Origin of the sequence: Nitratireductor sp. PBL-C9 (genome assembly GCF_050877045.1) — a bacterium.
Lineage (GTDB): Bacteria > Pseudomonadota > Alphaproteobacteria > Rhizobiales > Rhizobiaceae > Nitratireductor > Nitratireductor aquimarinus.
Genome location: NZ_JBPAXW010000007.1, coordinates 114,131 through 169,120, shown reverse-complemented (window position 1 = coordinate 169,120; position 54,990 = coordinate 114,131). Strand labels below are relative to the sequence as shown.

Annotated in this window: 54 protein-coding genes (2 of these 54 only partly in view); 20 read left to right on the top strand and 34 right to left on the bottom strand. The window is 63.4% G+C overall.

From position 1 onward, the window contains the following. Together bmt and ACRTG1_RS15890 are read right to left on the bottom strand one after the other, a co-directional pair. A protein-coding gene (gene bmt, locus ACRTG1_RS15895; protein WP_206545435.1) for a betaine--homocysteine S-methyltransferase crosses the window boundary here: on the bottom strand, positions 1-461 show its start. Its footprint begins 577 nt before the window's first position; 461 of the gene's 1,038 nt are visible here — the first part of the coding sequence; it begins with the start codon at positions 459-461; its stop codon lies beyond the left edge, outside the window. Between the two features lie 106 nt (positions 462-567). Then, positions 568-1,419: a helix-turn-helix domain-containing protein gene (locus ACRTG1_RS15890; RefSeq protein ID WP_162742301.1), complete on the bottom strand. Its 852-nt coding sequence runs from the start codon at positions 1,417-1,419 to the stop codon at positions 568-570. A 198-nt stretch (positions 1,420-1,617) separates the two neighbouring features. On the opposite strand from ACRTG1_RS15890, the gene ACRTG1_RS15885 reads away from it, so the two are divergent. The 3 genes from ACRTG1_RS15885 (at position 1,618) to ACRTG1_RS15875 (ending at position 4,998) form a co-directional block, all read left to right on the top strand. Next, entirely contained in the window at positions 1,618-2,631 is a 1,014-nt protein-coding gene (locus ACRTG1_RS15885; protein WP_432516560.1) for a fatty acid desaturase, read from the top strand. 40 nt (positions 2,632-2,671) lie between these two features. Beyond that, a complete protein-coding gene (locus tag ACRTG1_RS15880; RefSeq protein ID WP_432516559.1) occupies positions 2,672-3,448 on the top strand; it encodes a phosphate/phosphite/phosphonate ABC transporter substrate-binding protein in 777 nt (258 codons plus the stop codon). 170 nt (positions 3,449-3,618) lie between these two features. Then, a complete protein-coding gene (locus tag ACRTG1_RS15875) occupies positions 3,619-4,998 on the top strand; it encodes an aspartate aminotransferase family protein (RefSeq protein WP_432516558.1) in 1,380 nt (459 codons plus the stop codon). Positions 4,999-5,275: 277 nt separating this feature from the next. Here ACRTG1_RS15875 and mmsB read toward each other — a convergent pair whose 3' ends face one another. Together mmsB and ACRTG1_RS15865 are read right to left on the bottom strand one after the other, a co-directional pair. Beyond that, positions 5,276-6,160, bottom strand: coding sequence for a 3-hydroxyisobutyrate dehydrogenase (gene mmsB, locus ACRTG1_RS15870; protein WP_206547670.1), 885 nt, complete (start codon positions 6,158-6,160; stop codon positions 5,276-5,278). A gap of 50 nt (positions 6,161-6,210) precedes the next feature. Further along, entirely contained in the window at positions 6,211-7,380 is a 1,170-nt protein-coding gene (locus ACRTG1_RS15865; protein WP_432516557.1) for an isobutyryl-CoA dehydrogenase, read from the bottom strand. A 143-nt stretch (positions 7,381-7,523) separates the two neighbouring features. On the opposite strand from ACRTG1_RS15865, the gene ACRTG1_RS15860 reads away from it, so the two are divergent. Further along, positions 7,524-8,996 carry a cobyric acid synthase gene (locus ACRTG1_RS15860; RefSeq protein ID WP_432516556.1) on the top strand — a complete coding sequence of 491 codons (1,473 nt, stop codon included), beginning with the start codon at positions 7,524-7,526 and terminating at the stop codon, positions 8,994-8,996. Between the two features lie 75 nt (positions 8,997-9,071). On the opposite strand, the gene ACRTG1_RS15855 is transcribed toward ACRTG1_RS15860, so the two are convergent. After that, the gene (locus ACRTG1_RS15855; RefSeq protein ID WP_204360808.1) at positions 9,072-9,242 is read right to left on the bottom strand and encodes a hypothetical protein; all 171 of its coding nucleotides are present in this window, start codon (positions 9,240-9,242) and stop codon (positions 9,072-9,074) included. Between the two features lie 52 nt (positions 9,243-9,294). Then, positions 9,295-10,080, bottom strand: a complete 786-nt coding sequence (locus tag ACRTG1_RS15850; RefSeq protein WP_113156280.1) for a TSUP family transporter — start codon at positions 10,078-10,080, stop codon at positions 9,295-9,297. Positions 10,081-10,431: 351 nt separating this feature from the next. On the opposite strand from ACRTG1_RS15850, the gene ACRTG1_RS15845 reads away from it, so the two are divergent. Continuing rightward, positions 10,432-10,803 (top strand): TerB family tellurite resistance protein, encoded by a 372-nt coding sequence (locus ACRTG1_RS15845; protein WP_162742303.1) that lies wholly within the window; start codon positions 10,432-10,434, stop codon positions 10,801-10,803. A gap of 16 nt (positions 10,804-10,819) precedes the next feature. Here ACRTG1_RS15845 and ACRTG1_RS15840 read toward each other — a convergent pair whose 3' ends face one another. The 6 genes from ACRTG1_RS15840 to ACRTG1_RS15815 form a co-directional block, all read right to left on the bottom strand. After that, complete coding sequence (locus ACRTG1_RS15840; RefSeq protein WP_432516555.1) at positions 10,820-11,476, bottom strand: transglycosylase domain-containing protein; 657 nt, start codon at positions 11,474-11,476, stop codon at positions 10,820-10,822. Between the two features lie 129 nt (positions 11,477-11,605). After that, positions 11,606-13,240, bottom strand: a complete 1,635-nt coding sequence (locus tag ACRTG1_RS15835; RefSeq protein WP_113155045.1) for an ABC transporter ATP-binding protein — start codon at positions 13,238-13,240, stop codon at positions 11,606-11,608. Further along, the gene (locus ACRTG1_RS15830) at positions 13,237-14,109 is read right to left on the bottom strand and encodes an ABC transporter permease (protein WP_113155046.1); all 873 of its coding nucleotides are present in this window, start codon (positions 14,107-14,109) and stop codon (positions 13,237-13,239) included. The genes ACRTG1_RS15835 and ACRTG1_RS15830 overlap by 4 nt, the downstream gene beginning before the upstream one ends. After that, complete coding sequence (locus tag ACRTG1_RS15825) at positions 14,106-15,053, bottom strand: ABC transporter permease (protein ID WP_113155047.1); 948 nt, start codon at positions 15,051-15,053, stop codon at positions 14,106-14,108. The genes ACRTG1_RS15830 and ACRTG1_RS15825 overlap by 4 nt, the downstream gene beginning before the upstream one ends. 82 nt (positions 15,054-15,135) lie before the next feature. Then, a complete protein-coding gene (locus tag ACRTG1_RS15820; protein ID WP_420506567.1) occupies positions 15,136-16,617 on the bottom strand; it encodes an ABC transporter substrate-binding protein in 1,482 nt (493 codons plus the stop codon). Positions 16,618-16,699: 82 nt separating this feature from the next. Beyond that, complete coding sequence (locus ACRTG1_RS15815) at positions 16,700-17,983, bottom strand: acetylornithine deacetylase/succinyl-diaminopimelate desuccinylase family protein (protein ID WP_113155049.1); 1,284 nt, start codon at positions 17,981-17,983, stop codon at positions 16,700-16,702. A 189-nt stretch (positions 17,984-18,172) separates the two neighbouring features. On the opposite strand from ACRTG1_RS15815, the gene ACRTG1_RS15810 reads away from it, so the two are divergent. Next, the gene (locus ACRTG1_RS15810; RefSeq protein ID WP_113155050.1) at positions 18,173-18,604 is read left to right on the top strand and encodes a L,D-transpeptidase; all 432 of its coding nucleotides are present in this window, start codon (positions 18,173-18,175) and stop codon (positions 18,602-18,604) included. Between the two features lie 43 nt (positions 18,605-18,647). On the opposite strand, the gene ACRTG1_RS15805 is transcribed toward ACRTG1_RS15810, so the two are convergent. The 6 genes from ACRTG1_RS15805 to ACRTG1_RS15780 all read right to left on the bottom strand — a co-directional run bounded on the left by ACRTG1_RS15805 (position 18,648) and on the right by ACRTG1_RS15780 (position 24,305). Then, a complete protein-coding gene (locus tag ACRTG1_RS15805; RefSeq protein ID WP_113155051.1) occupies positions 18,648-19,568 on the bottom strand; it encodes a lipid A biosynthesis lauroyl acyltransferase in 921 nt (306 codons plus the stop codon). A gap of 10 nt (positions 19,569-19,578) precedes the next feature. Further along, positions 19,579-20,607 carry a zinc-binding dehydrogenase gene (locus ACRTG1_RS15800; RefSeq protein ID WP_206552677.1) on the bottom strand — a complete coding sequence of 343 codons (1,029 nt, stop codon included), beginning with the start codon at positions 20,605-20,607 and terminating at the stop codon, positions 19,579-19,581. Positions 20,608-20,810: 203 nt separating this feature from the next. Beyond that, positions 20,811-22,031 (bottom strand): beta-ketoacyl-ACP synthase, encoded by a 1,221-nt coding sequence (locus tag ACRTG1_RS15795; RefSeq protein ID WP_432516640.1) that lies wholly within the window; start codon positions 22,029-22,031, stop codon positions 20,811-20,813. 113 nt (positions 22,032-22,144) lie between these two features. Continuing rightward, positions 22,145-23,332, bottom strand: a complete 1,188-nt coding sequence (locus ACRTG1_RS15790) for a beta-ketoacyl-ACP synthase (RefSeq protein ID WP_206552675.1) — start codon at positions 23,330-23,332, stop codon at positions 22,145-22,147. Between the two features lie 36 nt (positions 23,333-23,368). Next, positions 23,369-23,647 carry an acyl carrier protein gene (locus tag ACRTG1_RS15785; RefSeq protein WP_007009717.1) on the bottom strand — a complete coding sequence of 93 codons (279 nt, stop codon included), beginning with the start codon at positions 23,645-23,647 and terminating at the stop codon, positions 23,369-23,371. A 106-nt stretch (positions 23,648-23,753) separates the two neighbouring features. Further along, on the bottom strand, positions 23,754-24,305 hold the full coding sequence (locus tag ACRTG1_RS15780) for a histidine phosphatase family protein (protein ID WP_206547663.1): 552 nt from the start codon (positions 24,303-24,305) through the stop codon (positions 23,754-23,756). Between the two features lie 215 nt (positions 24,306-24,520). Between ACRTG1_RS15780 and ACRTG1_RS15775 the strand changes: the two genes are divergently transcribed. The 4 genes from ACRTG1_RS15775 (at position 24,521) to ACRTG1_RS15760 (ending at position 28,869) form a co-directional block, all read left to right on the top strand. Beyond that, positions 24,521-25,462, top strand: coding sequence for an AEC family transporter (locus ACRTG1_RS15775; RefSeq protein WP_432516554.1), 942 nt, complete (start codon positions 24,521-24,523; stop codon positions 25,460-25,462). Between the two features lie 68 nt (positions 25,463-25,530). Beyond that, positions 25,531-26,988: an NAD-dependent succinate-semialdehyde dehydrogenase gene (locus ACRTG1_RS15770; protein ID WP_206545421.1), complete on the top strand. Its 1,458-nt coding sequence runs from the start codon at positions 25,531-25,533 to the stop codon at positions 26,986-26,988. 172 nt (positions 26,989-27,160) lie between these two features. After that, complete coding sequence (locus ACRTG1_RS15765) at positions 27,161-27,616, top strand: FixH family protein (RefSeq protein WP_432516553.1); 456 nt, start codon at positions 27,161-27,163, stop codon at positions 27,614-27,616. 2 nt (positions 27,617-27,618) lie between these two features. After that, positions 27,619-28,869, top strand: coding sequence for a cytochrome-c peroxidase (locus tag ACRTG1_RS15760; protein WP_432516552.1), 1,251 nt, complete (start codon positions 27,619-27,621; stop codon positions 28,867-28,869). Here the strand turns inward: ACRTG1_RS15760 and ACRTG1_RS15755 are convergent. Continuing rightward, on the bottom strand, positions 28,856-29,308 hold the full coding sequence (locus ACRTG1_RS15755; RefSeq protein WP_113155057.1) for an Lrp/AsnC family transcriptional regulator: 453 nt from the start codon (positions 29,306-29,308) through the stop codon (positions 28,856-28,858). The two genes, ACRTG1_RS15760 and ACRTG1_RS15755, sit on opposite strands and share 14 nt — an antisense overlap. 162 nt (positions 29,309-29,470) lie before the next feature. On the opposite strand from ACRTG1_RS15755, the gene putA reads away from it, so the two are divergent. After that, positions 29,471-33,100 (top strand): bifunctional proline dehydrogenase/L-glutamate gamma-semialdehyde dehydrogenase PutA, encoded by a 3,630-nt coding sequence (putA, locus tag ACRTG1_RS15750; protein ID WP_432516551.1) that lies wholly within the window; start codon positions 29,471-29,473, stop codon positions 33,098-33,100. Positions 33,101-33,179: 79 nt separating this feature from the next. On the opposite strand, the gene ACRTG1_RS15745 is transcribed toward putA, so the two are convergent. The 6 genes from ACRTG1_RS15745 to ACRTG1_RS15720 are packed head-to-tail and all read right to left on the bottom strand — an operon-like array spanning position 33,180 to position 38,161. After that, on the bottom strand, positions 33,180-34,109 hold the full coding sequence (locus tag ACRTG1_RS15745) for a TonB family protein (protein ID WP_432516550.1): 930 nt from the start codon (positions 34,107-34,109) through the stop codon (positions 33,180-33,182). Then, positions 34,106-34,516 (bottom strand): ExbD/TolR family protein, encoded by a 411-nt coding sequence (locus ACRTG1_RS15740; protein WP_206547657.1) that lies wholly within the window; start codon positions 34,514-34,516, stop codon positions 34,106-34,108. Before ACRTG1_RS15740 ends, ACRTG1_RS15745 begins: the two co-directional genes overlap by 4 nt. A 5-nt stretch (positions 34,517-34,521) precedes the next feature. Beyond that, on the bottom strand, positions 34,522-34,911 hold the full coding sequence (locus tag ACRTG1_RS15735) for a biopolymer transporter ExbD (RefSeq protein WP_113155060.1): 390 nt from the start codon (positions 34,909-34,911) through the stop codon (positions 34,522-34,524). After that, positions 34,901-35,608 (bottom strand): MotA/TolQ/ExbB proton channel family protein, encoded by a 708-nt coding sequence (locus ACRTG1_RS15730; protein ID WP_283800452.1) that lies wholly within the window; start codon positions 35,606-35,608, stop codon positions 34,901-34,903. The genes ACRTG1_RS15735 and ACRTG1_RS15730 overlap by 11 nt, the downstream gene beginning before the upstream one ends. Before the next feature lie 32 nt (positions 35,609-35,640). Further along, a complete protein-coding gene (locus ACRTG1_RS15725) occupies positions 35,641-36,087 on the bottom strand; it encodes a hypothetical protein (protein WP_206547655.1) in 447 nt (148 codons plus the stop codon). A 1-nt stretch (position 36,088) separates the two neighbouring features. After that, complete coding sequence (locus ACRTG1_RS15720; RefSeq protein ID WP_432516549.1) at positions 36,089-38,161, bottom strand: TonB-dependent receptor domain-containing protein; 2,073 nt, start codon at positions 38,159-38,161, stop codon at positions 36,089-36,091. A 248-nt stretch (positions 38,162-38,409) separates the two neighbouring features. On the opposite strand from ACRTG1_RS15720, the gene hemP reads away from it, so the two are divergent. Genes hemP through ACRTG1_RS15695 form a run of 5 tightly spaced genes read left to right on the top strand, consistent with a single transcriptional unit; the run spans position 38,410 to position 42,463 of the window. After that, positions 38,410-38,568 (top strand): hemin uptake protein HemP, encoded by a 159-nt coding sequence (hemP, locus tag ACRTG1_RS15715; RefSeq protein WP_222473968.1) that lies wholly within the window; start codon positions 38,410-38,412, stop codon positions 38,566-38,568. Positions 38,569-38,577: 9 nt separating this feature from the next. Further along, complete coding sequence (locus ACRTG1_RS15710; protein WP_206545413.1) at positions 38,578-39,636, top strand: hemin-degrading factor; 1,059 nt, start codon at positions 38,578-38,580, stop codon at positions 39,634-39,636. A gap of 16 nt (positions 39,637-39,652) precedes the next feature. Continuing rightward, the gene (locus ACRTG1_RS15705) at positions 39,653-40,567 is read left to right on the top strand and encodes a heme/hemin ABC transporter substrate-binding protein (RefSeq protein WP_432516548.1); all 915 of its coding nucleotides are present in this window, start codon (positions 39,653-39,655) and stop codon (positions 40,565-40,567) included. Position 40,568: 1 nt separating this feature from the next. After that, a complete protein-coding gene (locus ACRTG1_RS15700) occupies positions 40,569-41,669 on the top strand; it encodes a FecCD family ABC transporter permease (RefSeq protein ID WP_206993463.1) in 1,101 nt (366 codons plus the stop codon). Next, positions 41,669-42,463, top strand: a complete 795-nt coding sequence (locus ACRTG1_RS15695; RefSeq protein WP_432516547.1) for a heme ABC transporter ATP-binding protein — start codon at positions 41,669-41,671, stop codon at positions 42,461-42,463. The genes ACRTG1_RS15700 and ACRTG1_RS15695 overlap by 1 nt, the downstream gene beginning before the upstream one ends. 80 nt (positions 42,464-42,543) lie before the next feature. On the opposite strand, the gene rirA is transcribed toward ACRTG1_RS15695, so the two are convergent. Then, entirely contained in the window at positions 42,544-43,005 is a 462-nt protein-coding gene (gene rirA, locus ACRTG1_RS15690; protein ID WP_113155067.1) for an iron-responsive transcriptional regulator RirA, read from the bottom strand. Between the two features lie 384 nt (positions 43,006-43,389). On the opposite strand from rirA, the gene ACRTG1_RS15685 reads away from it, so the two are divergent. Beyond that, positions 43,390-43,854: a MaoC family dehydratase gene (locus ACRTG1_RS15685; RefSeq protein WP_432516546.1), complete on the top strand. Its 465-nt coding sequence runs from the start codon at positions 43,390-43,392 to the stop codon at positions 43,852-43,854. Between the two features lie 18 nt (positions 43,855-43,872). On the opposite strand, the gene maiA is transcribed toward ACRTG1_RS15685, so the two are convergent. From maiA to eutB, 7 genes are all read right to left on the bottom strand, one after another. Further along, on the bottom strand, positions 43,873-44,523 hold the full coding sequence (maiA, locus tag ACRTG1_RS15680; protein WP_432516545.1) for a maleylacetoacetate isomerase: 651 nt from the start codon (positions 44,521-44,523) through the stop codon (positions 43,873-43,875). A gap of 1 nt (position 44,524) precedes the next feature. After that, positions 44,525-45,220, bottom strand: coding sequence for a fumarylacetoacetate hydrolase family protein (locus ACRTG1_RS15675; RefSeq protein ID WP_113155070.1), 696 nt, complete (start codon positions 45,218-45,220; stop codon positions 44,525-44,527). Positions 45,221-45,338: 118 nt separating this feature from the next. Next, positions 45,339-46,712, bottom strand: coding sequence for an aspartate aminotransferase family protein (locus tag ACRTG1_RS15670; protein ID WP_432516639.1), 1,374 nt, complete (start codon positions 46,710-46,712; stop codon positions 45,339-45,341). A 45-nt stretch (positions 46,713-46,757) separates the two neighbouring features. Next, positions 46,758-48,242 carry an NAD-dependent succinate-semialdehyde dehydrogenase gene (locus ACRTG1_RS15665; protein ID WP_432516544.1) on the bottom strand — a complete coding sequence of 495 codons (1,485 nt, stop codon included), beginning with the start codon at positions 48,240-48,242 and terminating at the stop codon, positions 46,758-46,760. Between the two features lie 126 nt (positions 48,243-48,368). Continuing rightward, a complete protein-coding gene (locus ACRTG1_RS15660; protein ID WP_113155072.1) occupies positions 48,369-48,869 on the bottom strand; it encodes an Lrp/AsnC family transcriptional regulator in 501 nt (166 codons plus the stop codon). A gap of 2 nt (positions 48,870-48,871) precedes the next feature. Beyond that, complete coding sequence (locus ACRTG1_RS15655) at positions 48,872-49,864, bottom strand: cyclodeaminase (protein WP_432516543.1); 993 nt, start codon at positions 49,862-49,864, stop codon at positions 48,872-48,874. Continuing rightward, entirely contained in the window at positions 49,854-50,867 is a 1,014-nt protein-coding gene (gene eutB / locus ACRTG1_RS15650) for a hydroxyectoine utilization dehydratase EutB (RefSeq protein WP_432516542.1), read from the bottom strand. The genes ACRTG1_RS15655 and eutB overlap by 11 nt, the downstream gene beginning before the upstream one ends. A 271-nt stretch (positions 50,868-51,138) precedes the next feature. Between eutB and doeA the strand changes: the two genes are divergently transcribed. The 3 genes from doeA to ACRTG1_RS15635 are packed head-to-tail and all read left to right on the top strand — an operon-like array spanning position 51,139 to position 54,202. Next, complete coding sequence (gene doeA / locus ACRTG1_RS15645) at positions 51,139-52,323, top strand: ectoine hydrolase DoeA (protein WP_432516541.1); 1,185 nt, start codon at positions 51,139-51,141, stop codon at positions 52,321-52,323. A 3-nt stretch (positions 52,324-52,326) separates the two neighbouring features. Further along, a complete protein-coding gene (gene argE, locus ACRTG1_RS15640; protein WP_297560804.1) occupies positions 52,327-53,490 on the top strand; it encodes an acetylornithine deacetylase in 1,164 nt (387 codons plus the stop codon). Positions 53,491-53,509: 19 nt separating this feature from the next. After that, complete coding sequence (locus tag ACRTG1_RS15635; protein ID WP_113155077.1) at positions 53,510-54,202, top strand: GntR family transcriptional regulator; 693 nt, start codon at positions 53,510-53,512, stop codon at positions 54,200-54,202. Positions 54,203-54,220: 18 nt separating this feature from the next. Here ACRTG1_RS15635 and ACRTG1_RS15630 read toward each other — a convergent pair whose 3' ends face one another. Further along, a protein-coding gene (locus ACRTG1_RS15630; protein ID WP_432516540.1) for a carbohydrate kinase family protein crosses the window boundary here: on the bottom strand, positions 54,221-54,990 show its 3' portion. It continues 133 nt past the right edge of the window; the window shows 770 of its 903 coding nt (coding positions 134-903); its start codon lies off the right edge, out of view — the gene reads right to left on this strand; its stop codon occupies positions 54,221-54,223.

Here is a 54,990-nt window from a genome sequence, read left to right as displayed (position 1 = left end):
CAGGCGACTTCCGCGCCGCCCGCCTTGAGGCCTTCCATCTGCTCTGCAAAGGCTTCGACCGCTTCATCATAGGTGAGCGCGCCGAGCGGTTCGAGAAGCTCGCCCGTGGGGCCGACGGAGCCGGCGACGATGACGCGGCGGCCGGCCTTTTCGGCGACGCGGCAGGCGATTTCGGCGGCTTTCCTGTTCAGCTCGAAGACGCGGTCCTGCGCATTGTGCAGTTTCAGCCGGTGGCGGGTGCCGCCGAAGGAATTGGTGAGGATGATGTCGGCGCCTGCATCGATGAAGCCCTGATGCAGCGCCTCGATCTTCTCCGGCGCATCCTCATTCCACAGTTCCGGCGCATCGCCGGACTCAAGCCCCATGGCGAAGAGGTTGGTTCCGGTCGCGCCATCGGCGAGGAGAACGCCTTTTTCGGCGATGAGGGCATCGATGGGATTGGGGATCGAAGAAGCTTGCATCGGGTGCCCTCCATTCGGGCGGCGCTGTTTCAGGCGTTGAGGGTATAGAGAGGCGTTTATGCCCGTCAATCCTCCCGGAAGGCCCGGACGGGACACGGGAAGGCGATCAGCCGAGCCGCAGGCTCTTTACAAAACCGGCGGCCTCATGGGCGTTGATCTCGGCATCGCGGATGAGACCGTCGAAATGGCGCGTCAGGCGCTGCACGGAGCTGGTGGCGCTGAGGACCAGATAGACGCCGCCCATATAGAGCGCGGCGCGGTAGGGGCCGAAGATCGTGTAGGGCGCGGAGAAGCGTTTGCGCCCGTCGAACAGGAAGAGGCGGAAGGTCGGGTAGAGGTCGTCCAGCAGGCGGGCCATGTGCACGACCTGCTCGGCGCGCACCTTTTCGGGCAGGGTGCGCCAGACGCCTTCTCCCTTGGCGAAGAGCTCGAGTGTCTGGCGCGGCATGCAGACTTCCATGTCCGTTTCCGGCCTGCGGTTGTAATCGACCCGGTACTGCGCTTCGCTGATCTGGGTGGCGCGGCGCTGCGGCATGGCTTCGGCTTCGTAGAGGATGACGGCTTCGGTGCGCAGCAGATCCGGAATGCCCGATGGCACGTAGCGGATCTTGGTGCCGACGGCCTCGGCGTGCCATTTGGCGAGCAGCGTGTCGTTGAAACCGCCCTGCGCCTCGGCGATCTCCAGGCTTTCGCGCAGGTCGCCGGTGATGCCTTCATCCTGACTGAGGCCAAGGAGCCAGTCGAGCGAGACCTTGTGTTCGGCAGCGATGTTGATGAGCGTTTCGGCACGCGGCAGGCGTGTGGACGCGCCGGAGAGAAGCTGGGAGAGGGCCGAGCGGTCTATGCCGACGGCGCTGGCGAAGGCCGACTGGTTGAGACCCGAGCGCTTGAGCAGGGTTTTCAGGCGCTCGCGGAACGTGCCGGAGAGATCGCGTTTGTCGATGACAATCCTGTCCATGATGCGCTCAATCGTCGACTGATGAGTTTTGTAAACAATTGATGTTCTTGGTGCGCAAAGTCAACGAATTGTGCGTATTTTCGCATTGCGTGTGCCGGGGCCCCCCTGACAGTTTCGTGTCAGGATGCACGGCGCGCCGCGTTTCCGGGCTGAGAGGGGGAGGCGATTGGTGCCGTGCGGCGCAGAACCGGGATAGAGATGAACATGACAACCAGACGCCGGGGCGCAGGCCGTGCGGCGGTGGAATGGCCGACGCTTGCGCTGATTTTCTTATGCTACGCAGCCTGGGCTGCGGTGGGGCTTTTTCTGTGGCCGGATTGGCCTTTGACGGCACTGGCGCTTCTGGCGTTGACGGTCGCGCTGCAGAGCTCGCTGATGCACGAATGCCTCCACGGCCACCCGACGCGGCGGGCGCTGGTGAACGAGGCGCTGGTGTTCTTGCCGCTGGGGCTTGTCTATCCCTATCGCCGTTTCAGGGCGCTGCATTTGCGCCATCACGCAGACGAGCGCCTGACCGATCCGTTCGAGGACCCGGAGAGCTATTACCGGGCGCGGTGGCGCTATGAGGAAATGCCGGGCTGGGCGCGGCGTCTTCTTGGGATCAACAACACGATGGCCGGTCGGTTCGTGCTGGGACCGGCGATCATGACGGCAGGCTTTCTCGCTGCGGAGATGAAGCTGATCCGGGAAAATGCACCCGGAGTGCGCAGGGCGTGGCTTCTGCATGCAGCCGGGCTGGCGGTTTTGCTGCCGGTGGTCGTTTTCGGGTTCGGGATGCCGCTGTGGCTTTACGTGCTGGGGCCGGCCTGGCTGGGGCAATCGCTGATCTCGGTTCGCACCTTTGCAGAGCATCAATGGTCCGAGCGGCCGGACGGGCGCACGATCATCGTGGAGCGCTCGCCGCTGGCGCTGCTGTTTCTGAACAACAATCTGCATCTGGTCCATCACAAGATGCCGGGCGTGCCGTGGTATCGACTGCCGGCGCTTTATCGCGCGCGGCGGGCGGAGTGGCTCGCCATGAATGACGGGTACAGCTATCCGGGCTATCTTGCGCTGGCGAAGGATTTTGCCTTTCGCACGAAGGAGCCGGTGCCGCATCCCGCACTTCGACGGGCACGGGAAGCCGCCAGCGCGTTTCGTCCGCGCGCCCATGGCCGCTCGATGAGCGGGACGGGAAGTGTGCCGGTTCCGGCAAGGCCCGTGAAGGAGTAGGGCGCTTGCCATCATCCTTCCAGCCATCGGATAAGGTTCTATGAGCGAACCTTTGGCAGCCCTTCCCATGCCTTTGGCAGCCCTTCCCATGTATGACTGGCCGGAGTGCCGGGACGAAACCGATGCGCTGTGGCGGGTCATTCGTGACGGGCTGCGCGCCCGTGGCGTGGCCGCGCCGGATGCTTTGACGCGCGGCGGCGATGTGCAGGCGATCTGGCGGGACCCGGACCTGCTTCTGGCGCAGACCTGCTGGGGGCCTCTGGAGGCGGGGCTGGCGAATGACGTGCAGGTGCTGGCGCAGCCGGATTATTCCGCCTTTGAGGGCGGTGCGGGGCCGCTCTATTCGAGCGCCATCGTGATGCGCCGTGATGCTGCGGGGGGAGCCATGAGCGTGCGTTCGCCGGAGGGCGGCATGGCGCGCCTGCCGCTTGATCGCATGCGCGGGATGCGGTTTGCGTTTAATGAGCCGGTCTCCCGATCAGGCTATCTCGGCTTGATTCAGGATCTGAGAGAGGCCGGAGAAGGCATTGATTTGTTTTCACAATGTCTTGAAACAGGCGGGCATCGCCAGTCGCTTCGGGCCGTGCGCGACGGGCGTGCGGATTTGTGTGCCGTAGACTGTCGAAGCTGGGCGCTGGCGCAGCGTTTCGAGCCGGGCATGGATCTCCTGCTTGTGGCGGGGTGGACGGCGCGGCGGCCGGGGCTGCCCTATATCACGAGCCTTGCGACGGATGCGCAGACACGGGCTGCGCTGCGCGCCGTGCTGGCGGAGGCATCTTGCAAGGTGAATGATGGCGGGGATAGACTTGCGCCATGAGCCGTCGTCAAACACTGACAAGCGCCAAACTGCCGACCGCCAGACCGTCGCCGCGCACACGGCACACGGAGCTTCTGCGGCTTTGCGCGCGCATAGGGTACTCACCGCCGCTCTTCGCCTGAACCGGTTTTCGGCCTTGCCGAATGAATTCAAGCGAAGAGAGCAAGTCTATGACATACAAGAATTTTTCCCTGGATCAGCTTCAGGCGATGGATGCTGCGCACCATCTGCATCCGTTCACCGACCACGCGGATCTGCGGGCTGCGGGCTCGCGCATCGTGACGCGCGCGGACGGGCCTTTCGTCTACGACACGGAGGGCAATGAAATCCTCGACGGCATGGCGGGGCTGTGGTGCGTGAATGTGGGCTACGGGCGGGACGAACTGGCCGAGGCCGCTTGTGAACAGATGAAGGAGTTGCCCTACTACAATTCCTTCTTCCGCTGCACGACGCCGACGCCGGTGCTTCTGTCGCAGAAACTGGCGGAAATCGCGCCCGCCAACATCAATCAGGTGTTCTACGGATCGTCGGGCTCGGAGGCCAATGACACGGCGCTGCGGCTGGTGCGTCATTACTGGGCGCTGGAAGGCAGGCCGGAAAAGAACCGCATCATCTCGCGCAACTGGGCCTATCACGGCTCAACCGTGGCGGCGACGTCGCTGGGTGGCATGTCGGCGATGCATGGCCAGCTTTATGGCGAAGTGCCGAACATCGCCCATGTGATGCCGCCCTACGCGTTTGAGCTGCGGGAGGAGGGCGAGAGCGATCATGATTTCGGCCTGCGCGCGGCGAAGGCCGTGGAGGACGCCATTCTGGAAGCCGGGCCGGACAATGTCGCTGCCTTCATCGGTGAGCCGGTGATGGGGGCCGGCGGCGTGAAAATCCCGCCGGAAAGCTATTGGCCGGAGATCAACCGCATCTGCAAAAAACATGATGTGCTGTTGATGCTGGATGAGGTGATCACGGGCTATGGCCGCACGGGCGAATGGTTTGCGGCCGAGCGGCTTGGGCTTGAGCCCGACACGATCACGACAGCCAAGGCGCTGACATCGGGTTACCAGCCGCTTTCGGCCCTTTTGGTCGGCGACCGGGTTGCCGAGACGCTGGTGAAGAAGGGCGGCGAGTTCTATCACGGCTACACCTATTCGGGGCATCCGGTGGCGTGTGCGGTGGCGCTGAAGAACCTGGAGATCATCGAGCGCGAAGGGCTTGTCGAGCGGGTGCGAATGGACACCGGGCCTTATTTTGCCAAAGAACTTCAGGCGCGGCTGGGCGATCACGGCATTGTCGGCGAGGTGCGGGCCTTTGGTCTGATGGCGGCCATCGAGATCGTGGCGGACCGGGAAACGCGGGCGCGTTTTCCGGGTGATGGCGCGGCGGCTTCCTGCGTGCGCGATCATGCGATTTCCGGCGGGCTGATGATGCGGGCCGTGGGCGACACGATGATCCTGTCGCCGCCGCTGATCTGGACGCGGGAGACCATCGACATGGCCTGCGAGCGGATCGGCGCAGCGCTTGATCGCGCGGAAGCGGATCTGCGGAAGGGGTAGAGAGTTTTGCAGCCGGGTGTGTGCACCCGGCGTTCTCACCAGTGCAAAGAAAAACCGCGTTTCTTCGGGCGGGAAGAGACGCGGTTTTTTGCTACTCGAATACGCTGTCTTCGCAAATACGCTACGCTGCGAAAACTTCCCGTACCGGTACGCGAGACCTGTTCCGGCGTCGGGGAGGCTTCAAATCCGCCTCGACGTCATTTCTAGCCCCTCATGGTTACCGGGAGGTTAGCGGGAAGTATAAAAACGCATCTTTTTTGCCGGCAGACTATTTTTTTCAGCTTTCCTTGCCGCGCAGGAAATTCACGATGCCTGAAAAATCCGTGCCTTCGTGGCCCATGGCGTTGAAAAGTGCGTAGAGCTGGGTGGCTTCCGCACCGAGCGGCGTAACGGCGCCGGCGCCCTGTGCCGCTTCCTGTGCAAGGCGCAGATCCTTGAGCATGAGGCCGGCGGCGAAACCGGGCTTGTAGTCGCGGTTTGCGGGTGAGGCGGGCACGGGGCCGGGCACCGGGCAATAGCTCGTCAGCGACCAGCACTGGCCGGACGAGGTGGACGCCACGTCGAACAGCGCCTGATGGGAGAGCCCGAGCTTTTCGGCCAGCACGAAGGCCTCGCTGACGCCGATCATGGAAATGCCGAGGATCATGTTGTTGCAGATCTTGGCGGCCTGGCCCGCACCACCTTCGCCGCAGTGCACGACGCGACCGGCCATCGGCTCCAGAATGGGGCTGGCCTTTGCGAAGGCGTCGGCAGAGCCGCCGGCCATGAAGGTGAGGGTGCCCGCTTCCGCGCCGCCCACACCGCCGGAGACCGGCGCATCGATGGAGAGAAGATTGTTCTCGGCGGCAATGGCGTGGGCTTTTCTGGCCGACTCCACGTCGATGGTGGAGGAATCGATGAAGAGCGCGCCCCGGGCGGCTTTCGGGGCGATGTCGGCATAGACGGAGAGCACATGCTTTCCCGCCGGCAGCATGGTGATGATCACGGCAGCATCCTTCACAGCCGCTTCGGCGCTGGCCATGACGGTGACGCCATTGCTGGCGGCGGTTTCGAGGTTCTCCGTGATCAGGTCGAAGCCCTGAACGCTGTGCCCGGCCTTGACCAGATTGGCGGCCATGGGATTGCCCATATTGCCGAGACCGATGAATGCGATGGTTGCCATATTGGGGTTCCTCCGGAAATGCGGGCTGGGCATCGTGTTCTCGTTTGGGGTCAGGAGCGACCGACCAACTGTCTTGCGATGATCAGGCGCATGATCTCGTTGGTGCCTTCGAGGATCTGGTGGACGCGCAGATCGCGCACCAGTTTTTCAACGCCATATTCGTGCAGATAGCCATAGCCGCCATGAAGCTGCAGCGCGTCATTGGCCACATCGAAACAGGTATCGGTGACGAAACGCTTGGCCATGGCCGACCATTTGGAGGCGTCCGGTGTCCTGGCGTCCAGCCGGGCGGCGGCGGTGTAGAGCATCATGCGCGAGGCCTGGAGACTGGTCTCCATATCGGCGAGTTTGAACTGGAGCGCCTGAAAGCGGTTGATGGCCTGTCCGAACGCCTCGCGCTCTGCCGTGTAGGCGAGCGCCTTGTCGAGGGCCGATTGCGCGCCACCCAGCGAGCAGGCGGCGATGTTGAGGCGACCGCCATCGAGCCCGGCCATGGCGATGCTGAAGCCTGCTCCCTCATTGGAGAGAAGGTTTTCGGCGGGCACTTTGCAATCCTCGAAGATGACCTGACGGGTCGGCTGCATGTGCCAGCCCATCTTGAACTCGGCCGGGCCGAAGGAGAGACCGGGCGCGTCTTTGGGCACGATCAGCGTTGAAACGCCCTTGGGGCCGTCCTCGCCGGTGCGGGCCATGACGACATAGATGTCGTTTTCACCGGCACCCGAAATGAACTGCTTGGTGCCGTTCAGCACATAGTGGTCGCCGGATTTGACGGCCTTGGTCTTGAGCGCCGCGGCATCGGAGCCGGAGCCGGGCTCGGTGAGACAGTAGCTTGCCAGCCACTCCATGGAGGTGAGTTTCGGCAGGAAGCGCTGGCGCTGCTCCTCGCTGCCGAACGTGTCGATCATCCAGCCGGCCATGTTGTGAATGGAGATGAAGGAGGAAAAGCCGGGGCAGGCGGCGGCCAGAGCCTCGAAGATGAGCACGGCGTCGAGCCGACCGAGCGCTGAGCCGCCCACATCGTCGCGCACATAGATGCCGCCGAAGCCAAGCGGCCCGGTCTCGCGCACCACATCGGCAGGGAAATGCCTGTCACGGTCCCAGTCGAGCGCGTTGGGGGCAACACGGTCGGCGGCGAAGCTCTCCGTCATTTCCTGAATGGCGCGCTGATCGGCGTTGAGCTCGAACTGCTCTGCGCCAGACGAAGCATTGGCGTCCATGACGTCCTCCCGAAATGGAAAATCTTCCCAGTCGGATCAGTTTAGTGCATTGAGTGGGCCGCGCAATGCGAGGTGTGGCACAGGCGCTGTGCATCAAACACGGACAGTATGGGCGCGCGGACAGGATGAAGACGGGGATGACCATGGCGCGCGCCATCATGCTGCAGGGCACGGGTTCGGATGTGGGCAAGTCGGTGCTGGTGGCCGGGCTCTGCCGGATGGCGAAGCGGCGGGGCCTCAATGTGCGCCCGTTCAAGCCGCAGAACATGTCGAACAATGCAGCGATTGCCGCGATGCCGGGCGGTGGCGACGAGATGGGCGAGATCGGTCGGGCGCAATGGCTGCAGGCGCTGGCCTGCGGGGTCGCGCCGAGCGTGGACATGAACCCCGTTCTGATCAAGCCGGAGAGCGACATGGGCGCGCAGCTCGTGGTGCAGGGCCGCTCGCGCGGCTCGGCGCGGGCGCGCGACTATCAGCGCAGCAAGGGCGCGCTGATCGGGCCGGTGCTCGAATCGTTCGAGCGGCTGCGCAAAGAAGCCGATCTGGTGATCGTCGAAGGCGCAGGCTCGCCCGCCGAGATCAATCTGCGCGCCCGTGACATCGCCAATATGGGGTTTGCCACGCAGGCGGACGTGCCAGTGGTGCTGGTCGGCGATATCGACCGGGGCGGGGTGATCGCCGCACTCGCGGGCACGCATCTGATCCTGAGCGATGAAGACCGGCGCATGATCGTCGGCTACATCGTGAACAAGTTTCGCGGTGACCTCTCGCTGTTCGATGACGGCATTGCCGCGATTGGCCGGTTCACCGGCTGGCCCTCCTTCGGGGTGGTGCCGTGGCTGGCCGACGCAAGCCGCCTGCCGCCGGAGGATTCCGTCACGCTGGCGCGGCGGACGAGCCATTTGCCGGCGAAGCTCAAGGTTGCCGTGCCGATGCTCTCACGCATCGCCAATTTCGACGATCTCGATCCGTTGTCGGCGGAGCCGGAGGTGGAGGTGGTGTTCGTGCCGCCGGGGGAGCGTCTGCCGCGCGATGCGGGGTTGATCGTTCTGCCGGGGTCGAAATCGACCATCGGCGATCTGGCGTTTCTGCGCCGGCAGGGCTGGGATGAGGATCTGAAGGCGCATCACGCGCGCGGCGCGCGCATTGTCGGCCTGTGCGGAGGCTATCAGATGCTTGGCCGCAGCGTCGATGATCCGGAAGGCTTTGAGGGCGAGGCCGGGCGCTTCGAGGGGCTGGGGCTGCTCGATGTGGAGACGGTGATGCAGCCGCAAAAGGCGCTGCGCGAGGTGGAGGCGCACTCACCGCGCCACGGCGTGGCCCTGTCCGGCTATGAGATCCATATCGGCCGGACCGTAGGGGCGGATTGCGCCCGCCCGGTGGCCATGATCGGCGACCGCCCGGATGGTGCGACATCCAGCGATGGCCTTGTCACGGGCACCTATCTGCACGGTCTGTTCGGCTCCGACGCGTTTCGGGCGCGATTCCTCAGGGAATTTGGCATCGAGACGGGGGGAACGAATTATCGCGCGCAGGTCGAGCAGGCGCTGGATAACATCGCCATGCAACTTGAAGAGCATCTGGACTGCGACGCGCTGCTTGCTGCCGCACGTTAAGGGCAGGACCCTGAACGCACCCCGATTACGCTATCATACAATGCTCTTCAGGCCGGTGGCTCCTGATGTCTTTCCCTATACGCCTTTCAAAAGCGAGCCGCCGACCATCAGAAGATAGGCCAGCGTCATGATCCAGAAGGCGGGGATCGGCACGAAGGTCAGGAGATTGAACGCTGCGACGACCCCTATGATCGCGATGACCAGGCTGAGCAGAAAGACGACTTTTGTGGGTGCGTTGAGTGTCATGGGAATCCCCGATGGTGATGATAGCGGGGATCAGGTTAGGAGCGGATCGGGCTTATAGGCCAATAGACCGCAGCAGCGGGTTCTCGGGATCCATCAGGAGACGAACCGCAAGCGCCAGACAGGTGATCACCAGAAGCGGCTTGATGACGCGCGAACCCTTCTTCATGGCGAAGGCCGCACCGATGCGCGCGCCGGCGATCTGCGCCAGTCCCATCATCAGCCCGACCTTCCACGCGATGGCGCCGACCATGGCGAAGGCTGCGAAGCCACCGACATTGGACGCGAAGTTCAGAAACTTGGTGTGCGCGGTGGCCTTGAGCAGGCCCTGACCGGCGAGGCCGACAAAGGCGAGCATGAAGAACGAGCCCGTGCCGGGACCGAACGCACCGTCATAGAAGCCGAGAAAAGGCGCGACGGTTAAGCCGAAAACGAAGGGCGTGATGCGCTGCGCGCGGTCGATGTCGTTCAAATTGGGTTTAAACGCGAAATAAAGCGCGACCGCGATCAGGAGCACCGGAAGCATGCCGCGCAGGAGATCGGCCGGCAGGATCGTTGCCACCAGCGCGCCGGCTATCGAGGCCAGAAACGAGAAGATCGCGGGCCATATCTGGTCGGAAATGCGCACATGCCCCGCCTTGGCATAGGCGTATGCCGCGGCTCCGCTGCCGAACATGCCCTGCAGCTTGTTGGTGCCGAGTGCAAGCACCGGTGGAAAGCCGGCCAGAAGCAGGGTGGGGATGGTGACGAGACCGCCGCCACCGGCGATTGCATCCATAAAGCCGGCAAAAAAGGCTGCCAGGGTCAGAAGGAGGAGAATCTCGAGACTTGCTTCAAACATATTCACGGAGTAGCCAGCGATAAGGATGGCTTCTTGCATCACAACCGGATGCGCTCCGCAAGGCGGTTTCGGCAGTTGTACAGGAAGCTTTGCGCTGTGGCGCAATCAATGAAGGAACGGCCTTGACGACGATGCGTGTCGACCCTCACCGGAAGTGTTGTGTTTGAGCACTTTCGTGGCGGTTGCGTTATGGCGCGATGCCCGGCCCGGTGATCCAGTTGGGCAGTGGCACCGTATTGTGGTCAGGAACGGAGAGACCGGGAGCAAGCCATGTTTACTTCGCCAGATTCCGGGCCAGATTCCGGGCCAGATGCCGGGCCAGATTTCGGCTCAGGGGCGGAGGGCCACGAGATGTCAGCCGCTTTGAACGCCATGGCCGGCGACGTGCTGCTGCTCTTACGGCTGGCACTGACCGACGAGCCGCTGGGGGAGCGTGAGAAGACGGTCCTTGGCCGCGTCGCCGCTGGCGCGCTTGCTTTATCTGAAGACGAGATTGCAGAGCTTGTCGCCGCGCTTTCGGCGCTGGCGACGGAGGCCGAAGTGATGCAGGCGCGCGCGAACCTGCGCCAGACCAGCCACGAGCGGCGGCTGATCCTTGCCGAGACACTGTTTGATCTGGCCGCGCGCGACGCGGAGCTTGGTCCCCGCGCTGACCGGCTGACGGCGCGGGTGTGCGATGTACTGGGGCTCGGCGCAGATGAAGTGGCGCATCTGTCTGGCTAGAGCGCGGCTCTGAGGCTCAACGGCATCCTTCCAGCCAGACGTCCCCATTGTCCAGCGGGCTGCACGATCCTGAAACAAGACGTGCGATGCGCTCTACGCGTTCGGCAAGGGCCGGATCGTCCGTGCCAAGCCGGTATTTTCCCGGCGCAATCAGAACGGCCACGAGGCTCAGGAACTCGGTTTCCTGAAGGTCTGAGGGCGCTTTGCCGAAAACTTTTTCGCTTGCACGGTGAAAGCCGGTGACCCAGCCATCGGGACCTTTGCCCATCTCCAGCGTGTCGAGCCAGAGCGCGAGGATCTGCTCTTTGGTGAGTTCGCTTTCCAGCCCAAGGGCATAGCCGGTCTGGCGGATTTTTCCGATGCCGGGCTTGAACGCTTCAAAAGCCAAGCGTTTGGCGGCCGACTGGGTGATGGTCGTGACGCCTGCGCCGGGGGTGATCATGTCGACACCGGAATGGCCTTGGAAGTTTGGATCCTGCACCTGCAGCAACTGCTGCAACCGGGCGTCTCCAAGCGACTGCCCGCCGCGGTTCTCGGCGATGAGCGCATCTGCCCGCAGTTTCAGGGCATCGGCATCCTTGATTGCATCGAGATAGCCCCATCCCCCATAGGCGAGCGCGGCGGCGAAAATGGCAAGGATGAGGGTAGAGGCTGTTTTCAGAATCTTCTTCATTCAAACCGGATGCGGTTTCGGATCGGTCAAAATGTGGCCGGCAGAAAGAATCCTCTGATGTTTGATGATGTGACGCCAGACCGGGGCGGGCGCTTGCGCAATGCCGTCGGTCTGGCGTTATGACCGGGCTCAGGCCTTCTCCCGGGCGAGCCGTGCCGCGATGGCGCGTTCCAGATCGGGCGCGGCGGCGACGAGCGCCTTTGCCGCTTCCGATTCCGGGTTTTCCAGAACGGCGGCGGTGGGGCCGCTTTCCACGATGCGCCCGTCATGCATGACCATGACTTCGTCTGTGATGGCGCGCGCCACCGTCAGATCATGGGTGATGAAGAGATAGGTGAGATCGAGCCGCTGGTTCAGATCGGCGAACAGGTCGAGGATCTGTGCGCGGATCGAGACGTCGAGGGCGGAGACGGGCTCGTCGGCCACGATCAGCTTCGGACGGGTGATGATGGCGCGGGCAATGGATACGCGCTGGCGCTGGCCACCGGAAAACTCATGCGGGTATTTCTGCATGTCGCTGGCCTTGAGGCCGACGGATTCGAGCGCTTCGGCGACACGGTCGCGGCGTTCGGTGACGGACGGTTTCGTGTCGAGCAGATGCAGGGGCTCGGCCACCAGCCGCTCCACCTGATGGCGCGGATTGAACGAGCCATAGGGGTCCTGAAAGACCACCTGCATGTTGCGCCGGGCGTGGCGCAGTTCATGTTCGCTCTTGCCGCCAAGCGCTTCGCCGTCGAGGCGGATTTCGCCGGATGTGGGACGATCGAGCGCAAGGATCATGCGGGCAAGCGTCGACTTTCCGCAGCCTGAACGTCCCACCAGCGCAACCGCATGGCCGGGAACCAGCGAAAAACTGACATTGTCGACGGCGCGGAAGGGTTCCGGCTTGGAGAAAAGCCCCTTGCGGCGACCGGGATAGTCGCGCGTGACGCTGGAGACGCTGAGGAGGGGCGTCTGCTCCTCCTTCCCGGCCTCTTCCTGCGGGCGGGCGCGGGCCGGCACATGGGTGGAGGCCTCGGCGAGCTGGCGGGTGTAGGGGTGTTTCTGCTCGCGCAGAACGGTGGCCGTGGGGCCGCTTTCCATCACCACGCCATGGCGCATGACGGTCACACGGTCGGCCATGTCGGCGACGACGGCCAGATCGTGCGAGATGAGCATGAGGCCCATGCGGTTTTCTTCCACCAGGTCGCGCAGCAGATCGAGGATCTGCGCCTGAAGCACGACATCGAGCGCGGTGGTGGGTTCGTCGGCGATCAGCAGTTTGGGCTTGAGCGCGCAGGCGATGGCGATGACGACGCGCTGGCGCTGGCCGCCGGAAAGCTCGTGAGGAAAGCGCGAGAGCGGAAACTTGCTCTCGGGCAGGCCGACACGGTCGAGAATGGCGCGGGCGCGCGCTTCGGCGTCCGGGCGATTGGCGCCGGTGTGCCAGCGAATGCCCTCGGCCACCTGTTCGCCGATGGTCTTGACCGGGTTGAGCGCGGTCATGGGCTCCTGAAAGACCATGCCGAGATCATCGCCGCGAAGGCGGCACATGGCCTCTTCGGGGGCGGCGAGAATGTCGATACCGTCAAAGGTGACGCGGCCTTGAGCGCGGGTGAGCTCCGGCAGGAGCTGCATCACGGTGAGGGCGCTCATGGACTTGCCGGAACCGGATTCGCCGACGACGCCGAGCACTTCGCCGGGAGCGATCTGAAGGTCGACATCCTTAAGAACCGGGTGGCCGGCGATGGAAAGGGACAGGTTTTCTATTTCAAGCAGGCTCATCGCTCGCGCCTCAGCCTTGGGTCGAGAAGGTCGCGCAGGCCGTCGCCGAGCAGGTTGAGACCGAGCACGGTGATGACGATGGCGAGTCCGGGGAAGATGGCCAGATGGGGGGCGATCATCATGCGGGTCTGCGCCTCGAACAGCATGCGCCCCCAGGAGGGCATGGGCGGCTGCGTGCCAAGCCCCAGATAGGACAGGCCCGCCTCGGCCAGAATGCCGAGCGCAAACTGGATGGTGCCCTGAACGAGGAGCAGCGCGACGATGTTGGGCAGGATGTGCTCGATGGTGATGAGCACCCTGTTCTTGCCGGCGGCGCGGGCTGCCAGAATGAACTCGCGCGGCCAGATGGAGAGCGCGCCGGCGCGCGCCACGCGGGCAAAGACCGGAACGTTGAAAATGCCGATGGCGATGATGGCGTTGATCGCGCCGGGGCCGAAAATGGCGGTGATCATGATGGCCGAGAGAAGGGCCGGGAAGGCGAAGACCAGATCGTTGAAGCGCATCAGGACTTCATCGACCACGCCGCCACGCGCCGCTGCCCAGCAGCCGAGCGGCACGCCGACGCCCATGCCGATGCCAACGGCGACAATGGCCACGGCGATGGAGTTGCGTGCGCCGATCATGATCATGGAAAGGATGTCGCGGCCAAGGTGGTCGGTGCCCAGCGGATGCGCCCATGACAGGCCCTGCATGCGGTCGGAGACCACCAGATGGGTAATGTCGTAGGGCGTCCAGACAAAGGACAGGAGCGCCATGCCGGTGATGATCAGCGTTATGAAAAGGCCGATCATGAAGGAACGGTTGGCGAGCGCCATTTGCAGGAAATGGTTCTGCGGCGGTGCGGGGGGCATGCTTGCGTCCTGGCTCATCGGCGTGTCCTCAGGCGCGGATCGACGATGGCGTAGCCGATATCGACGAGAATGTTGACGATGATCACCGTGGCGACGAGCAGCATCACCACGCCTTCAACGACGATGAGATCGCGTTGGGTGATGGCCTGAAAAACGAGACGGCCAAGACCCGGCAGGTAGAACACGTTCTCGATGATGATGGTGCCGGCGAGCAGGAAGGCGAATTGCAGGCCGAGAATGGTGAGCACCGGGATCAGCGCATTGCGCAGCGCGTGGTGCCACAGAACGATGCGGCGCGGCATGCCCTTGGCGCGGGCGGTGCGGATGTAATCCTCGCCGAGCACTTCGAGCATGGCCGAACGGGTGACGCGGGCAAGGATGGCCGCCTGCGGCAGCGCCAGCGCGATGGCCGGCAGGATGAGCGCCTTGAGACCGGCCCAGATGCCCGCATCCCAGCCGGGAAAGCCGCCGGCGGGCACAAGGCGGAGCCAGACGGCGAACAGGTATATCAGGAGCAGCGCGAACCAGAAATTGGGGATGGCGACACCCACCTGCGCCGCCCCCATGGTGATGGTGTCGGCGGGCTTGCCGCGGCGCGCAGCGGCGAAAATGCCGACGGGCAGCGCGATGACGGTGGACAGGAATAACGAGATGAGAGCGAGCGGCAGGGAGACCATGACGCGCTCGCCGATGAGCTCCAGAACCGGCGAGGAATAGGTGTAGGACGTGCCGAAATCACCGACGGCGAGACCCGACACCCAGTCGAGATAGCGCAGGAAAACCGGCTGGTTGAGGCCCATCTGCTCGCGCAGGGCGGCGAGCGTGTCGGGCTCGGCGTTCATGCCGAGCATCAAGAGGGCCGGGTCGCCGGGAATGATTTCCAGGACGGAGAACACCACGGCGGACGCCACGAGCAGCGTGGCGAGGCCAATGGCAATGCGCTTGAGAAGATAGACGAGCATGAGTCCGGGGTCAGAACCTATCCATATGATTGCAGCCCGCCCGCCGCCCGCTCACGCGGACGGCAGGGCGGTTCATGAAGGTTCAGTCAGCCCACTTCACGTCGGTCAGGTCGTTTGCCTGAATGGGAGAGTTCTCCCACATGCCTTCGAGCTTGGCGTCCCAGACACCGATCTTGGGAAGCTGGAACAGGAAGCCGTTCACCGCATCTTCGGCGATGATCTTCTGCGCGGTCTTGTACAGCTCGACACGCCGTTCCGGATCGGCGGTGGCTTCGAGCGTGTTCATGACCTCCTTGAAGGCCGGATTGTTGTAATCGAAGTAATAGTCGTCACGGGCGTAGATGTTGATGTCGTTCGGCTCCGTGTGGGAGATGATGGTCAGGTCGTAGTCCTTGTTCTTGAAGACCTGTTCCAGCCACTGGGCCCACTCGACGGGGATGATTTCCAGATCGATGCCGACCTGGCGAAGCTGCGATGCGACGATCTGGCCGCCATCGCGCGCATAGGCCGGCGGCGGCAGTTTCAGCGTTGCCTTGAAGCCATCCGGGTAGCCCGCTTCGGCAAGCAGTTCCTTCGCCTTTGCCGGATCGTAGGCGTAGGTTTCGGTCAGATCGACATAGGCCTCGTTGGCCGGCGAGAAGTGCGAACCGATGGGGGTGCCATAGCCGGAGCCATTGCCGGCGATGATGTCTTCGCGGTTGAGGGCGTGGGCGATGGCCTGACGCACGCGAATGTCGTTGAAGGGCTCTTTGCCGTTGTTGGTCGACAGGATGGTCTCGCCCTCGGTGGCGCCGATGGCGACGACGAAACGCGGATCGCTCTCGATCTGGATGAGCGCATCGCCGGCGGGCATCTGCGGGAATGCCTGCACATCGCCCGATAAGAGGGCGGGAATGGCGGCTGCGGCATCCGGAACGACGCGGAACTCGGCTTTCTCCAGCGCGACGGGCTCGCCCCAGTAATCCGGGTTTTTGACGAGGGTGATGGAAGAGCCCTTGGCCCAGTTGCCGAACTTGAACGGGCCGGTGCCGACCGGCTTCTCCTTGTTCCCGTCAGCCGTTTCGGGCGCGACCATGACGGCGTCGCCCCAGCCCAGATTGTAGAGGAATGAGCCCTGCGGGGATTTCAGCGTGACCTTGACGGTGGCCGGGTCCACCACCTCGACCGTGTCGATGGCGGCGAAAAGCTGCTTCTGCGCATTGGTCGAATCGTCGGCGCGTGCGCGGTCGAGCGTGAACTTGACGTCCTCGGCGTCGAACGCGGTGCCGTCATGGAAGGTGACGCCCGAACGCAGGTTGAACGTGTAGACCTTGCCGTCGTCGGAAACGGTCCAGCTTTCGGCCAGTGCGGGAAGCACTTCGCCATTGCGGCCGATGCGGGTCAGACCCTGAAAGAGATTGGCGTAGAGGATTTCGTCAATGGCGGCAGCAGCGCTGGCGGTCGGGTCGAGATGCGGCGGTTCAAGAACCACGCCGATGACGAGGTCGGTGCGTGCTGCAAATGCAGCGGTGCCCGCTGCCAATAACAGCGCGGCTCCGCCAATGATGGACTTGATGGTTTTCATGTGTCTCTCCCGCAGGGCCGTGTCATTTTTATGGATTGAACCGCGATTCAGGGCACGTGTAAATCGCGTGTTTTGGAAGGGGTTATTTCGGCGGTGTGACACCGCGCAAAAGCACGTCAAGGCTCATGGCCATGACGGTGGCCGACTGCACCATGTCCTCGATGCCGACCCACTCGTCCGGCTGGTGCGCCAGGTCGAGAATGCCGGGGCCATAGGCAACGCAGTCATGCAGATGGCCGATGCGCGAAATGTGCTTCTGGTCATAGGTGCCGGGCGAAATGACATATTCCGGCTCCTTGCCGAACACTTCGCGGATGCCGGCGGCGATGGCGCTGGGTACGGGCGCGTCTTCCTCGGTCATCAGCGGCAGCACTTCCATCAGGTCGCGCATGGAATAGTCGAATTTCGGCCGTTCCTGCTTCAGGCGCTCGAGGATCGAGACGACTTCGCCCTTCACCTCGGAAATGTCCTCCTCGATGAGGAAGCGGCGGTCGAGCACCATGCGGCACGAATCGGCGACATTGGGTGAGGGCAGGCCGGGGAAGAAATCCTCCGTCTGGCCGCCATGGACCGAATTGATGTTGAGGGTCGAACGGCGCGCGCCCTCCGGCACGACGGGCATGCGGGTCTGCTTGGCGTCGAGGGCGGGGAAAAGCTCCTCCTCGAAGGCGTGAAGCAGGGCGCCCATGTGGCGGATGGCCGAATCGCCGAGGAACGGCATTGCCCCATGGGCGATTGCGCCGTGGGTTTCGATCTCCGCCCACCAGACGCCGCGATGGCCCAGGCAGATGCGGTCCTTGTTGAGCGGCTCGGGAATGATCACGTGATCGACGCGGGGCTTGGAGAAGAAGCCTTCGCGGGCCAGATAGGCGACGCCGCCAAAACCGCCGGACTCTTCGTCAGCCGTGCCGGAAATCTCGATGGCGCCGGGGAAATCCGGATAGATTTCCAGAAAGGCTTCTGCGGCGATGATGGACGCGGCAAGGCCGCCCTTCATGTCACATGCGCCGCGACCGAACACCTTGCCGTCGCGAACCACGCCCGCATAGGGATCAAGCGTCCAGCCTTCGCCGGCTTCCACCACGTCGATATGGGAATTGAAATGCACGGTCGCACCGGGGCTGCGGCCCTCGCGGCGGGCGACCACATTGGTGCGCGGATAACGGTCGGAATCACCCGGCGCGCCGACGCCCCGGATGAACTGGGTGGCAAATCCCTTCGCCTTGAGACGGCGTGCGATGTACTCGCAGCAGGGCGTGTAGGCGTCTCCCGGCGGGTTGACCGTCGGGAAGCGGATCAGATCGATGGTGAGGGCGACGAGTTCTTCCGTCCTGCGTCGTACGGCTAAGGCAAGCTGTTCATTCATGCGAGCAATAGAGCGATACGAAAGCGGCTTGGCAAGATGCTTCGCACGCGATTGTGAAGCCCCGGAACTTGCACGTTACGCGGGCGTGTAGTTCAATTTTAATCGGGAAGTTTGGGGTTTCGTTATGTTTTGAAGCTAAGCTTCTCAAGACTACGGGTAGAAACTTCACACATGCAGCGGGGGGCGCTCATGAAACGATTTTTCTTTGCTGTAGCCATTGCAGGCATGATTCTTTCTGGCGGCGTGGACCAAAGCTTCGCTGCAAGCCTGGTGGCTAAGGTCAGTGTATCCAAGCAGACCATGACGGTGATGCATCGCGGACGTGTTCTGCATCGCTGGCGTGTTTCCACGGCGCGGCGCGGTTATGTGACCCCGCGCGGGCAGTGGAGACCGAAGCGGATGCACAAGATGTGGCATTCGCGCAAATACAACATGTCGCCCATGCCCTATTCGATCTTCTATTATGGCGGTTATGCCATCCACGGCACCAATGCCGTCTCCAGGCTGGGAAGTCCGGCCTCGCATGGCTGTGTGCGGTTGCACACAACAAATGCGAAGCGGCTTTACGCGCTGGTGAAGAAGATCGGACCGGGAAACACGCGAATCGTCGTGACGGACTGACGGGGCTGACGGGGGCTGACGGGCAAGCGCAGGCGCGCTTCCGCTACATCTGCCAGCGTTTGTGGAACCACATCCACTGGCCGGGGTCTTCGCGCACCCAGCGTTCGACCACGTCGTTGAGCATCTGGGCGCTGGCCTCGATGTCGATGACGCCGTCGGCGTTGCGGGGCAGGGCGACCTTGTCTTCCACGATCAGGCGGTAGCGGCCGCCGGGCAGACGCTTGCAGCGCGCCGGGTAGACATCGCACTCATACTGCCGCGCAAGCTTTGCGAGCAGCGGATTGGTGCGGCATTCACGGCCGAAGAAGCGGGTCTTCACCCCCTTGCGGAATTTCTGATCGACCAGAACGCCGATATTGCCGCCATCGTCGAGAACGCGGGCAAGCTGGAGGGCTGCACCGGCCTGAGAGGGCACGAGCCCGCCCATGGCGCTGCGCCTGGTCTCGAGAATGTAGTCGGCGACAAACGGGTTGTTGGGCGGACGAAAGAGCGAGGTGGTGGTCAGATCGAAGCGGGCTGCGGCAATGGGCAGGAACTCGAAATTGCCCATATGGCCGGTGAAGAAGATGTGCGGGACACCCTTTTCCTCGCGCAGCCGCTTGAAGATCTCCACGCCTTCCACTTCGACGCGGCCGGGCGTCTCGGCTTCCGGGTCGAAATCGAACAGCTTGTCGAGAAACACGTATTCGACGGCGAGACGCGCCATGTTGCCCCACATGTCGCGGGCAATGGTCTCGATCTCGGCGTCGCTCTTTTCGGGATAGGCCTGACGCAGATTGTCGACGGCGAGGCGATGCCGTCCGACCTTGGGGCCGAATGTGCGCGCGACCCGGTCTGCCAGATTGAGCGCCTTTTCAGGCGGCAGGCGGCGCAGCAGCGCCAGAACGCCGATCACCAGTTTGGCGGTCAGCCAGTATTCCAGCGTCTTCAGACGCCTGCCGAGAAGGAAAAGAAAGCGCTTCATGCTGGATGGATCAGTCGACGCGCAGGATGATCTTGCCGAACACGTCGCGGCCTTCCATGCGGGCGAGCGCCTTGTCGATGTCGTCGAAGCTCACTTCGGTGTCGATGACCGGCGAAGCCAGCCCGCGCGCCATCTTCTGCATGGCGTCGGCCATGTTTTCCATGCGGCAGCCGAAGGAACCGAAGATCTTGAGCTGCTGCTGGAAGAGCTGCATCAGGTTCATGCTGGTGGAGACGCCGGAGGTGGAGCCGCAGGTGACGAGACGGCCGCCGCGCTTCATGCACAGAAGCGAGCCTGCCCAGGTGTCTGCGCCCACATGCTCGAACACCACGTCGACGCCGCGCTTCTTCGTGATCTTGCGCACCACGCCCTCGAAACGGTCTTCGCGGTAGTTGATGACGTGATCCGCGCCGAGTGCGCGGGCTTTCTCCATCTTGTCGTCGGAGCCGACCGTGGTGATGACGGTGCAGCCCATGCTTTTGGCGAGCTGGATGGCGGCGGTGCCGATGCCGGAGCCGCCGGCCTGGACGAGGATCGTCTCGCCGGGCTCAAGCTTCGCATTGTCGAACAGCATGTGCTCGACCGTGCCGAAGGTGACGGGCGCAACGGCTGCGCCGATCTCGTCGACGCCGGGCGGTGCGGGGACGAGGAGGCGGGCCGGCAGGTTGATCTTTTCCTGCGCAAAACCATCGAGATGGAAGCCATGAACGCCGGAGACGTGCTCACACAGATTGTCACGGCCTTCGCGGCAGGGGCGGCAGAGGCCGCAGGTGCGCGCGCCGTAGATGGAGACGAGCTGGCCGGGGAGCAGGTTGCTCACGCCGGGGCCGACCGTCTCGACCACGCCGGAGGCTTCCGCACCGACCACGAGCGGCATCTTGCGCTTGGCGAACGCCATGCCGCGCCAGCCCCAGACATCGATGTGGTTGAGCGCGACGGCGCGGATCTTCAGCGTCACTTCTCCCTGTCCGGGAGCGGGGGGCGGCGCAAGATCGACGGTTTCAAGCTTGCGGTCGGCGACGAGTTGAAGTGCGCGCATCATGTCTTCCGATGTTCTGGCTGGTGGTCTGTTTCCGGCATTTGCGTTCGATCCGTTTCGGGGATGAGCGCCAAGGCTGGAAAAAGGAAGGCCACCGGCAAGTTTGCGTTTCCGGCGGAACGATCAAATTCGGCGTTCGTGGAGCGCGACACACCGCGCAGGCACCGAACGCCAAACGCATTCCACCGGTCTGAACCGGTCGATTAGACCGGTTCCCTGGCCATGACAAGGCAGGTGTTCTGTCCGCCGAAGCCGAACGAGTTGGAAAGCACGGTCGAAACCTGTGCCTCGCGCTTCACGTTCGGCACGACGTCGAGCTCGATGGCCGGGTCGGGCGTGTCGTAATTGATGGTCGGCGGAATGACGCCTTCGCGCATGGTCATGAGCGAGAAGACGGCTTCCACGGCGCCGGCGGCCGAGAGGGTGTGGCCGATCATCGACTTGTTGGACGAGATGGGCAGCGTCTTCATGCGCTCGCCGAAAACGGTCGACAGAGACATGTGCTCCATCTTGTCGTTTTCCTGCGTCGAGGTGCCGTGCGCATTGATGTATTCGATGTCTTCGGTCGACATGCCGGCGTCAGCGAGCGCGGCGCGGACTGCGCCGATGGCCGGCGAACCGTCCGGCTTGGACCGGGTGCGGTGGAAATCGTCGGCCTTTTCGCCGCAGCCGCTCATGATGCCGAGGATCTCGGCGCCACGGGCAAGGGCGCTTTCGAGCGATTCCAGAACCAGTGCGCCTGCGCCCTCGGCCAGAACGAAGCCGCTGCGGTCCTTGGAGAAGGGGCGCGATGCCTTTTCGGGATCGTCGTTCTGGGTGGTGAGCGCGGAAAGGAGCGAGAAGCGGATAAGCGCTTCGGCTGTCGCCGAACCGTCTGCGCCAATGGCGAGCGCGCGGTCGCATTCGCCGCGGCGGATCGCTTCCGTGCCGAGCTGAATGGCGGTCGCGCCCGATGCGCAGGCCGTCGACAGGGTGATGGGCAGGCCGCGCGTGCCGTAACGTTCCGCAAGGCGGTCGGCGATGGTGCCGAACTGGCTTTCCTCGAAGAGTTCGGTGGCGTGCGCCTCGCGGGCAGCCTCGATCAGCGAGGTGTTGCCATTGTGCTCGCGGGCCTTGGCGTAGAGCGCCAGGCGGTGATGCCAGTCAAGCTCCACCGGGGGCGCTGCAAGGAACAGGGGGGCGCCGAAATCGGACGCGGGAAGGCCCGACTGTTCGATGGCTTCCGCCGCAACCAGATCGGCAAGCTCATGCGTATGGACGCTTGCGCCACGGGTGCTGGACGACAGGAAGTCGACCATGCCGGAAATGGTGGTGGCGAGATGGTCGATGGGAAAGCGCGTGATGGGATGGATGCCGGAACGGCCATTGATCAGCGCATCCCAGTTTTCCGCACGTCCCTGGCCGAGAGAGGTGACAACGCCCATGCCGGTGACGGCGATAACGGGTCTTCCAAAGCTGTCGGTCGTTTTCACGTGATCGCTTTCTCTAAATCTTCCGGCTCATAAACTTACGGGCCCGGGCCTTCCCGACTGTCGGGTCAGGCTTTGGTGATGAGCCCCATGCCCTCATAGCAGTGATAACCGACGGCCGTTGCCAGAACGGCGTCGAGGCTGCCATCGAATGCGGCTTCGCGCTGATCGTCAAATGCAGGGTAGGCCTGTCCGTGGTGAACGGCGAGCGCTGCAAGCGCCACGGCGAAGGGGAACTGCGCCTCCTTCATGTGGCCGGTGAGCGAGGAGAAGCCGCGCAGCGCCATGTTCTCGCGGCTGCCAAAGGCTTCCAGCTCGGCAGCGGTTGCCTCATGCGCGCCCGATGCGCCCGAGAGCGCCATGAGCGGTGCGCCGGGCAGCTCGAGCCGGTCGATCATTTCGGAAACGCCTGCGGCAAGCGGCTCTGCCTTGCGGCGGCTGCGGCGGGAAACGACGGGGCCGATGGCGGCATAGGCCTTGCGGCCGCGCTTTTCGGCATGCTCGCGCGATTCCAGAACCAGGAAGGCCGCGCCGGAGCCGGTGACCACGCCGCCGCCTTCGCCATTGGCGCGCTGCCAGACCGGCGCCCAGTCACCACGGTGCAGAAAGCCGCCGAGCTCGTAGGCGAGCAGCATGTCGGAATGCTCGGTCTGGAAGGACGCGCCCACCAGAACGTGCGAGGACTGGCCGGAGCGGATGCGGGCCGCAGCCGTCTCGATGGCCGAAACGCCAGCGCCTTCCTCGCCCATGAAGGTGCGGGACGAGCCGGTCACCTTGTGGACGATGGAAATATTGCCGGCGGCCAGATTGGAAAGCTGCGCCAGGAACAGGGTCGGGCGCAGCTCGGTCGTGAGCTTTTCGTTGAGAAGCAGATCATGATCGCTGCGCTCGAGCGATGCGGCGAGAATGCCCTCATCCACGGTCTCGTCGCGCTCGCCGCCACCGGCGGCCACAACCATATCCATGGAGGCGCAGAGCGCCTCGTCACCCTTCATGTCGGCGTCATCGAGCGCCAGACCGGCTGCATAGGTGCCCAGGCGCTGCCAGGTCTCCATCTGCCGCTGATCGCCGCGGCGCGGGATCTGCTGACCCCAGTCGATCTCGGGAAGGGGGTGGATGGTGTAGGGCGCGAAGCGCTCCTTATCGAGCACGGGAGCCGGCGTGCCGGCTGTCAGTGCCTGCCAGTGGGCGTCCGCGCCCTCGCCAAGCGAGGAAACGATGCCCATACCGGTGATAACTACGTCGCGCGGGCTCATGCCTGCCTCTTCAACGATGCGGTGTCGGAAATGCGATCAGCCGGCCTTGGCGGCCACGAGGTCGTCGATCTTGGCGCACAGGTTCTTCATGACGAAATACTCTTCCGTCGAAACCTTGCCGTCATTGACTTCCTGGGTCCACTTCTCGAGCGGAACCTTGATGCCGAATTCCTTGTCGATTGCGAACACGATGTCGAGGAAGTCCAGGCTGTCGATGCCAAGGTCGTCGATCGTGTGGCTCTCGGGGGTGATTTTCTCGCGGTCGATCTCGCTGGTCTCAGCGATGATGTCAGCAACCTTGTCGAATGTCGTCACTTGGGGCCCTCAGGTCTGGGGAGATTCTTTTACAATTGGATGATCGGGGGTCTCTAATCGGTTTTTCGCGGCAGGAAAAGGGCTAAGGCTCCGGGCGATGCCGGTATCAGTTGAATTTGATCCTTGCCGAAGCATGCAGATTGTCGCCTCCGCGTGACAAAATAATGGCCTCGCCCTCACGCGCCTGACCACCGATCAGCGCCTGTATGATCTCAAGATGGGTGATCATGATCAGGTTTCCGGATCCGGTGTATTCGTTGATTCGCTTCAGAATTTCAGCTTTCTGCTGTTCGAGCGCGGCATCGTCGGCCGGCAGGTCCAGAGCCTCGAAGATTTCGACCGGGCCTGCGCCGAAGGCCTGCGTGGCGGTGTCGCGGGCGCGGCAGTAGCGGCTGGTCAGCACCTTTTCGACCGGCGCGGCGCGTGCCTCGATCAGTGCGCCGATGCGGCGTGCCTGCAGGCGACCGCGCTCCGAGAGGTTGCGCTGCGTGCCACAGTTCTCGATGTCGAAATTGGCCGGATCGCCATTGCCCGGTGCGATGGCATGCCGCATCAGAACCACCTGACCGCCATTGCGCAAAAGCGCCCAGCCGGCTTCCGTCGCCTGTGCTGGCAATACGCCGAGAAGAAGGGCGATGACGGCGAGCAATCGAAACATGTGGCAATCCTCAAAATATACTTCTTCTGAAGCATATAGGCATGTGGGGGCAGCTTGAAAGGTGCCTTGCCGTCGCTGCCCCGCCACGATCCCCGGCGCATGGGGCTGGGCGGCCGGGCGGCACGGAAGCGGGGAGGCACGCCTGCTGGGCCAGTTTCGCGCGCTGCTTGTCCAGCGGCTTTCCTTCCACCTGGGTTTGCGTCTAAAGAGGCTGCATGTCGCCACTTGTCGAAACTGTTGCCTTCGTCTTCGGTCTCGTCGCTTTCGGCTATATCTCCGGGTGGACCGGGTTGCTGAAGACGGAGACCGGCGAAGCGTTGAGTGAGTTTGCCGTTACCATTGCGGTTCCGCTTTTGTTGTTTCGCACCATGGCGGGGGCGGAGTTTGGCTCCAGCATCCCCTGGGCGCTCTGGTTCACCTATTTCAGCGCCGTCGGCGTTGCCTGGGTCGCAGGGCACTTCACCATCATGCGGTTTTTCGGCCGCGATGCGCGTGTCGGCGTGGTGGCGGGCCTGTCCACCAGTTTCTCCAACCTTGTTCTGCTCGGCATTCCCTTCATGCTCGGTGTTTACGGGCAAGAGGGGTTCGAGGTGCTGTCGCTGATCGTGTCGATCCACCTGCCGGTGATGCTGGGGGCATCGATCCTTCTGTTCTCTCTGGTCGGGCGCAAGGGAACGGGCGCAATCGGTATTGCCCGCGAGTTCCTGACGAAGCTTTTCTCAAGCCCGCTGATCCTGGGCATCGTCGCGGGGCTTCTGTGGCGCTTCTCGGGGCTTGAAATGCCCGCCCTTGGTACGCGTTTCGTGGATGCGCTGGCCAATGTGGCGGGGCCGGTGGCGCTGTTTGCCATGGGGCTTGGCCTGAACCGGTTTGGCATTACGGGCGATGTGCGTCCGGCCATCGTGATCGCGGCGCTGAAACTTTTCCTCATGCCCGCCGTTGCCCTCGGTGTGGCGCTGGCGGTCGGACTGCCGGCCTTCAGCGCGCAGGTTGCGGTGGTGGCGGCAGCGCTCCCCTCCGGGGTGAACCCTTATCTGATCGCCTCGCGGTTCGGCACCGGACAGGCTCTGGCGTCGAACGCGATGACCATCGGTACGCTCTTTGCCGTATTTACGACGGCATTCTGGCTGTCAGTGGTCCACTGGATCTATCAATAGGGCCAGACAGCCCCTAGTCGCTGACGTCTGGACCATTAGGTTGCTGCGCAAAACAAAAGGAGAAGCAAATGCTTCAGAAAACAAATCATTTCCTGCGTCAGGCGAACTTCATCGACGGAGCCTGGGTCAACGCGGATTCGGGGCAGACCGTCGATGTTTTCAATCCGGCCAATGGCGAAAAGATCGGCACCGTGCCGCGTTCGGGCGGTGCAGAAACGCGCCGCGCCATCGAGGCTGCCGAAACGGCCTTCCATTCGTGGAAGAAGACCTCGGCGGCGCACCGCGCAACGCTGCTGCGCAGGCTGCATGACGCGATCATGGACAATCAGGACGCGCTGGCCGAACTGCTGACCATGGAGCAGGGCAAATCGTTTGCCGAGGCAAAGGGCGAGGTCGGCAGCTCGGCGGCCTATATTCTCTGGTATGCGGAAGAGGGCCGCCGGGTTTACGGCGATGTGGTGCCGTCGCCCTGGGCAGACCGCCGCATTCTCGTGACCAAGGAGCCGGTGGGCGTCATTGGCGCGATCACGCCGTGGAACTTCCCGTCCTCCATGCTGGCGCGCAAGCTCGGTCCGGCGCTGGCGACGGGCTGCACCGCCGTGGCGAAGCCTGCTTCGCAGACCCCTTATTCGGGCCTTGCCTGGGGCGTTCTGTGTGAAGAAGCCGGTTTCCCGAAGGGCGTGGTGAACATCGTCACCGGTTCGGCTTCCGAGATTGGCGACGAGCTGTGCGAAAACCCGCTGGTGCGCAAGATCACCTTCACCGGCTCCACCGAGATCGGCAAGCTTCTGATCCAGAAGACGGCCGGCACGGTGAAGAAGGTTTCGATGGAACTCGGCGGCAATGCGCCGTTCATCGTGTTCGACGATGCGGATCTGGACCGCGCGGTCGAGGGGGCGATTGCCGCCAAATATCGCAATTCGGGCCAGACCTGCGTTTGCACCAACCGCTTCTTCGTACAGGCCGGCATCTACGACAAATTCGTGGAGAAGCTTTCGGCTGCTGCCGACAGGCTGAAGGTCGGCTCGGGCCTTGAGGAAGGCACGCAGCAGGGCCCGCTGATCGACGAGAAGGCGGTCGAGAAGGTCGAGGAACTGATCGCCGACGCCACCGGCAAGGGCGGCAAGGTGACGGCCGGCGGCGCGCGCCACGCGCTGGGCGGCTCGTTCTTCCAGCCGACCGTCATTTCCAACGCCAGCTCCGACATGCGTTTCATGCAGGAAGAGATTTTTGGCCCGGTGGCCCCGGTCTTCCGATTCGAGACGGAAGAAGAGGCGATCAAGCTTGCCAATGACACGGTGTTCGGTCTGGCCTGCTACTTCTATACGGGCGATCTGGGCCGCGCCTTCCGCGTGATGGAAGGGCTGAAATACGGTCTGGTGGGCGTCAATGAAGGCATCATCACCACGGTGGAAGCGCCGTTTGGCGGTCTGAAAGAGTCCGGCATGGGCAAGGAAGGCGGCCATCAGGGCATCGAGGACTATCTCGACACCAAATATGTGTGCATCGGCGGCCTCGGCCTCTGAGCCACAATCGGCTGAAATTGAAAACCGGCGTCATCGACGCCGGTTTTTCTTTGCCCGTTTTTCGCGCCCGTTTTTCGTGTGGGCGCATGGATGCGACAACCCGGTGGTGGAACTGCGGTCAGGGCGCGGGTTATGTAGTGGCCTGGCAATGCTGGTGAATCGGAGGGACGACATGGCGGCGCAACGCGCGAACGGAAAACAGCGCCTCATTCTTGCAGGTGTTGGACTGCTGGTGGCTTCTGTCGCCATCTATGCGGCATTCCGGCTGTTTGCCCCGCCGCCGCCCGAAATGGATACTGCCTACAACACCGTGAGCCGTGATGGTCTCTATCAGGTGATGTTCGAGCCGGAGACGCAGCCGGTGCCGCTCAATGAGACCCATGACTGGGTGGTGGTGATCACCACGCCGGAGGGGGCTGCGGTCGAGAATGCGCAGATTTCCATCGATGGCGGCATGCCGGATCACGGTCATGGCCTGCCGACCGAGCCCGAGGCCAGCGAGAATCCGGGCGAGGGGCGCTACCGCGTGGAAGGCATGCGCTTCAATATGGGCGGGCATTGGGAAATCCGCATCGGGATAGACGCCGAACCCGGCCTCGACGAGGCGGTGTTCAATCTGGATCTCTGACGATGGGGATGGCGCGACGCCTTTTCGTGTCGTTTGTCCTTGGCGGGCTTGTCGCGCTTGCCGGTTGCGATTCTTCCGAACTGAGCGAGGACGAGAAGGCAAAGATCGCGTCGCTTTCCATTGACGCGCTGGGGCCGTTGCCGCCGTCACCCGGCAACCGGTTTGCCGATCATCCGCGTGCAGCGGCTTTCGGGCAGCTTCTGTTCTTCGAGGAGGGGTTGAGCGGCGAGGGGAATGTCTCCTGCGCCACCTGCCACATGCCCGATCTGCAGTTTCAGGATGGTCTGCCGCGCGGTGTCGCGGTGGGCGAAAGCGACCGGCGCACCATGCCGCTGGCGGGCACGGGGTGGAATGTCTGGCAGTTCTGGGACGGGCGGCGCGACAGCCTCTGGTCACAGGCGCTGACGCCGCTGGAAGACCAGCGCGAGCATGCCGGCAACCGGACCGCCTTCGCACACTACATCGCGGCGACATATCCGGACGGCTATGCAGAGGTTTTTGGCGCGCTGCCGGAACTCGACGGGCTGCCGGCCAATGCCAGCCCGCTTGGCAATGAGGCCGAGCGCGCGGCCTGGGCCGCGATGGGCGAGGAAGAGCGTGATGCGGTGAACCGGGTGTTCGCCAATCTGGGCAAGGCAATCGGCGCGTTCGAACGCACGCTGCACCCGCCCGAAACCCGCTTTGACCGGTTTGCGCGCGCCGTGGCGGCGGGCGAAGTGGCAAAGGGCGACGCCGCCTTCAGCGATCTGGAGCAGGAGGGGCTGAGGCTGTTCATCGGCAAGGCGAACTGCCTCGAATGCCACAACGGCCCGCGTTTCACCGACGATCATTTCCACAATACCGGCGTTCCGCCCGTCGCAGGGCTGCCGGACGATCTGGGCCGCGCCAAAGGCATGGCGGATGTTCTGGCCGATCCGTTCAATTGTCTTGGACGCTACAGCGACGCCGCCCCGGAGGCCTGCGAGGCGCTGCGCTTCATGCAGCGCGATGCGGCGGTGATGGAACGGGCCTACAAGACGCCGTCGCTGCGCGGGGCGGCCAGCAGACCGCCCTATATGCATGCGGGCCAGATCGACACGCTCGACGGGGTGATCGATCATTACAGCACTGCGCCGGAGGCTGTTTCCGGGGAAAGCGAGATTCGCGGCGTGGTGTTCACCGACCGTGGACGGCGGGCGCTGATCGCCTTTCTGAAGACGCTCGACGTTGAACCCGGCAGCGAGCCGATCAGCGGTCCCCCTAGCGATCCTTGACCGTCTCCATCGTCACGAAGGTGGATGTGCGCGCCACATGGGGCAGGGCGGAAATGCGCTCGCCCAAAATCTTGCGATAGCTGGAAATGTCGCGCGTGCGCACCTTGAGCAGATAGTCGAAACCGGCTGCCGTCATGTGGCACTGCTCGATCTCGGGAACCGCGAGAACGGCCTTGTTGAAGGCGGCAAGCGCCGATGAGCGGGTGTCTTCCAGCTCCACCTGCACGAAGGCGATGTGACCCTCGCCGATGCGCGCCCGGTCGATGATGGCCGAGTAGCCACGGATGTAACCATCCTTCTCAAGCCGGCGTAAGCGCGCCTGAACCGGGGTCTTGGAGAGCCCGACCCGGCGGGCCAGTTCGGCGATGGACAGGCGGCCATCCTTGGTCAGCGCGTCCAGTATGTTGCGGTCGATGCGGTCCACACGTTCTGTTGACATGGGAATTTCGTCCCTATGGGTGTTCTTGCTGCGATCAACATAGTCCATTTGGCTTGTCGACGGCAACTAATCAGCCCGATTGGCTGTTTTTGTTATGCTATGATCGCCCGAATGGCGGCGATGGGAGCGCCGCGAAGACCTTTCCAGCCATCTGAGGATGTTATGCAGAACAAAGCGCCCGCAAACTTGCGAGAGGACATCAGAGCCCATTATCTGGCCGATGAGGCCGAGGCTCTGCGCAGGCTGATCGAGCTTTCCGGACTGTCGCGGGAGGACCGCCAGCAGATTTCGAAGCGCGCCGCCGATCTCGTGCGCAATGTGCGCGCATCAAGCGACATGGACCTGATGGAGGCTTTCCTCTCCGAATACGGTCTTTCCACCGAGGAAGGCGTTGCGCTGATGTGTCTGGCCGAGGCGCTGCTGCGCGTCCCGGATGCTGAAACGATGGACGATCTGATCCGCGACAAGATCGCACCGCATGACTGGTCGGCGCATTCGGGCGAATCCGCCTCGATCTTCGTGAACGCGTCCACCTGGGCGCTGATGCTGACGGGCCGGGTGCTGGACGATGAAGGGCAGGGCGTGGAAGCCACGCTGCGCGGGCTGGTGCGCCGCATGGGCGAACCGGTGATCCGCCGCGCCGTATCGCGCGCCATGCGTGAGATGGGCGAGCAGTTCGTTCTGGGCCGCACCATCGACGAGGCGCTGAAGCGCGGCAAGTCGATGGAAGAGAAGGGCTACACCTACTCGTTCGACATGCTCGGCGAAGCGGCCCGCACCGAGGTCGACGCACTGCGCTACCTCAAGGCCTATGGCGACGCCATCGCATCGCTGAAGCGTTTTTCCAACCGTGACGACATTCGCGCCAATCCGGGCATTTCGGTCAAGCTTTCCGCGCTGCACCCGCGCTATGAGGCGACGCAGAAGGAACATATGCTGCCGGTCATGGTGGAGCGGCTGAAGAGCCTTGCGCTCGCCGCCCGTGACGCCCGCATGGGGCTGAACATCGATGCCGAAGAGGCAGACCGCCTCGACCTCTCGCTGGATGTGATCGAAGCCGTTCTGTCCGATCCGGATCTGGCCGGCTGGGACGGGTTCGGCGTGGTTGTCCAGGCATTCGGGCAGCGCGCGCCCTTTGTCATCGACTGGCTGAACGACCTTGCAACACGGCTTGACCGCCGCATCATGGTGCGGCTGGTGAAGGGCGCTTACTGGGACACGGAAATCAAGCGCGCGCAGGTGCTCGGGCTTGACGGTTTCCCGGTTTTCACCCGCAAGTCGAACACGGATGTGAGCTATATCGCCTGTGCGCGCAAGCTGCTGGGCATGACGGACCGCATCTATCCGCAGTTCGCCACCCACAATGCGCACACGGCGGCGGCGATCCTCGCCATGGCCACGGACAAGAGCGCGTTTGAGTTCCAGCGCCTGCACGGCATGGGCGAAGCGCTGCACGAGGCCGTGCGCAAGAGCGAGGGCACGCGGTGCCGCATCTATGCGCCGGTCGGTGCGCATCAGGATCTGCTGGCCTATCTGGTCCGCCGCCTTCTGGAAAATGGTGCGAACTCCTCCTTCGTTCATCAGATCGTCGATACCGATGTGAGCGCGGAAGAGATTGCAGCCGATCCGTTTGCCGCAGTCGAGGCGGAAGCCAAGGCGACGAATACGGCAATTCGCCGTCCTTCGGAGATCTTTGGCGCAGGACGCCGGAATGCGAAGGGCTGGGACGTGACCGATCCGGTCACCATGGCCGAACTCGACGCGGGCCGTGCGCCCTTTGCCGCGCCGCACCGGTGGGACGCCGCGTCCATCACCCGCGCCATTACCCAAGCCAGGGGGGGCAAGGGTGAAACGCGCGATGTCATCAATCCGGCGAAGCTCGGCGAGATCGTCGGTTCGGTGCAGGATGCGACCAGCGAACAGGCTGCGGCGGCGGTGGAAATCGGCCTGAAGGCGCAGCCGGCCTGGGCCAAAACGCCGGTGGCCGAGCGCGGCGCGATCCTGCGCCGGGTTGCCGACCTTTATGAAGAGCATGCCGCCGAGTTCTTCGCGCTTGCCAACCGGGAGGCCGGAAAATCGCTTGCCGATGGCGTTGCCGAGGTGCGCGAAGCGGTCGACTTCCTGCGCTATTATGCGCGTGAAGCGGCCCATGTGGAGAAGGACACGGATGCGCGCGGCGTCATCGTGTGTATTTCGCCCTGGAACTTCCCGCTTGCCATTTTCACGGGCCAGGTCGCAGCCGCGCTGGTGACAGGCAATGCCGTTGTGGCCAAACCCGCAGAGCAGACATCGCTGATTGCGGCGCGCGCCGTGGCGATGATGCACGAAGCCGGTGTGCCGGCGGATGCGCTGCAGCTTCTGATCGGCGATGGCCCGACCGTGGGCGGGCCGCTGACGGCTGATCCACGCATTGCAGGTGTGTGCTTCACCGGCTCGACGGAAGTGGCGCGTCTGATCGAGCGCCAGCTTTCTGCCAATGCCGGACCGGAGGCGATGCTGATCGCCGAAACCGGCGGTCTCAATGCCATGATCGTCGATTCCACCGCGCTGCCGGAGCAGGCGGTGCGCGACATCGTGGCCTCCGCGTTCCAGAGTGCGGGACAGCGCTGCTCGGCGCTGCGCATGCTCTATGTCCAGAAGGATGTGGAGGACCGGGTTCTGGAAATGCTCAAGGGCGCGATGCAGGCGCTCAGCATTGGCGATCCTTGGGACGTGTCGACGGATGTGGGGCCGGTGATCGATGACGAAGCGCTTCAGACCATTGGCGGCTATGCGCAGCAGATGACGAGCAAGGGCCGTCTGATCGCGGCGCTGGATGTGCCGGCTGGCGGGCGTTACGTGGCGCCGGCGGCATTCAAGGTGTCGGGCATCGGCGAAATGGAGCGCGAGATCTTCGGGCCGATCCTGCATGTGGCAACCTTCGACGCAGAAGACATCGACAAGGTGATTTCCGACGTCAACGCAAAGGGTTATGGCCTGACCTTCGGGCTTCACACACGCATCGATGCGCGTGCGCAGCATGTGGTGGACCGGGTTCATGCGGGCAATATCTATGTGAACCGCAACCAGATCGGTGCGGTCGTTGGCTCCCAGCCATTCGGTGGTGAAGGGCTTTCGGGCACCGGTCCCAAGGCTGGCGGTCCTCACTATCTGCGCCGTTTCCGCCGTGGTTCGGAAGGCGCGGGCGCTGCGCCTGAGGGGGCCGTTCTCTCTTCCGGCACGCTGGACAGGTTGATGCCGGCAGTGGACGGCAAGTGGGCTGCGCGTGCGGACCGTCTGCCGGCGCTGCGCAAGATCCTGCGCGGGCAGGCGCAGGCGGCCATGGCGGCTGCCGCCGCGCTCGATCAGGGCCCGGTGGATTTGCCCGGACCGACCGGTGAGGCCAACTCGCTGATGCTGACGCCGCGCGGACGCGCGCTCTGCCTCGGCGCGGATGAAGACACGCTGATGGCGCAGGTCGTGCAGGCGCTGGCTACGGGCAATGCGGTTCTGGCCGTTCATCCCGAGGCGCGTCGCATCCTGAAGCCGCTGCTTGGTCAGGGGCTTCCGGTTGAAGCTGCAGACGGTGTGGCAGCGCCCGAGGCGCTGGGCGCGCTGAGGCTCGACCTGGTGGCGGCCAGCGGTGATGCCGCATGGCTGAAGAGCCTGCGCGGCGCGCTTGCCGGCCGGGACGGGGCCATCGTGCCGCTGGTGATCGAGCCGATCTATCCGGCAGCCTATGCCCATGAACGCGCCATCTGCGTCGATACGACAGCGGCGGGCGGCAATGCGAGCCTTCTGGCTTCGGTCTAGCGGAACCACAGTTCAGGCGATTGTCCTGATGCAGAAAGAAAAACGGGCGGAGAGAAATCTCCGCCCGTTTTTCGTTCTGTTAGCGCCGGAAGGCGAGAGGCACCGTGAAGCCCCAGCTTGAACGGCCTGCGCCACCCGGAATTCTGGGGAAGGGGGCGGCGCGGCGCACGGTGTCGACAGCCGCCTGATCAAGTATATCCGAGCCGGAGCTGCGAACGATGCGTATGGCGCTGACCGATCCATTGCGCGCAATGGTGAAGCGGACATGAGCTTCGCCCTTCAGGCGCTGGCGCTTGGCTGCGCTGGGATAGCGCTGCGCTCTACGAAGCTTGGTCCTCACCTTTCCGGGATAGTTGGAAACCTGCGCATTGCCGCTTTGGGTGGCGCGGGCGGTCTTGCGGCCCTCGGTCGCCTTCCGGGCGTTCTCGCGGCCGGATGCGGTGCCGCGGCGTGCATCCTGCTGGTCTTTTCCTCTTGAGCCGGCCTGACGCTTCTTCGGCGGTGCGGCTTTCGCCACCTTCTGCCTGCGTTCTACCTTGGGTTTGGGAGGCGGTGTATAGGCGGGGCGGGGTGTGGGAACCGGCACCTCGGCGAGGGCTGCTACGACCTGCGCGTTTTCGACCGGTTCGACAATTTCTTCAGCGGTCTCGGCCTCTGGGGCCTGCTCGACGGGCTCCTCTGCCTCCACCGGCTGCACCGGAGATTCTTCGCTTACGCTTTCCACGGTGGCGGCGCTTGTCGCCTCAACCGCAGTCTCGGTCACGATTTCGGCCACGGTTTCCGGCTGAACCGTTTCGGTTGCCGTTTCCGTTAAGGGCTCGGCCTCGTCAACGGCGTCGCCCGCGGACACCATGTCGGCAAAGGCATTGCCGGCTAGGGCGATCTCTGTCACGCCGCCACCGGCAATCTCGATATCGGGGGTACGCTCCATCACATAGACGGCGGCGCCGGCATGCACTGCCAACGAGACCGCGAGTGCTGCAGCCCATTTCCATGCCCGCATCTTCATTGCGGCACACGTTCGGTGATGATGCTGATCCGGCTTGCGCCGGCGGCTTTCAGCGCGCCGACAATGTCGACCAGCTTCGCAGCCGGCAGTTCGCGATCGGCGGCGACCTTGATTTCAAGCTCGCGGGCGGCTGTTTCGCCGAGCGTGTCGACACGCTCCAGCATGAAGCTCTGCGCATCCGTGGCGGTTCCACGCAGGCGCATTTCGCCCTCACTGGTGACGAAAAGGGCGTCCGGTGGCTGAGACCGATCCGCCTCGATGGTGGAAATCAGGCTGACATCATTGTCGAGCGGCGGGGTGAGGGTGCCAGCGACAAGAAAGAAGATCAGCATCAGGAAGACGATGTTGATCAGGGCAATCGTGCTTTCCCGCTGACGTGTCTGTGTGGGACGGGCAAGGCGCAGCATGGGGATTACCTCGCGACGGAAAGATTAAGTTGCGTGTTGCGGCGGATGCGCTCGACGGCGCTGACGAGGTCCTGTGACGTTAATTCGCCCCGAACGAGCAGAACGGCGGTCTCTGCGCCGGCTACCTGCAGGCGCGCAAGCTCGAGGATGGCGGCATCCTCGGCCAGTGTCTGGCCATTGATGCGCCAGCCGGCCGGATCGTCCACGCGGATCAGCACGTCCGGCGGCTTGCCGCCGGCGGAGGCCGAAGCCGGTCCGCCTGAAATCTCGACCTTGGCGAAGCGCGTGAAGGTGGAGGTCAGCATGAAGAACAGAAGGAGCAGGAAGATCACATCGATCAGCGATGTGAGCGAAAGCGGCTTTCGCTTCCTGACCCTGATTGCGTCAATGCGCATGGCCTTCACCCGTCACGAGCCTCGGCGTGCTGGCGCTGACCGGCGTGGCTCCGGCTTCCGCGGCCTCGATTGAAGCGTGCGAAAGCACGGTGGCGGTCATGGTTTCGATGGCGACGCGCTCGTTTTCGATGCGGGTTTCAAACCAGGTGAGCACCAGCGAGACCGGCATGGCGACGGCAAGGCCGCAGGCCGTTGTCAGAAGGGCCACCCAGATGCCGCCTGCAAGCAGGGACGGATCGACCGAATTGCCCGCTTCCTGAAGCTTCTGGAACGCCTCGATCATGCCGAGAACGGTGCCGAACAGGCCAAGCAGCGGGGCAACCTGGGCAATGGCGTCCAGCGCGCGGAAGCCGCGTTGCAGATCATGCAGGCGGCCAAGCGCCAGACGGCTCACCTCATCCTCAATGGCGCTCTTGTCGGCTTTGGCCGCTGCGAGCCGCATGGTGGTGGAGAGCGTTTCCTCCAGCGGCGAACGGGCATTGGCGAGCATGGCCCGCGCCTCGCCCTGATTGTGGTGGAACCAGGCGTGAAGCGCCCGGTTGGACCGTCCATGCCGCCCCACGCGCTCGCGCTGGAACTGAAGGAATTTCAGAAGGATCATCGCCAGGGCGAAGACCGAGAGCACGAGCAGGATGGCAACGACAGGGCCGCCCAGCTTGAGAAAGGAGCCGATGGAGTTGATGACGCCGTCGAACATGTTTGGCATTCCCGTGGTGTCGCAGTTTCTGGTTATTTGCCGAAGGTGACGGAGCTGCGGCTCGTCGCGTTCAGTCTGGCGATGCAGTCGCCCGCCTGAACGCCGTCACCCTCACAGGCGTCGGCATCGTTGATCAGGACGCGACCGATGGCGTCGCAATCGGTATCGGCCAGATCGAAGCGGCTGACTTTCGTCTTCTCGTCCGGAAGATCCTTGAATTCGAGCTTCATGAGCCGTTCGACAAGCCCCTGCCTGTTGAAAAGCGCAATCTCGTAGACGGTCCTTGTGACGTCGCTGCCAAGGCTGTTCTTCACCACGAAGGTGATCCGGCACCCTTTGTCGCTCTTCTCAAGCGCATTGAGTTCGAGGTCGATCATGCCTTGAGGAGCGTTTTCGGCCAGGGCCGGACTGCCGCCTGCCGCCGCCAGCACGAGGCTGGCGGCGAGGAAACGGGCGGAGACGGATAATCGTGATGGCATTCTATCCTCCAAAACGCACGGTCGCGCCGAGCTTTACGGTCAGGCCGGGCTGCGCGAAGACGCCATCGGACGTGTCGACGATGGGCAGCACGTATCTCTTATCGAAAAGATTATCGACGCGGAAATCAAACCGAAGATTCTCGGTGGGCTGATAGTTCGCGTAGAGATTGACCAGCGTGTAGTCCTTGGCAAAGGAGGAGCCGCTGGGCGCCTTGTTGAACTGGACTTCACCGCCGAGCGTCAGGCGACGTTCAAGAAAGCGCATGCCGCCATCCACCGTGACGCTGGCTGACGGAATGGTGGTGAGATCCTTGCGCACGCCGCTGCGGTCGGTCTGGTGGCCATCGATGATGGAGGCGCTGAGGCCCGCGAAGTAACGCCCTGCATCATAGCGGCTCTCAAGCTCGAAGCCCTGAATCCTGGCCGAATACATGTTCTGGTACTGGGCGCACATGGTGTGGCCGAGGCTGGTGCATTCGCTGCCCGGCGTCGCCGGGAAGGTGGGGATGGTGATGTAATCCTTGATGTCGTTGTGGAAATAGGCCGCCTTGAGACGCAGCGTGTCATCGGCCTGAATGAGCCCGTCAGCCTTGTAGTTGACGCCTGCTTCCCAGGTCTTGCCGGTTTCCGGCTTCAGGTCCGGATTGGGCAGGAAGGCGAAGGAGCGGCCAGGTCCCATGGAATGGGTGCCGGTGATGTAGGCTTCGGATGTGTTGGGCGCGCGGTAGCCCTCGGCATAGGAGCCGTAGACCTGAAGGCCGGAGAGTGCGCCTTCGCTGAAGGGCGAGACGCCGATGCTGAGGCGCGGCGAGAAACGGTCGCCAGAACTCTTGCCTGCCCCTTCCAGTTCGTAGGAATCGTAGCGCAGCCCGGCGACGATCTCGAGCCAGTCATAGGTGATCTTGTCCTGAACATAGGCGCCCCAGACAGAGCGTGTGCCGGTGGGGTTGTAGGTGTCGGCGGCCCCGTTGCCGGTCTTCGAGGTGAAGTCGTCATAAACCCAGTCGCCGCCGACTGTCAGTTCGTGGGCGAACAGACCGGTCTCGAAATAGGAGGTGTTCCAGATGTCGAGGCTGCTCGTGCGCAGGTCGTAGCCGGTTGTGCCGGGGCGTGTTCCGGTATCGGTCTGGCGCAGGTCGAGATCGTTGATCGCGCCCTTGATGTTGAGGTTCACCCACTTTTCCTCGGCGTCGGAGATCTTGAACTCTCCGGTGAACATGTCGCTGTCGAGGCGGTAGTCGCGGGTTGCCTTGGAGGACCACTCGTCGCGCGAACCGGTCCAGCCAAGCGTCAGCTCGCTGTTTTCCGTCGGCTTGATGGTGCCCTTGAGGTGGCCGGACAGCACGTCGAAACCGGAATGGCCGACACGCACGCCGCCGCCATCCTTGTAGTCGCCATAGTCGCGCCAGACGATGTTGCCGAGAATGGAGGCGGCTTCATTGAAGCGGTATGCGCCGACGGCGCTGGTCGTCCAGCCGGAGCCGTTTGATTCGTAGCGGCCGGTCAGCGACAGGGCGTAATTCTCGTCGTCGCGCAGGAAATCTTCGGCCTTTTTTGTCTCGAAATAGACCACGCCGCCGATCGCGCCGGAGCCGAATGTGTTGGCGCTGGGGCCGCGGATCACATCGACCTGCTGCACCAGTTCCGGGTCCAGCCAGAACATGCGGGCGACCTCGTGGCCGGCCTTGTGGAAGTTCTGGCGCGCGCCATCGACGATGACCGCGACACGGCCGGCATCCTGCAGGCCGCGAATGTTGATGTTGCTGACGGCGGGGCGGCCGTTCGAATAGACCTTGATGCCCGGAACGCCGAAGAAGATGTCGTTGGCATTGCTCGCCATGCGGCGCTCAAGCTCTTCACCGCTGATCTGGCTGACCGAGGCGAGCGTGTCGAGCGCGCTGTCGCCGGTGCGGCTGACCACGGTGATGCGGTCGAGAAGCGTGACGCTGCCTGCAGCGTCCGCCATCATCATGGAAGGGGCTTCCTGCGCCATGGCGCCCATGCTCAGCGCCAGCGTCATGAGGGAGGTTCCGCACAACAGGCCGAGCCGTCCGTTTAAACTGTTATCCTGCATTCCCGCCTTCTCCAGAAAACAAACTCAACGGGCCGACTGGCACTGGCTTGTCGACGGTTAACCGGCTAGGAAATTTATCTTGATAATTTCACTCCGGTATTGCGGTGGCTATAAAATATGATAATAAAAGTCAAGAAAGCGGAGGGGCGAATTTTTCACCGTGATGCGAGCCGTCGCAAGCACATTCAAAAAGGAGGTTTTTTCCAATGAAGACCTATTTGTCGATCGACCCGCAGGGGCAGGCGGATATGCAGCATCTGGCCGCCAGACATGGAACCGTTACACCTGACCGTACGATCTCGAGCGTCGATCTGTTCGGTGGCCGCCGTGAAATCGGCATCGAGCACCATGGTGCGTATTACCGGCTGAAGATCACCCGTCAGGGAAAGCTAATTCTCAACAAGTAGGTTTACAGAATGACTGTTCAGGCTGTTCGCGCGCCTGAGGTGATCAGGCGCGCCCGCAACGAAAACCCGAAAATGCGTGAGCGCGACCTGGCGCTCAAACTCGGTGTCTCCGAAGCGGAACTGGTTGCGGCTCACATCGGTGAGGGTGCAACGCGCATCGAACCGAATGTTGCTGCTCTTCTCCCCTTGCTCGAAGCGCTGGGCGAGGTGATGGTTCTCACCCGCAATGAAAGCGCGGTGCATGAAAAGGTCGGCGTTTATGAGAAATGCTCAAGCGGCGCGCAGCATGCGATCGTGCTGGGCCGCGACATCGATCTGCGCATTTTCCCGGGGCGCTGGGCATTCGGATTTGCGGTGGAAAAACGCGACGGCGACACGGTTCGGCGCAGCCTGCAATTCTTTGACGCGGCGGGCGACGCCGTCCACAAGGTTCATCTGCGGCCGAAATCCAACCTCTATGCCTATCAGAACCTCGTCGAGGAGCTGCTTCATCCCGAGCAGGATCCGCAGATCGAGGTGCAGGCCGAGAAAATCGTCGATGACGTGGTCAGCGAGGAGCTTCCGGCTGCCGATCTGCTGCGCGAGCGCTGGAGCGCGATGACGGATGTTCATCAGCTCTTCAACATCCTGCGCAAGCTGAAACTGACGCGGCATCAGGCCGTTCACCTGATCGGTGAGGATTACGCCTGGCGGCTGGAAGAGGACGCGCTGACGACGATGCTCCACGAGGCGGTGAGCGGCGAAGTGCCGATCATGTGCTTTGTGGGCAGCAGCGGCTGTATTCAGATTCACACCGGAGCGATCCAGACCGTGAAGCCGATGGGACCGTGGATCAACATTCTCGATCCCGGCTTCAACCTTCATCTGCGCACCGACCATGTGAAAGAACTCTGGGCCGTGCGAAAGCCGACCAGGGACGGGCATGTGACCTCCATGGAAGCCTATGGCGCCGATGGCCAGCTGATTGCGCAGTTCTTCGGCGAGCGGCTGGAAGGGCGCGCGGAGCGCGATGACTGGCGCGCCATGGTCGAAGGCCTGCCACGGCTTGAATGCCGGCAGGTGGCCTAGGGAGATCAACTGACCCATGCCTATCACCGAATTAATGAGCGGCCGCGTCCTTTTGGGCGGCGCGGTCCTGATCGCTGGCCTTATGGGTGGCGTGGCCCCCGTGGCCATGGCTGATGAAGCGCTGCCGAAGCCTTTTGCCGACACTTCGAAGGTTGTAAGCATTGGTGGCGCGGTCACCGAGATCGTCTACCGTCTCGGGGAAGAAGACAGGCTCGTCGCCCGCGACCAGACGAGCATCTATCCGGCTGAAGTCAAGGAACTGCCGGATGTCGGCTATATGCGCGCCCTCTCTCCCGAGGGCGTTCTTTCCGTGGGTCCGAGCGCCATTCTGGCATCCGAAGGCAGCGGACCGGCGGAGACCATGGGGGTTCTTGAAAAGGCGGGCATCCCACTGGTTACCGTGCCGGAGGGTTTCGACCGTGAGGCGATCCTGCGCAAGGTGCGGGTGACGGGTGCAGCGCTGGGCGTGAACGACAAGGCCGAGGCGCTCGCGCGTGAACTGGAGGCGGATCTCGAAGAAGCCGAGTCGCTGGCGCAGGAAAGCGGTGAAGAGAAGCGTGTTCTCTTCATTCTGAGCGTTCAGGCGGGACGGATCATGGCTGCAGGCCGGGACAATGCCGCCGATGGCATTATCCGCATGGCCGGGGGCACGAACGCCATGGACGGTTTTATTGGCTACAAGCTCGTCTCCGAAGAAGCCGTGATCGCCGCCAAACCGGATGTGGTTCTGATGATGTCACGCGGCGAAAGCAGCGAACATGCATCGGATGACATCATGGACAATCCAGCAATCGCTTCCACGCCGGCCGGAGAAAACCGGGTGCTGATCCGCATGGATGGCTCTTATCTGCTCGGTTTCGGTCCGCGCACGGCGGATGCGATCCGCGAACTCTCTAAGAAGCTGCATGGCGCGGGCCCGGTGGTCGACTGACATGGCTGTGCGTGAAGAAATGGCGCCAGCTTCCTCATGGCGCTGGCGCGATGCGGTGGATGGCGATCGCTCCATGCGGGCGAAAGCGGTCATCCTCGCTCTCGTCGTTCTCTATGTCCTCCTGTTCCTGTTCAGCCTTGGTTCCGGGGCGTCCGACACCTCGTTTTGGGATGCGGCGGTTGCCTGGCTTGGCGGCGGCAGCGAAGCACTGTCGCTGCGCGACCGCGTGGTGATCAACGACATTCGCCTGCCGCGCATCGTGCTTGGCACGCTGGTGGGGGCGTCGCTGGCGGTTTCGGGCGCGGTCATGCAGGGGCTGTTCCGCAACCCGCTTGCCGATCCCGGCATTGTCGGCGTTTCGTCCGGCGCGGGGCTGGGCGCGATCACGATCATCGTTCTGGGCGGCACCGTGCTTGCTCCGGTGATCGGAGTGCTTGGCATCTACGCGCTGCCGCTGGCGGCATTCTTCGGCGGCCTTGCCTCGACGCTGCTTCTTTACCGCGTGGCGACGCGGCGCGGGCAGACCTCGGTTGCCACCATGCTTCTGGCCGGCATCGCGCTTGGCGCACTGGCGGGGGCGCTGTCGGGCATACTCGTCTTCATCGCCGACGATCAGGAATTGCGGGACCTGACCTTCTGGGGGCTTGGCTCGCTGGCCGGTGCGACATGGGCGAAAATCTGGGCTGCCGGCCCGTTCATTCTGGCGGGGCTTCTGGTCACGCCGTTTCTGGCGCGGGGGCTTGACGCAATGGTGCTGGGCGAGGCGACGGCCAATCATCTGGGCGTGCGCGTGCAGCGGGTGAAGAACACCGCCATCGTCACCGTGGCAGCCGCCACGGGCGCATCGGTGGCCGTTTCGGGCGGCATCGGCTTTGTCGGCATCGTTGTGCCGCATCTCCTGCGGCTCACCATCGGCCCGGAACACCGCTACCTGCTGCCGGCTTCGGCGCTTCTGGGGGCAAGCCTTCTGCTCGTGGCGGACGCGATCAGCCGCGTGGTCGTCGCGCCAGCGGAACTGCCGATCGGCATCGTGACCGCCGCCATCGGCGCGCCGTTCTTCCTTTGGATCCTGCTGCGGCAGAGAGGATTGTTGGATCTGTGATGTCGATTGAAGTCAGCAATCTTGGTGTGCGGGGGGGGCGCAAGCAGATCCTCTCGGATGTGGCGCTTTGTGCAAGGCCCGGTGAGGTGACTGCCATTGTCGGCCCCAACGGATCTGGCAAGACGACCTTCCTCAAAGCGATCTCGGGCGATCTGCCTTTCACGGGAATGGTGCGGATCAATGGCGCATCGCTTCACGGCATGAAGCCATGGGAGGCGGCGGGGCACAGGGCCGTGCTGCCGCAGGCGAGCGCGCTGTCCTTTCCCTACAAGGTCCGCGAAGTCGTGAAGCTGGGCCTGTTGAGCGGCCGCTCGGGCACAACCCGCGCCGAACAGGAGCGTTTGCCCGAAATCGCGCTTGAGCGTGTCGATCTCGGCGGCTTTTCAGGGCGGTTCTATCAGGAACTGTCGGGCGGCGAGCAGCAGCGTGTGCAGCTCGCCCGTGTGCTCTGTCAGGTCTGGCGTCCGGTGCTTGACGGACAGCCGCGCTATCTTCTGCTCGATGAGCCGGTGTCGAGCCTCGACATCAAGCATCAGCTCATCATCATGGATATTGCCGCGCAGTTTGCAGCGGCCGGTGGCGGGGTGCTGGCCGTGCTGCATGATCTGAACCTGACGGCGCGTTTTGCCGACCGGGTGGCCATGATGCATCGCGGAAAACTGGTGGCGACGGGAACGCCGGCGGAGGTTTTCAACGACACGCTGATTTCTGACGTGTTCGAATGCCGGATACAGGTGGGCGTGCCGCCCGTGGGGGCATTGCCCTATATACTGCCGCAGTCCGCGCAGCTTTGAGAGAAATGCCAGAAAACGCAGGACCGAAATAAAGAAAAGGACCGTCAAACTGGCGGTCCTTTTTCTCAAATTTCGCTTTTCTAGCGCGCCGCTGCGCGCTCGGGTAACTCGTCCAGACCAAGCCGGAAGCGCATATCGGGCTTGGAATCGGCCAGATCGCGAATCGTATAGCTGCCCAGAACCTCGAAGAAGGCATTGAGCGCCTTGCGCAGAGCCTCGTTCAGGCCGCAGCTGTCGACCAGCGGGCATTCCGCATCGTCGTTTTCGAAACACTCCGCCATGGCGAAATTGTCTTCGGTCACGCGCACCACTTCGAACAGGGTGATGTCTTCTGCCGGCTTTGCAAGGCGCACGCCGCCATTGCGGCCGCGCACGGTTTCCACGAAACCGTTCTCCACGAGGGGCTGAAGGATCTTGAACAGGAACAGGTCGGAGAGCGAATACGCCTTCGCGATCTCCGAGATGCGGCTCAGACGACCTTCATTGGCCGCGCAGTACATGAGGATGCGAATGGCGTAGTTGGTTTGTCGCGTTAAGCGCATAACAATCCTTTCAGATAACGTTCCCGTAATATGGCTTATTGTTTAGAATAATTCCAGAGTGAGTCTGATAAAATCTGACAAAGCAAATCAACTTTATGTGCCTTGCGAACGGGTGTCCGCGCAAGGGCGCTGAACGTGCGTTTATGCGAATTATGTTGCGTTGCACAATATTGAGACGCTAGGGGAATGGGTGCCCAGCCTGAAATGGTGAAAGCAATCAGTCCCGGCTGCTTTGTGTGACCGGGCGCAGGGGCGTTTCGGTCGCATGCAGCCCACTTGCTGGCGGCGAGCCGATCCGCTGAATGAAGGACTACTCTGCCGCGTTTTTGTGTCCGGTCGGATGCGCCCGCGCTGCTGCAGAATTTGACAGGGAAGGCTCAGCTCATGAACGCACATGTTCTTGAAGCGCAGATCGGCGGCGGCACGACCGTTTCCGATTGGGTGGTTGTCGATCAGTCGATGATCGACCGTTTCGCCGATTGCACCAACGACCATCAGTGGATCCATGTGGATCGCGAGCGCACGGAGCGCGAAAGCCCGTTCGGCAGGCCCGTGGCGCACGGTTTCCTCACGCTGTCGCTCTTATCAAGCCTGTCTTATGACTGTGGCGCGTGGCCGGTGCATCTGGGCACGATCATCAATTACGGCCTCGACAAGCTGCGCTTTCTGGCGCCGGTGAAGGCTGGCAGCCGCGTGCGCCTGCGCAGCACGCTGAAAGGTATCGAGGAAAAGGCTCCGGGCCGGCTTCTCGTGCGTCATCACGGCGAGGTGGAGATCGAGGGCGAGGACACGCCCGCGCTCGCAGCCGAAACCATTATCATGCTTATTCTCGAGGAAAAGGCCGGCTGAGCCGGCCTTCCGGTTGAATCATTCCGCGTCGGGCTGGTTCATCGGCGCGGCCTTCCGGAACGCTTCCAGTTCCATGCAGGCGTCGTTGATGCGCTGGATGACGGGATAGGGCGTCATGTCGACGTCGAAGCGTTTGTTGTTCGCCACCTGCGCAACGAGGCAGATATCGGCCATGCCGGGCGCATCGCCATGGCAGAAGACGCCGGTCTGAGGGCTCTCGGCGAGCATCTTTTCAAGCGGTTCGAACGTGGCGTTCACCCAGTGGCGGAACCATGCGCCGACTTCGGCGTCGTCTGCGCCGTAACGCTCTTTGAGCGCGTTCAGAATGCGCAGATTGTTCACCGGATGGATTTCACAGGCGATCATCTGGGAGAGCATGCGAACCCGCGCGCGCCCATGCGCATCCGCAGGCAGGAGCGGGGGCTCGGGCACCGTCTCGTCCAGAAACTCCATGATCGCCATGGACTGCGCGATCATTGTGCCGTCGCTCCACACGAGTGCGGGCACGAGGCCCTGCGGATTGACCGACAGATAGGCCTCGCCGCGATGTTCGCCGTGGCGCAGATGATGCGCGGCGTAGCGATAGTCGATGCCCTTCATGGCGAGCGCGATGCGCACCCGGTAGGAGGTCGAGGAGCGGAAGTAGTTGTGCAGAACGACTTCGCCCATATCAGGCCTCGCCAATGGTGATGGCGATCTCGCCGACGCCGTCAACGCCGCCTTCCACGTGGTCGCCCGGCTGAAGCGCGCCGACGCCGGCAGGTGTTCCGGTGTAGATCAGATCGCCGGCCTTCAGCTCCATGGCCTGGCTGCACAGTGCGATCACGTCGGCCACCGGCCAGATCAGCTCGTCGAGATCGCCTTCCTGGCGGATTTCGCCATTGACGGCGAGCCAGACACGGCCCTGCGACGGGTGGCCGGTCTTTGCAACGGGCACGATGGGGCCGCAGGGCGATGAGCGGTCGAACGCCTTGGCCCAGTCCCACGGGCGGCCCTTCTTCTTGGCTTCTGCCTGCAGGTCGCGGCGGGTGAGGTCGAGCCCCACCGCATAGCCGTAGACATGGTCGAGCGCATGGGCCGGATCGATGTTGCTGCCGCCCTTGCCGATGGCGACGACCATCTCGATTTCGTGATGCAGATCCTGCGTGAGTGCGGGATAGGGAATCACCGTGTCGGCATCGACCACGGCGTCAGCGGGTTTGGTGAAGAAGAATGGCGGCTCGCGCTCCGGCTCATGGCCCATTTCGCGGGCGTGGGCGGCATAGTTGCGCCCCACGCAGAAGATGCGCCGCACGGGAAAGCGCGCTTCTTCGCCGGCTACGGCGACGGAGGGCTGGCTGGCGGGCGGAAAAACGAAATCGGCCATGAAATTCTCCCAGATGACTGCGGAGAAAGAGATGGCTTAATTGGCGCTCCGGGGCAAGCCCGGGGAGAGCGCGAACCGGCGCTCCGGGGCAGGGACCCGAAGCGCCGAAAGTTCGGGGTCAGTCCTTGAAGACGGTCTTCACGGCCTTGGCGGTCGCATCGACGATGCGGTCGGCTTCTTCGCGCGTCAGGCAGAGCGGGGGCGCAAAGCCCAGAATGTCGCCCTGCGGCATGGCGCGGCCAATGACGCCCTGTTCGAGAAGGGCTGCGGCCATCTGCGGGCCGATCTTTTCGGAAGCGTCGAAGAACTGGCGGTTCTCACGATCTTTCACGAACTCGACTGCACAGAGCATGCCTTCGCCGCGCACTTCGCCGACATGGGCATGTGCGCCGATGGCGTCACGCATGGCGTTGACGAAGTAAGCGCCCGTCTCGCCGGCATTCTTGACGAGGCCGAGCTTGTCGACCAGTTCGAGATTGGCGATGCCGGCTGCCGCGCCGATGGGGTGGGCCGAATAGGTCCAGCCATGGCCGATGGGGCCGTATTCGTCCGTGCCGCGCTCGAGCACTTCCCACATCTTCTTGCCGACGATGGAGCCGGAAAGCGGCGCATAGGCCGAGGTGAGGCCCTTGGCGATGGTGATGAGGTCGGGTTCCATGTCGTAATGGATGGAGCCGAACATGGAGCCGAGGCGTCCAAAGCCGGTCACCACCTCGTCGGCGACGAGCAGGATGTCGTGCTTGCGCAGCACTTTCTGGATCGCGGCCCAGTATCCGGCCGGTGGCGGCACGATGCCGCCCGTGCCGAGCACAGGCTCGCCGATGAAGGCGGCGATGGTGTCCGCGCCCTCGCGCTCGATCAGCGCTTCAAGCTCGGCCACGCAATGGGCGGTGAACTGCTCCTCGCTCATGGCGAGGTCCGGGCGGCGGTAGTAATAGGGCGCTTCGGTGTGAACCACCTGGGCCAGCGGCAGGTCGAACTTCTTGTGGAACAGCTCAAGGCCGGTCAGCGAGCCGGTCATCAGGCCGGAGCCGTGATAGCCGCGCCAGCGCGAGATGATCTTCTTCTTCTCGGGGCGGCCGAGAATGTTGTTGTAGTACCAGATCAGCTTGACGTTGGTTTCGTTGGCGTCGGAGCCGCCGAGGCCGAAATAGACCTTGGACATGTTCTCCGGCGCGCGGTCGACAATCATCTTGGCAAGCGTGATCGAGGCTTCCGTGCCGTGGCCCACATAGGCGTGGTAATAGGCAAGCTCCCTGGCCTGCTCGGCAATGGCGTCGGCGATCTCGGTGCGGCCATAGCCGACATTGACGCAATAGAGGCCGGCAAAGGCGTCGAGCAGCCTGTTGCCGTCACGGTCCTCGATATAGACGCCGTTGCCGCCGGTCACGATGCGGTTGGGGCTTTCGCCGCGCGCATGCTGGGCCAGATGGGTCGAGGGATGGAAGAAGGCCTCGCGGTCCCACTGGTCGAGTTGGTCGTTCTTCAACAGCATGTCACTCTCCTGTTATTCTCAGACTGTGTCAGTCAGCGCTGCTCAACCGATGTTGCGGCAGACGTATTTGATGTTGGTGAAGGCTTCCAGCCCGTGGCGGGAGCCTTCGCGCTCGAGGCCGGCCTGCTTGACCCCGCCGAAGGGGATGGGCGCGCCGGTGATCTTGGTGCGGTTGACCGCGACCATGCCGAATTCCAGGCCGCGCGAAAGGCGGGCGATGCGGCTCGGGTCCTGCGTGTGCAGATAGGCGGCAAGGCCGGTTTCGGTGTCGTTCGCCTTCTCCAGCACGTCCGCTTCGTCATCGAAGGGGGTGAAGGCGGCAATCGGCCCAAACGTTTCCTCGCGGAAGATGAGTGCGGTCTCGGGCACATCGGCCAGAACCGTGGGCTCGAAGAAGGTTGGGCCGTGCCGCGACACGTTTCCGCCCGTTACCAGACGCGCGCCTTTTGCGAGCGCATCGGCAACCTGTTCGGTTTGCTTGGCGACCGCGCGCTCATGGATGAGCGGGCCTATATCGGGATCGCTGAGGCCATTGCCGACGGTCAGTTCCTCGACCTTGCGGGCGAATGCGGCGACGAAGGCGTCATAGATGGAGCGCTCGATATAGAAGCGGTTGGCGGCAAGGCAGTCCTGCCCGGAGGTGGCGAACTTGGCCGAAATGGCGCTCTCGACTGCGTGATCGAGGTCGCAATCGGCAAAGGCGATGAAGGGCGCATGGCCGCCAAGCTCCATGACCAGACGCTTCACGGTCGGCGCGGACTGCGCGTAGAGCAGGCGGCCGATCTCGGTGGAGCCGGTAAAGGAAACGGCGCGCACACGGGTTGAGGCGGTCATCGCGCCGACCACTTCGGCGGCCTTGCCGGTGAGCACGTTGAAGACGCCTGCCGGTACGCCTGCGCGCTCGGCCAGCTCGGCAAGGGCGAGTGCGGAGAACGGCGTCTCGGAAGAGGGATGCGCGACCACGGTGCAGCCGGCGGCAAGCGCTGCCGCCGCCTTGCGGGTGAGCATGGCGGAGGGGAAGTTCCACGGCGTGACGAGGGCTGCAACGCCCAATGGCTCGCGCGAAACCTGCATGTCTGCGCCCGGCAGATGCGAGGCGATGCTTTCGACTGAAACGCGCTTTGCTTCCTCAGCGTAGAAGGAGACGAAGGAGGCGGCGTAATCGATCTCGCCACGGGCTTCAGAGAGGGGTTTGCCCTGCTCCAGAACCATGAGGTGAGCGAGGTCCTCCTTGGCGGCGACGATCAAATCGTACCAGCGCATCAGGATCTGCGCGCGCTCCTGCGGCAGAAGGGCCGCCCAGCCGGGAAACGCCGCGTGAGCCGCTTCAATGGTTTCATCGACCTGTTCGGCGGTGAGTGCCGGGACGCAGCCGAGCCGTGCGCCATCGGCCGGGTTGAAGACATCCACGACCGGGTCGCCGGGGGCGGCGATCCAGTGACCGTTCGCATAGGCGTATTCGCGGAAAAGGCGCGGATCGGCGAGATCGGAAAGGGCGGTTTTCTGAAGGGCTGCAATAGCGGACATCGGCTCACTCCCAAGCGGATTTCCAGTGTTGGATTGACTGGAATTATGCCGTTCGGGCCGCCAAATTTTCTGATGAACTTGCCATGGCGCGCCAACGTTTCTTCTGAACTTCGCGCCGCTCGCCCATTATTCCTTCTGTGTCGCCTCGTCGGCATTCACCAGAACGCCAAGCGGGAACGCGCCCGGCTGCTTTACCGGCTTGGTGACGATGTAGGTGAAATAGCGCGCCAGACCGACATTCATGTCCAGAAGCCGGTCGACCAGACGCTGATAGGTGTCGATATCGCGGGCGATGATCTGCAAAATATAGTCGAAACCGCCGCCGACAGCCCAGCAACCGGTGATTTCATCGATCTCCTGAACGCTGCGCTCGAATCGCTGGAAGTCTTCGGCGCGGTGGCCGGCAAGCTCCGCCGCCATGAAGACGGCGATGTGCGGGGCGAGCTTCGCCAGCGCCACTTCGGCGCGGTAACCGGTGATGATCCCCGCCTTTTCAAGGCGTTTCAGCCGCTCCCAGCAGGGGGCGGGCGTCAGGTTCACCCGTTCGGCCAGCGCCGCCTTGGAGATGCGGCCTTCCCTTTGAAGGATACCGAGGATTTTGAGATCGCGGTCGTCGAGCTTGAGCATGGTCAGCTCTGGATCGTCGTACCGGCTCCCGCTGTCAAGGCCCGTTGACGCGCCAGGGTGGCGATGGCCGTGTCCTGCGCGCCGGTTCCGGTGAGGTCGCAAATGGTGATCTGGTCGTCGCCGGTGCGACCGGATCTGGCTCCGGTCACGATCTCGCCGAGCTCTGCGGGCGTGCCGCCATTCCAGTCGCCGGCACGGATCGCTGCCGCCAGTTCGCCCAGTTTTTCGCACTGGCTCACACGGTCGGCGACATAGAGATCGGCGCGGGAAAGCGCTGCCGGCTGCAACTCGTTCTTGCCTTCCTGATCGGACCCCATGGCCGTGACGTGAAGGCCCGGATGAAGCCAGTCGGCCATCAGAACCGGGGCGCGCGCGGGCGTGGTGGTGACGACAAGCTGGCTTTCGGCAACGAGACGGGCCGGGTCTGCTTCCGCTTTCACGTCGATGCCGAGGGTTTTGGCCAGATCGGCTGCGCAGGCTTCTGCCTTTTCTGCATCGCGCCCCCAGACGAGAAGACGGGAGAAGGGGCGTACCTGATGGGCGGCGATCATTTGCAGGCGGGCCTGCACACCGGTTCCCATGACGCCGGCGGTCTCGACACTCGACGGGGCCAGATGGCGGGCGGCGACCGCGCCGGCGGCAGCGGTGCGCACATCGGTGAGAAAGCCATTGTCGAGCAGAAGCGCTTCCACCAGCCCGGTTTTCGCCGAAAACAGGATCATCAGGCCATTGAGGCTTGGCAGGCCGATTTTCGGATTGTCGAAGAAACCGGGGCTGACCTTGATGGCGAACCCGTCGAAGCCGGGAATATAGGCGGTCTTCACATCCACCTCGCCATGAACCTGCGGAATGTCCATGGACAGGATGGGCGGCATGATGACCGCGCCCGAGGCGAGCGCGCGGAAGGCGTTTTCCACCACGTCGATCGCTTCGAGGTCGAGCCGGACGGCCTTGCGCAGATCGGCTTCGGTCAGAACGAGAATGTCATGCAGCATGGATGTGTCCCTTGAGCGTTGTGTCGCCGAGCTGCACCGCCCGGCCAGACACGATGTCGGTGAAAACCTGCATGTCGACATTGCGCCCGGTTATGAGCGTGGCCGTGGGGCCGGGGTGCCTGCCCAGCCTGCCGGAAAGCAGTGCGGCCGCGCCCACCGCACTTGCGCCTTCGCAGACCAGCCGGTCTTCATGGTAGTGCACCTGCATGGCGCGGTAGATTTCTTCCTCGCTGACGAGGATCACCTCATCGAGGAAATCGCGGCAGAGTGCGAAGGAATGGCGGTTTTCGAGCCCGATGCCGCCGCCGAGCGAATCGGCAAGGCTCGCCATTTCGGTGACTGCCACCGGTTTTCCGGCCGCAAGCGAGGCGTGCATGGCCGCGCCGTGCTCCATGGTGAGGCCGACGACCCGGATCGATGGTTTGATCGTCTTGAGCGCAAAGGCGATGCCGCCGGCAAGACCGCCGCCCGACAGCGGGATCAGCACGGTCTCAAGGTCCGGGCGCTGTTCCAGAAGCTCAGGCCCGATCGTGCCCTGGCCGGCGATCACATGAAGATCGTCAAAGGGCGATATCTCGTGGAAACCCTCTTCCTCGGCGAGGCGGCGGCTTTCCACCTGCGCCTCGTCCTGGCTCTTGCCGATGATCCGCGCTTCCGCGCCCAGAGCGCGGATGCCGGCAAGCTTGGCCTCGGGGACGAGGCTCGACATGCAGATAACAGCCCGGAAGCCGCGCGCACGGGCGGCATAGGCGACGGCCCGGCCGTGATTGCCGGTCGAGCAGCAGGTGACGCCTTTCGTGCTCTCCGGCAGGCTCAGGACGGCGTTCGCCGCGCCGCGCAGTTTGAAGGCGCCGGTGGCCTGACCGATTTCGAGCTTCAGGAGAACATCGTCACCGGCGATGGCGCTGAGACAGGGCGAGGGCGGCAAAGGCGTGTCGAGCGCGGCGATGCCGGCAATGCGTTTACGGGCGGCCAGAATGTCTGCAAGGGTGAGCGACGTCATTTGGGCGCGACCGGAATGCGTGAGGTTGTGTGACACATGAAAAGGCCCCCGTAATGCGCGCCCCGTGATGCGCGAATACATGATGATCAGAGGATTTGTACACATCATCATCCGGGTGGAGAATAGAACAACGACATTTGATGTCGTTTCTGTGCGATTCAGGCGTTCAAAAATGTGATGATGGATTAGTTGTACACAAGGTGGGAGAGCCTGATCGGTGTACGGTTTGTCCGGGGGCGTCAGCGTCCGGCTTTTCTCAGGTGGAGGAACCATGCCAGCAGCCGAAATGCCCTTCAGCGCGCAGGAATATGCCGCGCGTCTGGAAAAGACCCGCAACGCCATGGAGGCGAAGGGTATCGACGTTCTCTTCGTGGAAGATCCGTCCAACATGGCCTGGCTCACAGGCTATGATGGCTGGTCGTTCTACGTCCATCAGGGCGTGATCGTCTTCAAGGATGCCGATCCGATCTGGTGGGGCCGCGCCATGGACGGAAACGGCGCGGTGCGCACCGTCTACATGGATGATGAGAGGGTGCTGCGCTATCCGGATCACTATGTGCAGGCCAACACGTTGCATCCCATGCAGCATCTGGCGGAAATCCTGCGCATTCACGGCTATGGCAATCAGCGCATCGGCGTGGAGCTGGAGAATTATTACTTCTCCGCCAAGGCCTATCTGGTTTTGAAGGAAGAACTGCCGAACGCCAGATTCGTCGACGCGACGGCGCTGGTGAACTGGCAGCGCGCGGTGAAATCCGAAGAGGAAATCGTCTTCATGCGCCGGGCGGCGCGGATTTCGGAAAAGATGATCGACGGCATTGTCGAACGCATCGAGCCGGGTCTCAAGAAGAACGACCTGGTGGCCGAGATCTATGCGGACGCCATTCGCGGCGTGGATGACGACTGGGGCGAATATCCGGCCATCGTGCCGCTTCTGCCGACGGGCTCCGATGCGGCCGCACCACACCTGACCTGGGACGGGCGACGGTTCGAACAGGGGCATGCGACCTTCTTCGAGATCGCCGGCTGCTATCGCCGCTACCACGCGCCGCTCTGCCGCACCGTGTTTCTCGGCACGCCGCCGCAGCACATGCTGGATGCGGAAAAGGCGCTGGTGGAAGGCATCGAGGCCGGGCTTGAGATCGCACGACCGGGCAACCGCGCAGGCCAGATCGCCGATGCGCTCTATGGCGCGCTGGAGCGGGCCGGCATCACGCGTGACGGGCGCTGCGGTTATCCGATCGGCATTTCCTATCCGCCGGACTGGGGCGAGCGCACCATTTCGCTGCGCCGCGAGGACGAGACGGTGCTGGAAGCCGGCATGACCTTCCATTTCATGCCGGGCCTGTGGATGGCCGACTGGGGGCTCGAAATCACCGAGAGCATCCTGATCACGGAAGACGGTCCGGCCGAGGCGCTGTGCCGCCGTCCGCGCGAACTGATCGTGAAGTCGTGATCCATGCGCACTGAAAGGCTTGATAACACGACCCGCATTCTGGCCGATCTGGTGGGGTTTCCCACCATTTCGGCAGAGAGCAATCTGGAACTGATCGCCTATGCCAGCGAAATGCTGAGCGCATTGGGCGCGCGGCTTTCGGTGACGCTGGATGAAAGCGGGCACAAGGCGAACCTGTTCGCCACGCTCGGACCGGAGGGCGATGGCGGCATCGTCCTCTCCGGCCATTCCGATGTCGTGCCGGTGGACGGGCAGGAGTGGACCGGCGATCCGTTTGCGCTGCGCATGGGCGACGGCAATCTCTATGGGCGCGGCACATGCGACATGAAGGGGTTTATCGCCTGCTGTCTCGCCATGGCCCCGCACTACGCCGGGCTCGACCTGAAACGGCCGCTGCATTTCGCCTTCACCTATGACGAGGAGGTGGGGTGCTTCGGTGCGCGGGCGCTGGTGGAGGAGCTGGAACGGGCCGAAATCCGCCCGTCCGTCGCCATTATCGGCGAGCCGACCATGATGCGCATCATCGAGGGGCACAAGGGCTGTTTTGAATACACGACCGAGTTCCGTGGCCTTGCGGGCCATGCCTCCGGGCCGGAGCGCGGGGTCAATGCGGTCGAATATGCGGTGCGCTACATCACGCGCCTGATGGCGATTGCCGAGGAACTCAAGACGCGGGCGCCGCTCGGCAACCGGTTTGACCCGCCCTGGACGACGCTTCAGGTGGGGACGATTTCGGGTGGTGCTGCGCGCAACGTGATTGCCGATCACTGTTCTGTGGAATGGGAGATGCGGCCTGTGCGCAACGAGGATGCGGACTTTGTAAAAGACCGCATTCGCGCCTATGCAGAGCTGGAACTGAAACCGGCGATGCGCGCCGTGTTTGAGGACGCCGACATTGTGACCCACGTGATCGGCGAAGTGGACGGGCTGGAGCCGGTGACCGAATCCGAAGCGCGGCAGATCGTTTCGGAGCTGACCGGTCTTACCGAAGCGGAAGTGGTGGCGTTCGGCACGGAGGCCGGGCTGTTCCAGAAGGCGGGCATCTCGTCCGTCATCTGCGGGCCGGGTTCCATCGAGCAGGCCCACAAGGCGGACGAGTTCGTTTCCATCGAACAACTCGACCAGTGCCTTGGGATGCTCGAGCGGCTGGGAAAAAGGATGAGCTGAGGACGATGGAGCAAAAACGATGACAGGCGAGGGACGGGCGCGGTTCGAGCGGATCTATGCGCTGCTGCGCTCCCGGATCTGTCTTCTGGATTACCCGCCGGGCATGCGGCTGCGTGAAGAAGACCTCGCGGAGGAATTCGAAACCAGCCGCACGCCGATCCGGCGCGTTCTGGCGCGGCTTGAAGACGAAGGCTATGTGCGCTCGGTGCATGGTGTTGGCACAATGGTGACCGATATCGACAGCGCCTCGCTCGAGCAGGTCTACCGGCTGCGCGTGGAGCTTTCCGAACTGATCGGCCGGCTTTCGCCCATCGTGCCGGACGCGGAGACCATCGAGGCTTTCGATGTCATGCGGCGGCGCTGCGAGGCGCTGGCGAAAGCGCCGGACCAGCGCACCTTCGCGCAGCTCAACATGGATTTTCTGGATCTCCTGATGACGCTCACGGAGAACGAGCCGCTGCGGGAGTTTTCAGAACGGCTCTACTACCAGACCACGCGCTTTTGGCTGAAGACGGTGGCCGGTCTTGAGCGCCATGAAGAAGCGCTTGCCAGCGAAACGGACTATTTCCTGCGCGAAATCTCAGACATCGCCACGGCGGTTTCGTGCGGGGCGCTGGAAACGGTCGGGCAGGTGCGCCGGGCGCATGTGGCGATGAGCTATGCAAGGCTCAAGGCGCGTGCGCGCGGCGATGTGCTGCCCGACGAGGTTTAGGCGCAGTGAGTGGCTCTCTTAAGCTTCGGCCTCTTGCGCAAGGGCGCTGAGGTCTGGCAGGTCCGAGGCTCCGCCAACACGCATCACGGCTTCAGCGCCACATCGATTGCCCGATTCAAGGCACTGTTTTAGCGGCAGTTTCGAAAGCCAGGCGTCGATGAAGCCGGCGTTGAATGCGTCGCCCGCACCGGTGGAATCGATTACATCCACGGGCTTTGTCGGTGCGGAAACGGTTTCCTCCGCCGTGATGGCGATGGAGCCATCCGGCCCACGCTTCACGATTGTGAGCGGGGCGGGCGGGGTTGCCGCCTTCAGAATGCCAAGCCGCTCTGCCTCCGTTTCGTTGGGAAGGAAGATGTCCACGGCGGAAATCAGCCCGGCCAGATCGTCGCGCGCGAGCACCGCATCGTCCCAGGAGCAGTCCAGCGAAATGGACAGGCCCGCCGAACGCGCCTTCTCGATGAGGTCGGGCGCTTCGACCAGCGTGGCAAGCTCGCCGATGTGGAGATGCGCAAACGCGCCGCTTGCAACTGCCGCATCGAAAGCCCCGGGTACGGCGGGGCCGGCGCGGCGCGTCAGGAAGGCGCGTTCCAGGCCCGACGCCATGGCGACCGTGATTTGCGGATCGAGATTGGCCGGGGTTTCCTCCGATGCCGAAAGGTCGACGCCGCTTGCCTCAAGGTCGGCCATCAGGGCGCTGGCAAAGGGGCCGGATGGAAGCGCCGAGGCGAGCGAAACCGGGCGGCCGAGAGCGGCCACATAGGCTGCGGTGATGAACGCGCCGCCAC

Excerpts from the sequence above, each read along its gene's own strand:
- ACRTG1_RS15890 (WP_162742301.1), bottom strand. The coding sequence starts at position 1,419 with ATGGACAGGATTGTCATCGACAAACGCGATCTCTCCGGCACGTTCCGC.
- ACRTG1_RS15885 (WP_432516560.1), top strand. The coding sequence starts at position 1,618 with ATGAACATGACAACCAGACGCCGGGGCGCAGGCCGTGCGGCGGTGGAA.
- ACRTG1_RS15880 (WP_432516559.1), top strand. The coding sequence starts at position 2,672 with ATGAGCGAACCTTTGGCAGCCCTTCCCATGCCTTTGGCAGCCCTTCCC.
- ACRTG1_RS15875 (WP_432516558.1), top strand. The coding sequence starts at position 3,619 with ATGACATACAAGAATTTTTCCCTGGATCAGCTTCAGGCGATGGATGCT.
- mmsB (WP_206547670.1), bottom strand. The coding sequence starts at position 6,160 with ATGGCAACCATCGCATTCATCGGTCTCGGCAATATGGGCAATCCCATG.
- ACRTG1_RS15865 (WP_432516557.1), bottom strand. The coding sequence starts at position 7,380 with ATGGACGCCAATGCTTCGTCTGGCGCAGAGCAGTTCGAGCTCAACGCC.
- ACRTG1_RS15860 (WP_432516556.1), top strand. The coding sequence starts at position 7,524 with ATGGCGCGCGCCATCATGCTGCAGGGCACGGGTTCGGATGTGGGCAAG.
- ACRTG1_RS15855 (WP_204360808.1), bottom strand. The coding sequence starts at position 9,242 with ATGACACTCAACGCACCCACAAAAGTCGTCTTTCTGCTCAGCCTGGTC.
- ACRTG1_RS15850 (WP_113156280.1), bottom strand. The coding sequence starts at position 10,080 with ATGTTTGAAGCAAGTCTCGAGATTCTCCTCCTTCTGACCCTGGCAGCC.
- ACRTG1_RS15845 (WP_162742303.1), top strand. The coding sequence starts at position 10,432 with ATGTCAGCCGCTTTGAACGCCATGGCCGGCGACGTGCTGCTGCTCTTA.
- ACRTG1_RS15840 (WP_432516555.1), bottom strand. The coding sequence starts at position 11,476 with ATGAAGAAGATTCTGAAAACAGCCTCTACCCTCATCCTTGCCATTTTC.
- ACRTG1_RS15835 (WP_113155045.1), bottom strand. The coding sequence starts at position 13,240 with ATGAGCCTGCTTGAAATAGAAAACCTGTCCCTTTCCATCGCCGGCCAC.
- ACRTG1_RS15830 (WP_113155046.1), bottom strand. The coding sequence starts at position 14,109 with ATGAGCCAGGACGCAAGCATGCCCCCCGCACCGCCGCAGAACCATTTC.
- ACRTG1_RS15825 (WP_113155047.1), bottom strand. The coding sequence starts at position 15,053 with ATGCTCGTCTATCTTCTCAAGCGCATTGCCATTGGCCTCGCCACGCTG.
- ACRTG1_RS15820 (WP_420506567.1), bottom strand. The coding sequence starts at position 16,617 with ATGAAAACCATCAAGTCCATCATTGGCGGAGCCGCGCTGTTATTGGCA.
- ACRTG1_RS15815 (WP_113155049.1), bottom strand. The coding sequence starts at position 17,983 with ATGAATGAACAGCTTGCCTTAGCCGTACGACGCAGGACGGAAGAACTC.
- ACRTG1_RS15810 (WP_113155050.1), top strand. The coding sequence starts at position 18,173 with ATGAAACGATTTTTCTTTGCTGTAGCCATTGCAGGCATGATTCTTTCT.
- ACRTG1_RS15805 (WP_113155051.1), bottom strand. The coding sequence starts at position 19,568 with ATGAAGCGCTTTCTTTTCCTTCTCGGCAGGCGTCTGAAGACGCTGGAA.
- ACRTG1_RS15800 (WP_206552677.1), bottom strand. The coding sequence starts at position 20,607 with ATGCGCGCACTTCAACTCGTCGCCGACCGCAAGCTTGAAACCGTCGAT.
- ACRTG1_RS15795 (WP_432516640.1), bottom strand. The coding sequence starts at position 22,031 with ATGGGCGTTGTCACCTCTCTCGGCCAGGGACGTGCGGAAAACTGGGAT.
- ACRTG1_RS15790 (WP_206552675.1), bottom strand. The coding sequence starts at position 23,332 with ATGAGCCCGCGCGACGTAGTTATCACCGGTATGGGCATCGTTTCCTCG.
- ACRTG1_RS15780 (WP_206547663.1), bottom strand. The coding sequence starts at position 24,305 with ATGTTTCGATTGCTCGCCGTCATCGCCCTTCTTCTCGGCGTATTGCCA.
- ACRTG1_RS15775 (WP_432516554.1), top strand. The coding sequence starts at position 24,521 with ATGTCGCCACTTGTCGAAACTGTTGCCTTCGTCTTCGGTCTCGTCGCT.
- ACRTG1_RS15770 (WP_206545421.1), top strand. The coding sequence starts at position 25,531 with ATGCTTCAGAAAACAAATCATTTCCTGCGTCAGGCGAACTTCATCGAC.
- ACRTG1_RS15765 (WP_432516553.1), top strand. The coding sequence starts at position 27,161 with ATGGCGGCGCAACGCGCGAACGGAAAACAGCGCCTCATTCTTGCAGGT.
- ACRTG1_RS15760 (WP_432516552.1), top strand. The coding sequence starts at position 27,619 with ATGGGGATGGCGCGACGCCTTTTCGTGTCGTTTGTCCTTGGCGGGCTT.
- ACRTG1_RS15755 (WP_113155057.1), bottom strand. The coding sequence starts at position 29,308 with ATGTCAACAGAACGTGTGGACCGCATCGACCGCAACATACTGGACGCG.
- putA (WP_432516551.1), top strand. The coding sequence starts at position 29,471 with ATGCAGAACAAAGCGCCCGCAAACTTGCGAGAGGACATCAGAGCCCAT.
- ACRTG1_RS15745 (WP_432516550.1), bottom strand. The coding sequence starts at position 34,109 with ATGAAGATGCGGGCATGGAAATGGGCTGCAGCACTCGCGGTCTCGTTG.
- ACRTG1_RS15740 (WP_206547657.1), bottom strand. The coding sequence starts at position 34,516 with ATGCTGCGCCTTGCCCGTCCCACACAGACACGTCAGCGGGAAAGCACG.
- ACRTG1_RS15735 (WP_113155060.1), bottom strand. The coding sequence starts at position 34,911 with ATGCGCATTGACGCAATCAGGGTCAGGAAGCGAAAGCCGCTTTCGCTC.
- ACRTG1_RS15730 (WP_283800452.1), bottom strand. The coding sequence starts at position 35,608 with ATGTTCGACGGCGTCATCAACTCCATCGGCTCCTTTCTCAAGCTGGGC.
- ACRTG1_RS15725 (WP_206547655.1), bottom strand. The coding sequence starts at position 36,087 with ATGCCATCACGATTATCCGTCTCCGCCCGTTTCCTCGCCGCCAGCCTC.
- ACRTG1_RS15720 (WP_432516549.1), bottom strand. The coding sequence starts at position 38,161 with ATGCAGGATAACAGTTTAAACGGACGGCTCGGCCTGTTGTGCGGAACC.
- hemP (WP_222473968.1), top strand. The coding sequence starts at position 38,410 with ATGCAGCATCTGGCCGCCAGACATGGAACCGTTACACCTGACCGTACG.
- ACRTG1_RS15710 (WP_206545413.1), top strand. The coding sequence starts at position 38,578 with ATGACTGTTCAGGCTGTTCGCGCGCCTGAGGTGATCAGGCGCGCCCGC.
- ACRTG1_RS15705 (WP_432516548.1), top strand. The coding sequence starts at position 39,653 with ATGCCTATCACCGAATTAATGAGCGGCCGCGTCCTTTTGGGCGGCGCG.
- ACRTG1_RS15700 (WP_206993463.1), top strand. The coding sequence starts at position 40,569 with ATGGCTGTGCGTGAAGAAATGGCGCCAGCTTCCTCATGGCGCTGGCGC.
- ACRTG1_RS15695 (WP_432516547.1), top strand. The coding sequence starts at position 41,669 with ATGTCGATTGAAGTCAGCAATCTTGGTGTGCGGGGGGGGCGCAAGCAG.
- rirA (WP_113155067.1), bottom strand. The coding sequence starts at position 43,005 with ATGCGCTTAACGCGACAAACCAACTACGCCATTCGCATCCTCATGTAC.
- ACRTG1_RS15685 (WP_432516546.1), top strand. The coding sequence starts at position 43,390 with ATGAACGCACATGTTCTTGAAGCGCAGATCGGCGGCGGCACGACCGTT.
- maiA (WP_432516545.1), bottom strand. The coding sequence starts at position 44,523 with ATGGGCGAAGTCGTTCTGCACAACTACTTCCGCTCCTCGACCTCCTAC.
- ACRTG1_RS15675 (WP_113155070.1), bottom strand. The coding sequence starts at position 45,220 with ATGGCCGATTTCGTTTTTCCGCCCGCCAGCCAGCCCTCCGTCGCCGTA.
- ACRTG1_RS15665 (WP_432516544.1), bottom strand. The coding sequence starts at position 48,242 with ATGTCCGCTATTGCAGCCCTTCAGAAAACCGCCCTTTCCGATCTCGCC.
- ACRTG1_RS15660 (WP_113155072.1), bottom strand. The coding sequence starts at position 48,869 with ATGCTCAAGCTCGACGACCGCGATCTCAAAATCCTCGGTATCCTTCAA.
- ACRTG1_RS15655 (WP_432516543.1), bottom strand. The coding sequence starts at position 49,864 with ATGCTGCATGACATTCTCGTTCTGACCGAAGCCGATCTGCGCAAGGCC.
- eutB (WP_432516542.1), bottom strand. The coding sequence starts at position 50,867 with ATGACGTCGCTCACCCTTGCAGACATTCTGGCCGCCCGTAAACGCATT.
- doeA (WP_432516541.1), top strand. The coding sequence starts at position 51,139 with ATGCCAGCAGCCGAAATGCCCTTCAGCGCGCAGGAATATGCCGCGCGT.
- argE (WP_297560804.1), top strand. The coding sequence starts at position 52,327 with ATGCGCACTGAAAGGCTTGATAACACGACCCGCATTCTGGCCGATCTG.
- ACRTG1_RS15635 (WP_113155077.1), top strand. The coding sequence starts at position 53,510 with ATGACAGGCGAGGGACGGGCGCGGTTCGAGCGGATCTATGCGCTGCTG.